General features: G+C 59.7%; 55 protein-coding genes, 6 tRNA genes, 2 pseudogenes and 2 riboswitches (1 of these 65 cut by a window edge). Of the genes and pseudogenes, 24 read left to right on the forward strand and 39 right to left on the reverse strand.

The genetic code is table 11. The features are described 5' to 3' along the window. Positions 1–193: 193 nt before the first annotated feature. Entirely contained in the window at positions 194–1453 is a 1260-nt protein-coding gene (gene murA, locus L1C91_RS08805) for a UDP-N-acetylglucosamine 1-carboxyvinyltransferase (protein WP_234858949.1), read from the reverse strand. A gap of 95 nt (positions 1454–1548) precedes the next feature. On the opposite strand from murA, the gene L1C91_RS08810 reads away from it, so the two are divergent. Continuing rightward, complete coding sequence (locus L1C91_RS08810; RefSeq protein WP_234858950.1) at positions 1549–2157, forward strand: cob(I)yrinic acid a,c-diamide adenosyltransferase; 609 nt, start codon at positions 1549–1551, stop codon at positions 2155–2157. Between the two features lie 55 nt (positions 2158–2212). Here L1C91_RS08810 and ramA read toward each other — a convergent pair whose 3' ends face one another. The 3 genes and pseudogenes from ramA to cysK all read right to left on the reverse strand — a co-directional run bounded on the left by ramA (position 2213) and on the right by cysK (position 5400). Continuing rightward, a complete protein-coding gene (gene ramA / locus L1C91_RS08815) occupies positions 2213–3055 on the reverse strand; it encodes an acetate metabolism transcriptional regulator RamA (RefSeq protein ID WP_234859029.1) in 843 nt (280 codons plus the stop codon). A 329-nt stretch (positions 3056–3384) separates the two neighbouring features. Further along, positions 3385–3526, forward strand: a riboswitch (cobalamin riboswitch). 294 nt (positions 3527–3820) lie between these two features. Beyond that, on the reverse strand, positions 3821–4447 hold the full coding sequence (gene epsC, locus L1C91_RS08820; protein ID WP_234858951.1) for a serine O-acetyltransferase EpsC: 627 nt from the start codon (positions 4445–4447) through the stop codon (positions 3821–3823). Positions 4448–4456: 9 nt separating this feature from the next. Then, a pseudogene (gene cysK, locus L1C91_RS08825) lies at positions 4457–5400 on the reverse strand (cysteine synthase A). A 128-nt stretch (positions 5401–5528) separates the two neighbouring features. After that, a riboswitch (cobalamin riboswitch) is annotated at positions 5529–5757 on the forward strand. A gap of 54 nt (positions 5758–5811) precedes the next feature. On the opposite strand from cysK, the gene L1C91_RS08830 reads away from it, so the two are divergent. From L1C91_RS08830 to L1C91_RS08845, 4 genes are read left to right on the forward strand one after another with little or no spacing between them, the layout of a single operon-like run. Continuing rightward, positions 5812–6510: an energy-coupling factor ABC transporter permease gene (locus tag L1C91_RS08830; protein WP_234858952.1), complete on the forward strand. Its 699-nt coding sequence runs from the start codon at positions 5812–5814 to the stop codon at positions 6508–6510. A 27-nt stretch (positions 6511–6537) separates the two neighbouring features. Beyond that, positions 6538–6879, forward strand: a complete 342-nt coding sequence (locus tag L1C91_RS08835) for an energy-coupling factor ABC transporter substrate-binding protein (protein WP_234858953.1) — start codon at positions 6538–6540, stop codon at positions 6877–6879. 32 nt (positions 6880–6911) lie between these two features. After that, positions 6912–7652 (forward strand): cobalt ECF transporter T component CbiQ, encoded by a 741-nt coding sequence (gene cbiQ / locus L1C91_RS08840; RefSeq protein ID WP_234858954.1) that lies wholly within the window; start codon positions 6912–6914, stop codon positions 7650–7652. Continuing rightward, entirely contained in the window at positions 7643–8449 is an 807-nt protein-coding gene (locus tag L1C91_RS08845; protein WP_234858955.1) for an energy-coupling factor ABC transporter ATP-binding protein, read from the forward strand. Before cbiQ ends, L1C91_RS08845 begins: the two co-directional genes overlap by 10 nt. 51 nt (positions 8450–8500) lie before the next feature. Here L1C91_RS08845 and L1C91_RS08850 read toward each other — a convergent pair. The 6 genes from L1C91_RS08850 to L1C91_RS08875 form a co-directional block, all read right to left on the reverse strand. Then, positions 8501–8573: transfer RNA gene (locus L1C91_RS08850), tRNA-Phe, on the reverse strand. Positions 8574–8591: 18 nt separating this feature from the next. Further along, positions 8592–8665, reverse strand: a tRNA-Asp gene (locus tag L1C91_RS08855). Between the two features lie 214 nt (positions 8666–8879). After that, a tRNA-Asp gene (locus tag L1C91_RS08860) sits at positions 8880–8953 on the reverse strand. A 58-nt stretch (positions 8954–9011) separates the two neighbouring features. Then, positions 9012–9084 (reverse strand) — tRNA-Glu (locus tag L1C91_RS08865). A gap of 329 nt (positions 9085–9413) precedes the next feature. Further along, positions 9414–9486, reverse strand: a tRNA-Lys gene (locus tag L1C91_RS08870). A 136-nt stretch (positions 9487–9622) separates the two neighbouring features. Then, a complete protein-coding gene (locus tag L1C91_RS08875) occupies positions 9623–11140 on the reverse strand; it encodes an acetyl-CoA hydrolase/transferase family protein (RefSeq protein ID WP_234858956.1) in 1518 nt (505 codons plus the stop codon). 261 nt (positions 11141–11401) lie between these two features. Here L1C91_RS08875 and dusB point away from each other — a divergent pair, with 261 nt between their 5' ends. Both dusB and L1C91_RS08885 read left to right on the forward strand, forming a co-directional pair. Beyond that, a complete protein-coding gene (dusB, locus tag L1C91_RS08880; protein WP_419178739.1) occupies positions 11402–12565 on the forward strand; it encodes a tRNA dihydrouridine synthase DusB in 1164 nt (387 codons plus the stop codon). Positions 12566–12684: 119 nt separating this feature from the next. Then, the gene (locus tag L1C91_RS08885) at positions 12685–13557 is read left to right on the forward strand and encodes a beta-ketoacyl synthase N-terminal-like domain-containing protein (protein ID WP_328219756.1); all 873 of its coding nucleotides are present in this window, start codon (positions 12685–12687) and stop codon (positions 13555–13557) included. 62 nt (positions 13558–13619) lie between these two features. On the opposite strand, the gene L1C91_RS08890 is transcribed toward L1C91_RS08885, so the two are convergent. Next, positions 13620–13784, reverse strand: coding sequence for a hypothetical protein (locus L1C91_RS08890; protein WP_234858957.1), 165 nt, complete (start codon positions 13782–13784; stop codon positions 13620–13622). A gap of 149 nt (positions 13785–13933) precedes the next feature. After that, a complete protein-coding gene (gene mshD, locus L1C91_RS08895; RefSeq protein ID WP_234858958.1) occupies positions 13934–14845 on the reverse strand; it encodes a mycothiol synthase in 912 nt (303 codons plus the stop codon). Positions 14846–14903: 58 nt separating this feature from the next. Between mshD and L1C91_RS08900 the strand changes: the two genes are divergently transcribed. Then, positions 14904–15665, forward strand: a complete 762-nt coding sequence (locus L1C91_RS08900) for an LmeA family phospholipid-binding protein (protein WP_234858959.1) — start codon at positions 14904–14906, stop codon at positions 15663–15665. Positions 15666–15689: 24 nt separating this feature from the next. Further along, positions 15690–16349, forward strand: a complete 660-nt coding sequence (locus tag L1C91_RS08905; RefSeq protein WP_234858960.1) for an FABP family protein — start codon at positions 15690–15692, stop codon at positions 16347–16349. Positions 16350–16366: 17 nt separating this feature from the next. Here the strand turns inward: L1C91_RS08905 and L1C91_RS08910 are convergent, their stop codons facing one another. Beyond that, entirely contained in the window at positions 16367–17200 is an 834-nt protein-coding gene (locus tag L1C91_RS08910) for an aminodeoxychorismate lyase (RefSeq protein ID WP_234858961.1), read from the reverse strand. A gap of 40 nt (positions 17201–17240) precedes the next feature. On the opposite strand from L1C91_RS08910, the gene ygfZ reads away from it, so the two are divergent. After that, entirely contained in the window at positions 17241–18350 is a 1110-nt protein-coding gene (gene ygfZ, locus L1C91_RS08915; protein ID WP_234858962.1) for a CAF17-like 4Fe-4S cluster assembly/insertion protein YgfZ, read from the forward strand. A gap of 150 nt (positions 18351–18500) precedes the next feature. Then, positions 18501–18707 (forward strand): DUF3073 domain-containing protein, encoded by a 207-nt coding sequence (locus tag L1C91_RS08920; protein ID WP_021012182.1) that lies wholly within the window; start codon positions 18501–18503, stop codon positions 18705–18707. Between the two features lie 60 nt (positions 18708–18767). On the opposite strand, the gene purM is transcribed toward L1C91_RS08920, so the two are convergent. From purM to L1C91_RS08935, 3 genes are read right to left on the reverse strand one after another with little or no spacing between them, the layout of a single operon-like run. After that, positions 18768–19826, reverse strand: coding sequence for a phosphoribosylformylglycinamidine cyclo-ligase (purM, locus tag L1C91_RS08925; protein WP_021012183.1), 1059 nt, complete (start codon positions 19824–19826; stop codon positions 18768–18770). Continuing rightward, positions 19819–21345 (reverse strand): amidophosphoribosyltransferase, encoded by a 1527-nt coding sequence (gene purF / locus L1C91_RS08930; RefSeq protein ID WP_234858963.1) that lies wholly within the window; start codon positions 21343–21345, stop codon positions 19819–19821. The genes purM and purF overlap by 8 nt, the downstream gene beginning before the upstream one ends. A gap of 51 nt (positions 21346–21396) precedes the next feature. Then, positions 21397–21753, reverse strand: a complete 357-nt coding sequence (locus L1C91_RS08935; protein ID WP_234858964.1) for a sterol carrier family protein — start codon at positions 21751–21753, stop codon at positions 21397–21399. 30 nt (positions 21754–21783) lie between these two features. On the opposite strand from L1C91_RS08935, the gene L1C91_RS08940 reads away from it, so the two are divergent. Beyond that, entirely contained in the window at positions 21784–22785 is a 1002-nt protein-coding gene (locus L1C91_RS08940) for an acyl-CoA thioesterase (protein ID WP_234858965.1), read from the forward strand. Between the two features lie 3 nt (positions 22786–22788). Beyond that, positions 22789–22980 (forward strand): hypothetical protein, encoded by a 192-nt coding sequence (locus L1C91_RS08945; RefSeq protein WP_234858966.1) that lies wholly within the window; start codon positions 22789–22791, stop codon positions 22978–22980. 79 nt (positions 22981–23059) lie between these two features. Here the strand turns inward: L1C91_RS08945 and L1C91_RS08950 are convergent. From L1C91_RS08950 to purD, 15 genes and pseudogenes are all read right to left on the reverse strand, one after another. Beyond that, positions 23060–23806, reverse strand: a pseudogene (locus L1C91_RS08950) (MmgE/PrpD family protein); the annotation flags it as partial. A gap of 174 nt (positions 23807–23980) precedes the next feature. After that, the gene (locus L1C91_RS08955) at positions 23981–25261 is read right to left on the reverse strand and encodes a DUF2254 domain-containing protein (protein ID WP_234858967.1); all 1281 of its coding nucleotides are present in this window, start codon (positions 25259–25261) and stop codon (positions 23981–23983) included. Positions 25262–25531: 270 nt separating this feature from the next. Next, complete coding sequence (purL, locus tag L1C91_RS08960; RefSeq protein ID WP_419178736.1) at positions 25532–27823, reverse strand: phosphoribosylformylglycinamidine synthase subunit PurL; 2292 nt, start codon at positions 27821–27823, stop codon at positions 25532–25534. Further along, positions 27820–28491: a phosphoribosylformylglycinamidine synthase subunit PurQ gene (purQ, locus tag L1C91_RS08965; RefSeq protein WP_021012189.1), complete on the reverse strand. Its 672-nt coding sequence runs from the start codon at positions 28489–28491 to the stop codon at positions 27820–27822. Before purQ ends, purL begins: the two co-directional genes overlap by 4 nt. Further along, a complete protein-coding gene (gene purS, locus L1C91_RS08970; protein ID WP_021012190.1) occupies positions 28488–28730 on the reverse strand; it encodes a phosphoribosylformylglycinamidine synthase subunit PurS in 243 nt (80 codons plus the stop codon). The genes purQ and purS overlap by 4 nt, the downstream gene beginning before the upstream one ends. A 73-nt stretch (positions 28731–28803) precedes the next feature. After that, the gene (locus L1C91_RS08975) at positions 28804–29061 is read right to left on the reverse strand and encodes a hypothetical protein (protein ID WP_234858968.1); all 258 of its coding nucleotides are present in this window, start codon (positions 29059–29061) and stop codon (positions 28804–28806) included. Position 29062: 1 nt separating this feature from the next. Continuing rightward, the gene (locus L1C91_RS08980; protein WP_234858969.1) at positions 29063–31222 is read right to left on the reverse strand and encodes a S9 family peptidase; all 2160 of its coding nucleotides are present in this window, start codon (positions 31220–31222) and stop codon (positions 29063–29065) included. 16 nt (positions 31223–31238) lie between these two features. Then, positions 31239–32138, reverse strand: a complete 900-nt coding sequence (locus L1C91_RS08985) for a phosphoribosylaminoimidazolesuccinocarboxamide synthase (RefSeq protein ID WP_234858970.1) — start codon at positions 32136–32138, stop codon at positions 31239–31241. A 10-nt stretch (positions 32139–32148) separates the two neighbouring features. Then, entirely contained in the window at positions 32149–34485 is a 2337-nt protein-coding gene (locus tag L1C91_RS08990) for a bifunctional lysylphosphatidylglycerol flippase/synthetase MprF (RefSeq protein WP_234858971.1), read from the reverse strand. A 14-nt stretch (positions 34486–34499) separates the two neighbouring features. Then, entirely contained in the window at positions 34500–35792 is a 1293-nt protein-coding gene (locus L1C91_RS08995; RefSeq protein WP_234858972.1) for an alpha/beta hydrolase-fold protein, read from the reverse strand. 12 nt (positions 35793–35804) lie between these two features. Beyond that, complete coding sequence (gene purB / locus L1C91_RS09000) at positions 35805–37214, reverse strand: adenylosuccinate lyase (protein WP_234858973.1); 1410 nt, start codon at positions 37212–37214, stop codon at positions 35805–35807. Next, positions 37211–38353, reverse strand: coding sequence for a pyridoxal phosphate-dependent aminotransferase (locus tag L1C91_RS09005; RefSeq protein WP_419178737.1), 1143 nt, complete (start codon positions 38351–38353; stop codon positions 37211–37213). Before L1C91_RS09005 ends, purB begins: the two co-directional genes overlap by 4 nt. Before the next feature lie 66 nt (positions 38354–38419). After that, positions 38420–39073, reverse strand: coding sequence for a potassium channel family protein (locus L1C91_RS09010; RefSeq protein WP_234858975.1), 654 nt, complete (start codon positions 39071–39073; stop codon positions 38420–38422). Between the two features lies 1 nt (position 39074). Continuing rightward, positions 39075–40427, reverse strand: a complete 1353-nt coding sequence (locus L1C91_RS09015; RefSeq protein WP_234858976.1) for a TrkH family potassium uptake protein — start codon at positions 40425–40427, stop codon at positions 39075–39077. Between the two features lie 15 nt (positions 40428–40442). After that, positions 40443–41732: a phosphoribosylamine--glycine ligase gene (gene purD, locus L1C91_RS09020; protein ID WP_234858977.1), complete on the reverse strand. Its 1290-nt coding sequence runs from the start codon at positions 41730–41732 to the stop codon at positions 40443–40445. A gap of 27 nt (positions 41733–41759) precedes the next feature. On the opposite strand from purD, the gene L1C91_RS09025 reads away from it, so the two are divergent. The 3 genes from L1C91_RS09025 to L1C91_RS09035 are packed head-to-tail and all read left to right on the forward strand — an operon-like array spanning position 41760 to position 43144. Next, positions 41760–42152 (forward strand): HIT family protein, encoded by a 393-nt coding sequence (locus L1C91_RS09025; protein WP_234858978.1) that lies wholly within the window; start codon positions 41760–41762, stop codon positions 42150–42152. A gap of 14 nt (positions 42153–42166) precedes the next feature. Then, a complete protein-coding gene (locus L1C91_RS09030) occupies positions 42167–42841 on the forward strand; it encodes an alpha/beta fold hydrolase (RefSeq protein ID WP_234858979.1) in 675 nt (224 codons plus the stop codon). Positions 42842–42865: 24 nt separating this feature from the next. After that, positions 42866–43144 (forward strand): 2Fe-2S iron-sulfur cluster-binding protein, encoded by a 279-nt coding sequence (locus tag L1C91_RS09035; protein ID WP_234858980.1) that lies wholly within the window; start codon positions 42866–42868, stop codon positions 43142–43144. Here the strand turns inward: L1C91_RS09035 and L1C91_RS09040 are convergent. From L1C91_RS09040 to L1C91_RS09065, 6 genes are all read right to left on the reverse strand, one after another. Next, complete coding sequence (locus L1C91_RS09040; protein ID WP_234858981.1) at positions 43141–44484, reverse strand: sensor histidine kinase; 1344 nt, start codon at positions 44482–44484, stop codon at positions 43141–43143. The two genes, L1C91_RS09035 and L1C91_RS09040, sit on opposite strands and share 4 nt — an antisense overlap. Beyond that, on the reverse strand, positions 44484–45179 hold the full coding sequence (locus L1C91_RS09045; RefSeq protein ID WP_234858982.1) for a response regulator transcription factor: 696 nt from the start codon (positions 45177–45179) through the stop codon (positions 44484–44486). The genes L1C91_RS09040 and L1C91_RS09045 overlap by 1 nt, the downstream gene beginning before the upstream one ends. Positions 45180–45184: 5 nt before the next feature. Beyond that, positions 45185–45412, reverse strand: coding sequence for a hypothetical protein (locus tag L1C91_RS09050; protein WP_234858983.1), 228 nt, complete (start codon positions 45410–45412; stop codon positions 45185–45187). 51 nt (positions 45413–45463) lie between these two features. Continuing rightward, positions 45464–47200 carry a pyruvate dehydrogenase gene (locus L1C91_RS09055; protein ID WP_234858984.1) on the reverse strand — a complete coding sequence of 579 codons (1737 nt, stop codon included), beginning with the start codon at positions 47198–47200 and terminating at the stop codon, positions 45464–45466. A 77-nt stretch (positions 47201–47277) separates the two neighbouring features. Further along, on the reverse strand, positions 47278–47853 hold the full coding sequence (locus tag L1C91_RS09060) for a nicotinamidase (protein WP_234858985.1): 576 nt from the start codon (positions 47851–47853) through the stop codon (positions 47278–47280). A 171-nt stretch (positions 47854–48024) separates the two neighbouring features. Next, positions 48025–48097 (reverse strand) — tRNA-Thr (locus tag L1C91_RS09065). Between the two features lie 171 nt (positions 48098–48268). Here L1C91_RS09065 and thrE point away from each other — a divergent pair. From thrE to L1C91_RS09105, 8 genes are read left to right on the forward strand one after another with little or no spacing between them, the layout of a single operon-like run. Next, positions 48269–49699 carry a threonine/serine exporter ThrE gene (gene thrE / locus L1C91_RS09070; RefSeq protein WP_234859032.1) on the forward strand — a complete coding sequence of 477 codons (1431 nt, stop codon included), beginning with the start codon at positions 48269–48271 and terminating at the stop codon, positions 49697–49699. A gap of 42 nt (positions 49700–49741) precedes the next feature. Continuing rightward, positions 49742–50083 carry a hypothetical protein gene (locus L1C91_RS09075; RefSeq protein ID WP_234858986.1) on the forward strand — a complete coding sequence of 114 codons (342 nt, stop codon included), beginning with the start codon at positions 49742–49744 and terminating at the stop codon, positions 50081–50083. Positions 50084–50101: 18 nt separating this feature from the next. After that, positions 50102–51499, forward strand: coding sequence for an alpha,alpha-trehalose-phosphate synthase (UDP-forming) (locus L1C91_RS09080; RefSeq protein ID WP_234858987.1), 1398 nt, complete (start codon positions 50102–50104; stop codon positions 51497–51499). Next, positions 51496–51945 (forward strand): META domain-containing protein, encoded by a 450-nt coding sequence (locus L1C91_RS09085; protein WP_234858988.1) that lies wholly within the window; start codon positions 51496–51498, stop codon positions 51943–51945. The genes L1C91_RS09080 and L1C91_RS09085 overlap by 4 nt, the downstream gene beginning before the upstream one ends. After that, complete coding sequence (otsB, locus tag L1C91_RS09090) at positions 51945–52751, forward strand: trehalose-phosphatase (protein WP_234858989.1); 807 nt, start codon at positions 51945–51947, stop codon at positions 52749–52751. The genes L1C91_RS09085 and otsB overlap by 1 nt, the downstream gene beginning before the upstream one ends. 43 nt (positions 52752–52794) lie before the next feature. Beyond that, on the forward strand, positions 52795–53727 hold the full coding sequence (locus L1C91_RS09095; RefSeq protein ID WP_328219768.1) for a metal ABC transporter solute-binding protein, Zn/Mn family: 933 nt from the start codon (positions 52795–52797) through the stop codon (positions 53725–53727). Next, positions 53711–54433, forward strand: a complete 723-nt coding sequence (locus tag L1C91_RS09100; protein WP_234858991.1) for a metal ABC transporter ATP-binding protein — start codon at positions 53711–53713, stop codon at positions 54431–54433. Before L1C91_RS09095 ends, L1C91_RS09100 begins: the two co-directional genes overlap by 17 nt. Further along, positions 54434–55285, forward strand: a complete 852-nt coding sequence (locus tag L1C91_RS09105) for a metal ABC transporter permease (protein ID WP_234858992.1) — start codon at positions 54434–54436, stop codon at positions 55283–55285. Here the strand turns inward: L1C91_RS09105 and rlmB are convergent. Next, the gene (rlmB, locus tag L1C91_RS09110; RefSeq protein ID WP_234858993.1) at positions 55215–56162 is read right to left on the reverse strand and encodes a 23S rRNA (guanosine(2251)-2'-O)-methyltransferase RlmB; all 948 of its coding nucleotides are present in this window, start codon (positions 56160–56162) and stop codon (positions 55215–55217) included. The two genes, L1C91_RS09105 and rlmB, sit on opposite strands and share 71 nt — an antisense overlap. Then, positions 56163–57091, reverse strand: partial view of a cysteine--tRNA ligase gene (gene cysS, locus L1C91_RS09115; protein ID WP_234858994.1) — the 3' portion only. The gene runs 451 nt beyond the window's last position; 929 of the gene's 1380 nt are visible here — the last part of the coding sequence; the start codon falls outside the window, past its right edge; its stop codon occupies positions 56163–56165.

Below are 57091 nucleotides of genomic sequence, written 5' to 3' on the forward strand. Positions count from 1 at the left end.
CACTATTGAGTTCTCAAACAACACCACCACAACCACCAGACCGCACACAACCTGTGCAACCAGCTGCCGTAGCGACCCCGATTAATTTACACACCCCACACCAAACACACAAACCCCCAGGCCAGAGCAATAAAAGAGGGTGTTGCGAAGACACCGCAACACCCGCACAAGGGACTCACCGCCTATTTAACGGCTACTCACCAGCTACACGCTCTACCTGTGCTCCCAACGCATTGAGGTTCTCAACGAAGTGCGGGTAGCCACGATCAATGTGATACACGTCGTGCACTTCGGTGACACCATCGGCGCACAAAGCCGCCAACACTAAACCTGCCCCAGCCCGAATATCGGAACTCCACACGGGGGTCGAGCTCAGCTGCTTCTGCCCACGCAGCACCACATGGTGCCCATCCACAGACGCATCCGCACCAAGGCGCAGCATCTCATCCACAAAGCGGAAACGAGACTCAAAAACGTTTTCTGTAATGACGCTCATTCCGTCAGCGACCGCAGCCAAGCCAATCGCCATGGGCTGCAAATCCGTGGGGAATCCAGGGAAAGGCAAGGTCTGATAGTCCACCGCACTCGCCCGGCGATTCATCACCACCCTAAAACCACTCTCGTATGTCTCGACCTCAGCGCCAGCAAGCTTCAACTTCTGCAAAGGCAGATGCAGATGCTTCGGCGAAATGCCGCCGACCGTCACATCACCCTGCGTCATCGCTGCCGCATAGGCCCAAGTGCCTGCAACAATGCGGTCCCCCACGACGTCATGCTCAGCGGGATGCAAACGATCTACACCTTCAATGGTGAGGGTGTTCGACCCAGCGCCGGTGATCCGAGCACCCATCTCATTGAGCAATTGGCACAGATCTACGATCTCCGGTTCGCGCGCCGCGTTATCCAAGGTGGTGGTGCCCTTGCTCAGCACCGCGGCAGTCAGAATATTTTCCGTCGCACCTACCGACGGGAAATCCAATTTGATGTGCGCACCATGGAGCTCACCGGCTTCGGCAACAACACAACCATGCTGGATGTAGGTAGTCGCCCCGAGCTTTTCCAAACCCGTTTGGTGCATGTCCAAGGGGCGGGAACCGATGGCGTCACCACCCGGCAGAGCAACTTTCGCGCGACCGCATCGAGCAGTCAGCGGCCCCAGCACACAGACGCTGGCACGGAACTGTCGCACAGCGTCGAAGTCCGCATCTGCCTCAAGGTTCGCAGGGGTCGTTATGTGCACATCCGAACCATCGACGACGACATCGCAACCCAAACCGCGCAGCACCTCCGCCATCAGCGGAACATCCAAAATCTCCGGGCAATTGTGCAGAGTCGTAGTGCCCTCGGCAAGAAGAGCAGCCGCCATAAGTTTAAGGACGCTATTTTTAGCGCCACTCACCTTCACGGCTCCGCTCAGCCGGGCTCCACCAGTGACCAAAAAGCGATCTTTCACGCGTCCCAGCCTAGCCGAGCGCCGCGCTACGTGAACGCCCACGCTCCAGCCTGCGCCCACCGACGCGGCGTCAACAATGTTATTAGAGTGGAATTATGGCTGTGCATCTAACGAAAATCTACACTCGCACCGGAGACAACGGAACCACCGGATTATCCAACTTCGACCGCGTACCCAAAGACGACCCACGCCTCGTTGCCTACGCCGATTGCGAAGAAACCAACTGCATGATCGGGCAGGTCCTGGCGCTCGGCTCCCCTAATAATGACGTCGCGGAGGTCCTGCGCCGCGTACAAAATGAACTGTTCGACGCTGGCGCAGACCTGGCAACGCCCATCGAAGACAACCCCCAATACCCCCCGCTGAGAATCCTGCAAAGCTACATCGACCAGCTAGAGCACGACTGTGACCGCTTTAACGAAAGCCTCGGGAAACTGGACTCGTTCATCCTGCCTGGAGGAACACCCACCGCAGCGTTGATTCACACTGCACGGGTGATATGCCGCAGAGCAGAACGGGCCGCCTGGGCTGCAGTAAGGGAATTTCCCGACACCACATCTGCCCTGCCTGCTCAGTATCTCAACAGGCTAAGTGACCTGTTGTTTATCGTGGGCCGTGTGGAAAACCTCGATGCCAACGGCGACTCAATGGACGTCCGCTGGGTGCCAGGTTCCCACCGGCAAAATAAAACCCAACAAAGCTAAACAGCACTGTTGGGTCAGCTGGGCCGGTTGGTCCACGAACGGATTGGGTGCGGGATCAGGGAATCGCACCCATGCGGCGTGCCGCATTGACAGCTTCGTAACGGGTGTGTGCGCCGAGCTTACGCATCACCGAACGCAAGTAGCTCTTCACCGTTTCCGTCCCGATACCCATCTCTTCCGCCGCCTCAACATTGGTGTGGCCCAAAGCGACGCAGGCCAGCACATCCAATTCACGGGCAGACAGCTTGGTTGTGGCCTGGATGCGCACCGGCACAACCATTTGATCGCAGATCTCTTCAAGCTCGCCGCGGATGTTGATGTCATCAACCCTGTTGCAAATCATCCGCAGACGCGAGTGGGCGGCACGAATCTGCTCCCACTCGGCACTATTCATTACCCGGCCACTGCGCTGTGCAACGGGGCGTTCAGGATCCTGCTGCTCCAGTGCGTCGGCCACAGCAAAATCTTGCTCGAGCTTGCGTGCGGTCATGGTGACTTCTTCGATCACCTTGTCGCCAAGACGGACCGGCGAATGTACGCCTACGTACAGAACGCCGCGAACACGACGGTTAACAATGACTGGCACAGCGACGATGGAATACAGCCCCTCGTCCTGAATAGCCTTGTCGTATTCGTGGCTAATTACGTTGGCACGCGTGTAATCGCTGACGCCCACCGGACGGCGGGTGGCCATCACGCGCCCACCCACACCGCATCCGGCCGCGATGGTGAGGTTCTGCAGCGCGGGTGTACGTAAACCCACCCATGCACCAATTTGTAGACGATCCTCGCCAAGGCATTCCGCGTACATAGTTACCGGAATTCCTGTAGCTGTCTTCAACGAAGTGAGCGCGTTTCGAATTGCCTCTTCGTCGCTTTTGACGCGTAGCGCCTCCACACCGGCCTCCTGGGTGCAATTAATCGTGATCAGCACGTTGAGTATAAACCAAGTGCGGGGGTAAGGAAGCCGTTTTCAGATGCCCGATTTTTCGTCAGCAATGCCCATTTTACCCCTCCACACCCCACCCCTACAGCAGTCCTACTACCCCTAGAATGACCGAACGGACATATATGCCCATGTAAGCGGCATGTTCACTCCCCTATCGCCACACCCCCTTCTCTCGGGTAGCTTTCAGGCAGATCATCGGGCGCTACGTCATCCTAACCTCACAACAACACCCCTTTATGTGAAAAAAGTCACCTTTAATTGGCCGCTTAAAGTGACTACAATCTGCTGTAGCAACATGATCGAGCGCCAGTGAGCGCTGGATATTTGAGGGAACCCGGTGCAATTCCGGGACTGTCCCGCAACGGTAATCGCGTCCCAACAACACGAAAGTCCGATACCTCCATGTTGTGCCGCCCGTTAACCACAAACACGGCCACAGGCGGCCCGGCTGATGCCCGCGGATAGGCACACACGGGAAGAAATGTGCGAGTCAAAAAATTTAATAGTGACGCCCTGCGTATGCCACGCAATGCCCCCTCACGATGGCACTGCCCCGGCGGGTCTGCCTCCTTACCGGTGTCTGCGGCTCATACTGATACCCGGCAACAACGCACCCACCGCAACGCGGCGTCATTAAATCGCAAAAATTTTTTGGAATTGATTCCCCCATTGCCCCCGCGGGCACTCAACCACCCCACCAGACGCGCGCTAAAGCTAATCCTCCAAAGTAGAGCAGGGAACGTAGCGGTCCGGATCCACCAACTTCAGCACTTCCTCACCCTTACGGGGACGAGAAGAAGCAGGAATACCAACAGCGATATGCCCCGGGGGTACATCCTTAGTCACCACAGCATTCGCCCCCACCGCGCTACCAGCGCCAATAGTGATCGGGCCCAACACCTTTGCCCCAGCGCCAATAGTGACATTGTCACACAGCGTTGGGTGCCGCTTCGTCTGCGTCAGCACCTGACCACCGAGAGTCACCCCGTGGTACAGCATCACACCATCGCCGATCTCGGCGGTCTCCCCCACCACAACCCCCATGCCGTGGTCAATAAAAAAGCGCCTGCCGATCGTCGCCCCAGGATGAATCTCCACCCCGGTCAAAAACCTCGCTAGCTGGGAAATAACACGGGCCGGCCCCTTGATACCCCGCACCCACAGCGCGTGTGCAATCCGATACATCCAAATAGCATGCAGACCCGAATACACAATGGCGTTTTCTACAACGCCACGTGCAGCCGGGTCATTATCACGTGCATTGTCTAGGTCTTCGCGCACCGCACCCACAATCGAGGCAAGTAGGCGCAGCGGACGGGGAAGCCTGACGGATCGAAACATACAGAAACTTTAGAATTCTGCGCGGATATCCTCAAACAGAGGGGTAGACACGTAGCGCTCGCCGTAGTCGCACGCGATGGTGACGATGCGCTTGCCCTTGTTCTCCGGGCGCTTCGCCAACTCCAGTGCTGCGGCAATGTTAGCCCCAGTGGAGATACCACCAAGGATGCCTTCGTCTGCGGCAAGTTTGCGGGACGCTGCGATGGCATCCTCGTTGGTGATAGTCAGGACCTCGTCCAGGATCCCCCGGTCAAGCACCTCGGGAATGAAGTTCGCACCAATGCCCTGAATCTTGTGGGGGCCAGCTTTCCCCGTGGTCAGCAGCGCTGATGCTTCGGGCTCCACACCGTAGACCTGCACCCCTTCACGACGCTCCTTCAGCACGCTGCCGACGCCAGTGACTGTTCCGCCGGTACCGAAGCCAGCGACAAAAATGTCGACGTTTCCATCGGTGTCTTCCCAGATTTCCTCCGCAGTGGTCGCGCGGTGGATCGCGGGGTTGGCGGGATTAGCGAACTGGCGGGCCAAGATAGCGCCTTCGCGTTCCGCCACAATTTCATCAGCCTTATCTACAGCACCCTGCATACCAGCGGGCCCCGGGGTGAGGACAATCTCCGCACCGTAGGCACGCAGCATGATTCGGCGTTCCATCGACATGGTCTCGGGCATAGTGAGCACCACGTTGTAGCCCTTTGCCGCACCGACCATTGCCAGCGCGATACCTGTATTTCCTGACGTCGCTTCAACGATGGTGCCGCCAGGTTTCAGGGATCCATCGGCCTCCGCGGCGTCAATAATCGCATTGCCAATGCGGTCTTTGACGCTGTTCGCGGGGTTGAAGAACTCCAATTTCACGAGGATCTCGGCGTCGATGCCTTCGGTGATGGTGTTGAGTCGGACCAGGGGGTGGATCCGATAGTTTCAGTGATGTTGTTGAGGATCTTTTCAGCCATAGCAGACAGCCTACACCATATATAGACAGATCGGTCACTGGTCGGGTGTACTAGTCGGTCTACTTTTAGGCCCGCACGGGGGTGCTCCAAGCACATTGCCCCAGCATGCAGGCCCTTGGATTCTCCACCACCCGCCCCCATCTGGTAGTTTTTAACCGTTGGCACAACAGGGAATGCCGAACGCCCCGGTCCTACAACCGGGCGCCAGTTGGCAGCGGCCCTCGCCACTGTAAGCCCCGCACGTTTCAACGACGTCGCGTCGATACACCCACTGCCCCACCACCTGGAGGCGGGAAGGGTCCGAGGCCACACCACAGCCGGGCAAGCCAGGACACCTGCAACCAACACGCCTTATAACCACGGCTCGCGAGGTGACGAGCCACATAAGTTCCAGAAAAGAGCCAACCTCTCATGCATATTGCAGAAGGCTTCCTGCCTGCCATGCACTGCGTCGGATGGGCCGCAGCGTCCGCCCCCTTCGTCATCCACGGCGCCTACGCCGTCAACAAGCAACTCAAAGAAAAGCCCGAGACCGGCCTGCTCCTCGGCGCAGCCGGAGCATTCAGCTTCGTGCTCTCCGCCATCAAGATGCCCTCCGTTACAGGCTCTTCTTCTCACCCGACCGGCACCGGCCTCGGCGCCGTCCTCTTCAAGCCCCCAGTGATGGCACTGCTCGGCGGCATCGTGCTGCTGTTCCAAGCACTCCTGCTGGCACACGGCGGCCTGACCACCCTGGGCGCCAACATCTTCTCCATGGCGATCGTCGGCCCGTGGGTAGCCTACGGAGTGTGGCGCGGAATGCGCGGCGCACACCTGCCGGCATCGTGGGCAATCTTCTTCGCCGCAGTTCTCGGTGACTTCTCCACCTACTGTGTCACCGCAACCCAGCTGGCACTCGCCCACCACGCAAACGGCTTCTGGAGCGCATGGTCAAACTTCCTCCTGCTCTACGCCCCCACCCAGGTGCCCCTCGCCCTTGCCGAAGGCATCGTCACCGTGCTCGTTTTCTTCGCACTGCGCACCACCGCTGCCCGCGAACTGCTCACCCTCGGAGTCCTCAAAAAATCCGAACTCACAGCAGCCACCCCCGCAGCAGCACCCGCAGCTTAAAAACAGATACAGCAAAGCGAGCACCCAATGAACAACAACAAAACCAATCCCCTGTTGGTGTGGGGCTTGATCGCCCTCACCGCACTCATCGCCGCCTTCCCCATGTTCTTTGTCAAGACCGACGGAGAGGAAGAAGCCTTCGGCGGAACCGATGACGGTGCAGAAGCCGTCGTCGAAGAACAAGACCCCGACTACGAACCCTGGTTCGATTCCATCGTCGGCGATCTTCCGGGCGAGGTCGAATCCGGCCTCTTCGCACTCCAGGCAGCACTCGGTGCGGGCCTCGTCGGCTACGCCCTCGGTAACTATAAGGGTCGCAGCCGCGCAGAACGCGAACTTGCCGCACCCGCAGACACCACCAGCGCCTAAAAACGCAGTAGTCCGCTGAGGCCGCAACAACCATGAACCCTTTGGAAATCGCGGCGTCAACAAGCCCATGGGCCCAGGTCAACGTCGGTGAAAAAGCTTTGTTGATCCTGGGCCTGCTTGTTCTCGCCATAGCACTCCCGCCGTTACCCGCCCTACCGATCATCGGGGTGATCATCCTCGTGGCGGCAGCACGCGCGCAGGTCCCCTGGAAACTCTATGGTGCGCTCGTTGCAGCACCTGCAACCTTCATCATCCTGGGAATCTTCCCCCTGGTAGCCACGATCACCACGCATGGGATCGAACGCGTCGACGGTGGCCTTACTGACGCAGCAACCGTCCTCGGACGCTCTATCGTCGGCATGAGCGCCACCATGTTATTCGCCCTCACCACGCCGATGAGTGAACAACTACTGTGGTTCCGACGCATCCACGTACCTGAATCCATCGTGCACGTCACCATGCTCACCTACCGGATGTCGAGTCAGTTGGTAGAAACCTCCCGCACTATGTGGCAGGCCCAAGCCCAACGCCTCGGCCACACCAACAAGCGCCGGTGGCTGCGCAGTTCTGCACATCAAATCGCCGCTCTGTTCGTGATCGCGTTCGCCCGAGCCCGAGCGATGCAGGAAGGCCTTGAATTGCGTGCTGACGCCGCGTGCTACCGCACGTTGACAGTCGCGCGCCCCGTGCGCACCCGCAACATTGTCGGCAGCATCATCATTCTCGCCCTCGTCATGGTCATGGGGCTGAAAGGAGCACAACTATGGGGCTAAACGCCACAGAAATCCTCCGCGTCGAGGGTGTGTCTTTCGCGCATTTCGACGGTCCACCTGTGCTCCGTGACGTCAACCTCGCTATCAACCGTGGCGATCGAATCGCTCTGCTCGGGGCCAACGGTGCTGGGAAGTCCACATTGTTCCGGCTACTGGCTGGCGCGTGGAAACCCACCGAAGGCCGTGTGCTCCTCGACGACACTGCTTTTAGCTATTCCCGTAAGGGGCGCGACACTGTCCGCCGGCGGGTACAGCTGGTGTTGCAGGAACCAGACGACCAACTCTTTGCCATGACGGTGGCTGCTGACGTGTCCTACGGGCCAGTCAACCAGGGCCTCGATGAGGACGAGGTGCGCGCACGCGTGGACGCAGCGATGGACGCCGCAGAAATCAGCGATCTGGCTGAACGCGTGCCGCATCAACTGTCCTACGGTCAGCGTAAGCGTGTGGCTCTCGCAGGTGCGCTGGCGATGCGGCCTGAAGTGCTGCTGCTCGACGAGCCTACGGCCGGGTTGGATCCAGCTGGCGGCCGCCAGCTGCTGCGAACCCTTGAGCGCCTACACGAACAAGGCACAGCGGTTGTGTTGTCCACCCACGACGTCAACTTGGCGTATGCGTTCTCCGAGACCGCTGCGGTGATCCATGACGGTCAGGTGGTTGTGGGGCCTAAGGAGGACATTCTTGGTGACGCCGCGTTGATGCGCACAGCGCGGTTGGAGCTGCCGTGGGCACCCGCTGTCTCTGCTGCCCTCGGCCGGGTGGTCTCGAGGCCCGAGGAGCTCATCGGGGAAGGCTAGATGGGGTCAACGAAAAAATCCCCGGAGCATGTTTACTCCGGGGATTTTTTGTGGCCAGAGCCGGGATCGAACCGGCGACCTTCCACTTTTCAGGCGGACGCTCTACCGACTGAGCTATCTGGCCGTAACAAAAAATGTTACGCGACCCTGACGGGACTTGAACCCGCGACCTCCGCCGTGACAGGGCGGCGCGCTAACCAACTGCGCCACAGGGCCTTGCTAAAAGCAGTGCGCTTGTGTGGTGAGATACCGCACTATCGCACGAGTTGTTAGCTTACACAGCAACACTGAAACGATCAAATTGACTGCTCAGTCATCATTTTTGCGCCAGCAGATTGCGAGCAGGAAGGCTCGAGGAAATGCGGAAACTGCAGTGTTTCCACACATACAAAACCCGGTGCTTAACTATTGTTAAGCACCGGGCAAATTGCGACCCTGACGGGACTTGAACCCGCGACCTCCGCCGTGACAGGGCGGCGCGCTAACCAACTGCGCCACAGGGCCATATTCTTTATTTCAATCTTTGGGCCACGCACGGTAAATGCGTGGCCCAAAGATTGAGTACTCCCAACGGGATTCGAACCCGTGTCGCTGCCGTGAAAGGGCAGTGTCCTAGGCCCCTAGACGATGGGAGCGTTGCTGCGTTAAGCAGCTTGTAACACTATAGCCCAGCATCAATAAAGCAACAAACGCCCAGGTTGTTAATGTTTTTGGCCCGTATCTTAAGCTGTTTACAGCGGCCGATTCCCGCCCCGACGCGGACACGGAAACGTGCACAAATATCGGGTGCACGGGCACCACACCGTCTATTTCCCCAGGTCGCCAAGAAAAGGCGGCCGCTCCACCCGATATTTGCGCACACCCACCCCACTGGGCCACCCCACCGGCAGCCCATCGCCCCAGTGAAAACCAAAAAAGATGTCTCGGAACATGCTGTCAAGCATGTTCCGAGACATCACATTTGTGGGCCCTGTGGGGCTCGAACCCACGACCTGCGGATTAAAAGTCCGTAGCTCTACCAACTGAGCTAAAGGCCCAACGGCTGAATATCTTAGCACGGATGCCGACGTAGATCACAATCGGGCAAAACTCAAGCCCGGGCCCGGCGAATAACACGCCAGCACCCGGGCTATCACCACGCAACTACACGCTGCGTGCGGGTTCTAGGAGGCCCTAGGACAGCTTCATGCTGCCGGTCTCCTTGAAGCGCTGGTGGAAGGAAAGAGCCTCGTCCAACAGATGCGGGGTCTGCATGATCTTGCCTTCCTTGGCTGCAGCCAAGGCGCGATCGTAGTAGTCCTGCAGCATCGGGCGGTAGTCCGGGTGCGCCAGGGCAATCATCTTCTCGGCCTTCTGGCGAGGTGCTAGGCCACGGAGGTCGGCGTAGCCGTACTCGGTGATAACAACCTTGACGTCCTGCTCGGTGTGGTCGACGTGAGAGACCATAGGAACGATCGCGGAGATCGCACCGCCCTTGGCATCCGAGGGGGTGATGAAGGAGGAGATGTAGGCGCTGCGGGTGAAGTCTGCGGAACCGCCGACACCGTTCATTATGCGGGAGCCAACGACGTTGGTGGAGTTGACGTTGCCGTAGATGTCAGCCTCGATGAGGCCGTTGCTAGCGATCAATCCTAGGCGGCGCACAACCTCGGGGTGGTTGGAGATCTGCTGCGGGCGCAGGATGATCGACTTGGCGTACTTAGCGGCCTCGCGGTTCATCCTCTCTGCGTACTCCGGGGACAGGGAGAATGCGGTGGCGGAGGCGACAGTCATCTTGCCTGCGTCGATCAGGTCGACCATGCCGTCCTGGATGACCTCGGTGTAGGCCTTGATGTTCTCGAACTTGGAATCGAGCAGGCCGCTCATCACAGCGTTCGGAACGTTACCGACACCGGACTGCATGACGTAGCCGTCGTAGGTCAGTCGACCAGCGCGAACCTCACCCTCGAGGAAGTCAAGGAAGTGTCCAGCGATCTGCTTGGACTGGTCATCGATCGGCTTGAAGGGTGCGTTGCGGTCGGGGGCATCGGTCTCGACAACGGCAACAACCTTGTTGACGTCAATGTCGATGTAGGTGGTACCGATGCGCTGGCCAGCTTCGGTGATCGGAATCGGCTGGCGGTTCGGCAACGGGTTGATGCGGTAGATGTCGGCCATACCTTCGAGTTCTTCAGACTGCCAGGTGTTGACCTCGATGATGATCTTGTCCGCGGCGTCGAGGTACTCAACGTTGTTGCCGATGGAGGAGGAAGGAACGATGTGGCCTTCTTCGGTGATGCGGACGGCCTCGACGATGGCGACGTCCATCTTGCCGAAGAAGCCCTGCTGGACGTACATGCCGGACTCGGAGAGGTGGTAGTCCATGTACAGGATGGTGCCGTCGTTGATCTTGTTCCGCATGATCGGATCCGACTGGTAGGGGGTGCGGAACTTGATGGCGTCGGCCTCGGCGAGGACACCGTCGCAGTCGGGAGCGGTGGATGCGCCGGTGAAGAGGCTGATCATGTATTCGTCACCGCGAGCGTGTGCTTCCTTAGCGCGCTCTGCGATGGCGGTCGGCAGTACCTTGGGGTAGCCGGAACCGGTAAAGCCAGAGATGCCGACGTTGTCGTTGTTGTTGACGAACTGTGCGGCTTCCTGGGCAGACATGACTTTGCCGCGCAGGGTGGCATTAGCGATGCGATCAGACATCTAATTCTCCTTCAGAGTTTTTTTACAAAAGGTGCCAGGCGTGACCTAACACCCGCGTCGGTGTGATGTTACCTACCCATCAACACCTGCGTTACGACCACCACAATAGAGCAATTCCCCCCGATCTGCCGCATAAGAGCAATAATCCCTCAAAACCCGCTGCACATATCCACTAATTGCTCCCAATGCACCCTCATTAGGGTGGTCTCGGCACTCCCCTCCACCTTGTCGATAAAGTTGCCGTTGACCCTGCAGGTGGGATTGAATGACCAGGTGTTAAAGATCGGACCTTTGAGCCTCAACTCCCCCGTCGTCCTCGCCCCCATGGCTGGCGTGACCAATGTTGCTTTCCGCACACTGTGCCGCGAACTCGAACGGGAGAAGATGGGCAGTGTCGCCGGTCTTTATGTGTGCGAGATGATCACGGCGCGCGCTTTGTGCGAGCGCAATGAAAAAACGATGCACATGACGACCTTCGCCCCGGACGAAGATCCGCGCTCTCTTCAGCTCTACACCACGGATCCTCACTGGACATATGAGGCTGCGAAGATGATCGTGGAAGAAAACCTGGCTGATCACATCGACATGAACTTCGGTTGCCCCGTCCCGAAGGTCACCCGTCGCGGAGGCGGCAGCGCGTTGCCCTACAAACGTCGCCTGTTCGCCAATATTGTCGCGGCCGCAGTCAAGGCAACGGAGGGCACCGATATTCCCGTGACAGTTAAGTTTCGGGTGGGGATCGACGCCGATCACCACACTCACCTCGATGCGGGTCGTATCGCTGCAGAGCAAGGTGCCGCAGCTGTCGCTCTGCATGCACGCACGGCTGCCGAACGCTATTCGGGCACGGCACACTGGGGCGAAATCACCCGTCTCAAAGAGCACATGGTGCAGCATGCCGGCGAGGACTTTCCCGTGCTGGGCAATGGGGATATTTTTGCCGCTGATGACGCCGCGAAAATGATGTCCCAGACCGGCTGCGACGGTGTGGTCATTGGACGCGGCTGCCTGGGGCGCCCGTGGCTGTTTGCCGCGTTGTCGGCTCAGCTTCAGGGGCTGCCCATCCCGCCAGAGCCCACGTTGGGTGAGGTCACCAGGATCATTCAGCGCCATGCGGAACTCCTCGTGGCCCATGATGGGGAGGAAAAAGGCTGCCGGGATTTGCGCAAGCATTCTGGCTGGTACCTGCGTGGATTCCCGGTCGGTGGAGATGTTCGCCGCGCCCTGTCTGGGGTGAAAACGTTGGACGAGCTCGCCGACATCCTCGCGCCGTTGTCCGATTCGACAGCGGTTGCTGACGATGCGGAAGGCCCCCGCGGCCGCCAGGGTTCCCCGGGCAAGGTTGTTTTGCCGGAAGGTTGGTTGGACGATCCGGAGGATGAGTCCGTTCCCGAAGGCGCCGACATCATGCACTCCGGCGGGTAGGGCCCGACCAATCCTGCACCGTTAGCGGAGGTACACTTTCTCCCACACGTGGCGGCGGTCACAGAGTCTCTGTAGTATGTGCGGTACTGGCACACCCCGTTTCGCACCAGGAGGCCTTCGTGACCCCAACCCAAGAGCACAACAGCACCCCCCGCGACGTCATCATTGTTGGGGCAGCACGCACCCCCATCGGTCGACTTCTGGGGGCACTATCAACGGTTCCTGCCACAGAGCTGGGCAGCACCGCCATCGCCCGCGCGCTCGAGCAAGCCCACGTGGACCCAGCCGAGGTCAACGCCGTCATCATGGGCCAGGTGCTCCAGGCAGGTGCCGGACAAAACCCCACCAAACAAGCAGCCCTGGGCGCCGGCATCCCCCGCGAGGCCCACACCGTCACGGTCAACAAAGTCTGCCTCTCCGGACTGACCGCAATTATTGACGCCGCGAGAATGCTGCGTCTTGGAGACGCCGAGGTTGTCGTCGCCGGAGGCATGGAATCAATGTCCCAAGCACCACACCTGCTCAAAGGCTCACGCAGCGGCACAAAATACGGCGCCACCCAACTATCCGACCACATGGAAGCCGACGGCCTAAGCGACGCAGGCACCGGCCTTTCCATGGGGGTGCTCACCGAAGAATATCTGGACACCTACCCAGTCGACACGTCAGAGCGCGACGCCTGCGTTGTGGATTCCCACAACAACGCGGCATCCGCTTGGGAACGCGGCGTCTTCGATCAAGAAATCGCGCCAGTGACCGTCCACGGACGAAAAGGCGACACCGTCGTCGAGCGCGACGAAGGCATCCGCGAAGGCATGACAGTCGACGCCTTGCAGAAGCTACGCCCCGCATTCAACCCGGACGGCGTACTCACCGCAGCGCTTGGCTGCCTCTTAGACCTGCTCATCCTTCAGCAGCGAATCCGAGCCGCCGAATGCGACGGTGCCTGCAATGAACTGTTTTGCCCTGCGCCCGAGCCGCTGGGGGTGTAGCTCAGTTCCGCGCCGGGGACGCTGGCGGAGTACTTCACGCCAAACAGGCTCATGGCGTTTTGTTACGAGGATGCGCCCTCAGCGACCAGGTTGCCGGTGGCGTTACTGAGCCCCTCGACCTGCGCGACGTCCCCAGCTGTTCCTTCCGATTCGGTGCATGCTGCCAAGGCAACTGATGCTGCGATGATGGACAGGGCCGCAAAGGGGCGACGAGTGAAAGCAGACACGGTGTGTGGTCCTTCCAAAAGTGTTCAGTGAGCTGCGCGTCGGCGGTTGCTGATCGCTGTCATTTACACAATGTAGAAGGCGGATGTGTCCGACAGGCGGCGGGAAAGTAAACAATAGGTTAACTTCCCACGAACTTTAAAAAGCCCTGCTAAACGCCCTGATATGGGTAGACTACGTGCCGTTCGATGACCTCAAACCCAAGGTTTTCGTAGGCCTTGACGGCAGCTTTATTGTCTTGTTCCACATAGAGAATTGTCTCCACCATGGGGTCCCCGCCCACCATGTGCGCGATGCCTGCGGTCAGCAGCGGCGTGCCCAGCCCCTTACCGCGGGCGGCATCAGCCAGCCCCACAACATAGACTTCTGCGCGCTGATCACTGTGGCGCTTGAGCCAGTGAAAGCCCACCAAGGTCGAGTCTTGCCACAGCATCAGCACATCGTCGGGGTTGAACCAGTCTGTGTCCATGGCTTGTTTCAAACGCTGCTCATCCCAGCCGCCTTGCTCGGGGTGCCAAGAAAAAGCCTGGTTGTTGACATCCAACCACTGTTTCATAATGACGTCGCGACCGTAGCGTTGCACGGATTGTTCCAGGTTCAGCAGCTCATAGCCACCCTCGGGAAACTCCGGTGAGGGAAGCTCCACAGCGGCTGCCCCCGGTAGCGACATCACCACCAGCGTTCGTGAAGGCTCGAGCCCTTTTCCCTGGGCCAGGGCACGCACTGGGCCAATGTCCCCGTGGGCCCACAGTTTCAGCTCACCTGAATGCGGTGCGATGAGTGCTTCGGTGAGCGTCGCGGCGTCATCACTAAATTGGGGATCGAGGACAACCTCTGCGTTCCCGTCCTCCATGACGACGGCCACAGCAATCACATGCCCCTGGGTGGAGAGCACATACACGGTGGCGTTGCCCCGACGCTCATCGAGCTCGCGCACAAACTGTTCGCTAAACGATGCCACACCGTCAGTTAACTCTGCTCTGCGCAGCACCTCGCGGATCTGCTCGACTGGAAGAGCCGCATCGCCGCTGGAAAAAACATCGGGTGAAAGTGCTTCAGGCATCATGGTTTACCAGGGTAGCGCGGGTAGGCACGGTCGCGCATGGGGTACAAATAATAACGTGAAGAAATACCAGATCGCCCTGCTGTCCATCGCAGCCCTAGGCACGCTCGGCTGGGTGGTCGACACGGGCATCTCAACCACCTTCGAACACCGCCTGTCCACCCAATTGGAGGATTCCTTCAACCTGGAGGTCGAGCCCGCGGTCTACATCGGCGGTTTCCCCTACCTGCTTGCGGTGGCCACCGGAGATATCCCCATGATGTCCTCGGAAGTCCTTGACGTGGATGTTCCGGGGTTCGGGATGATGAACTCCCGCACGGAGCTGCGTACCATCGAAGTCACCCCCGAACAGGTTTTTAGCGGCGACTACACCGGGGCGGACGTGGAGATCGCCAAACGTACGCTGCGCCTGGACGGTGTGGCCCTGGGTGCGCAGTTGGGCATCACCGACCTGGACATCACCAACCCGAAGGACATCTCGCCGCAGGCTTCGCCGCAGGCACAGGCGCAATTGAAAGGCACACCCGTCGGGTTCGACCAGCCCGTCGTCGTCCTGGTCGACCTGCGTATTCACGATGGTGAAATAACTATGCGGCCGGTGTCGATCATCGACTCCCCCGACATGGAGCAGGCGCAAGACCCAGAATCTGTGCGTACAAAAATCATGAACTCTTTCACCTGGTCAGTCGACAGTCGCGACCTGCCCCTACTCAAGCAGGCCAGCCAGGTGGTGTGCGGCGGCGGATCGATTTTTATTTCCAGCGAACTCAGGCAAGTCCAATTCCGCCCAGAGCTGTTGTCTCCCATGGGAGTGCGTTAATCCCCGGGCGCTATGCTAGAGCCCATGACTGATTCTTCCGAGAACACCACCCCCGGTTCCCCCTTGAGCGGCGCCGCCAACGCCGCCATCGACTTGGCTGCGGAGATCGCCAAAGAAACCGCCGGCCGAAACATCCCTGGCCTGGGTGAACTGCCTGTGCCGGATGACACCGCCAACCTTCGCCTTGGCCCCAACCTCCACGATGGTTTGCTCGCCCTGCTGCCCTTAGTCGGCGTATGGCGCGGTGAAGGCCAAGCCGATAGCCCCATCCACGGCGCCTTCAACTTTGGCCAAGAGATCATTTTTGCCCACAATGGCCACAACTATTTGAGCTACGAATCCCGCCAATGGAAGCTCGACGAGGAAGGCAACCACGATCCTTCCATGGAGGAAATCCGCGAGAAGGGCTTTTGGAGGATTTCCGAGAAGGACGAAATCGAATTCACCTGCGTTAACTCTGTGGGCGCTGTGGAGATTTTTTACGGCGAGCCCTTCAATGAGCGCGCGTGGCAGCTGGAGAGCGCATCGACCATGGTGACCGCAACCGGTCCGGAGAAGCTGGGCCCGGGCAAGCGCCTGTATGGTTTGATGCCGACCGCTGACCTGGGGTGGGTCGATGAGCGGCTGATCGACGGCGAGATGAAGCCATACATGTCAGCCGAGCTACGCCGCGTCATCGGCTAGTCGTCGTTTCTCGCTGGCTAGAAGCCCAGCGCTGCATTTAGTAGCGCTCGGGCTTGTTTATTTGCAGCCTTGTGTGTACTGGTGGGGTGCTCGTCGACAGCCGTGACCAGCACCGGTCCGCGCGAGGAGCTCACCAACCACACGCTGTCTGCGCCGAGGATGTGCTCCAGTTCCATGGGGCGCTGTTTGACCTTCCACCCATGTTTTTCGGCGTAATCGAATACGCGGCGTTGGGTGGTGGATTCCAGGATCCCTTTGGCTTCGGGGGTGCGCAGCTTTTTGCCTTTGACCGTGATCAGCGAGGATGTGGAACCTTCCAGCAAAAGGCCTTTGTGGGTGAAAATGACGTCGTCATAGCCCTGCGATTGCGCGTATCGCACGGCTGCCATGGTGTCGGCGTATGCCAGTGTTTTAGCACCGAGTGCGCTTGCTTGCCCCTTGGGTAGCAGCATGCAGCGCACCCCATGTTCGCGCTGGTGGAGTGTGCTTTGTTCTAGGGGGTAGATGACGCACCATGCGGTGGCGACCCCGGTGCTTGCCCGCCCGCGGGACAGTGTCCAGACCATGCGGCCTTCGTCTTGCCCCCATTGGCTTAAAGCTAGGTCGGTTGCTTTCTTCCACAGTTGAGCATCGGGGTGTGGCAGGTCGAGGGCTTGGGCCGAGCGGGCGAAGCGTTTGGCGTGCGCGTCGAATTCGCAGGCCTCATTGTTTGTGACGCGCAGTGTTTCGAAGATGCCGTCGCCACGGGTGACGCTGGCGTCGTCGAAGAAGATATGGGGCATGGTGGGGTTGTGTAGTCGCATCGATCCGCCGAAGGGTTCGACGAGCACAATCACCGGGGGTTTTTGCATACTTTCAGTATGTCAAAAGCCAGCGGTTTACACTGGCCGGGTGACTATTATCTCGCCTGAGTACCGTTCCGCACTGTTGGACCCAGAGGTTGCGTGCCGTATACCGGGGGTCAAACTGCCCGTGGATAACCAAGATGCCCCGCGGGGCGTCGCCTGGCATTACGGGGATCCGCTGGTGGAGCAGCGTGCGCCTTTCGTGGTGGATCGTAGCGATCGGGTTGTCGCGAAGGTTACTGGCTCTGATCGGCTTAGTTTTTTGAACAATTTACTAAGCCAGAAGCTCGACGATCTTGTAGCGTCCAACAACAGTGATGACGCCGGGTGGGCCCAGCGTCGGGAGGCGTTGAATCTGGATGCACAGGGCCGGGTGCTGCAGCACATGGCGGTATGGTCCGTGGGGGATGAGGTGTATGTGGAGTGTGCCCGTGCAGGCTCCCAAGAATTGTTCGACTACCTGCAAAAAATGATCTTCTGGTCGGACGTTCAGATTGAAATCACTGACCTAGCAATCCTGACTGTTGTGTCCGACTCCCCTGCTGATCCACTGGATTGCTGCGTTGCCAGCGCCAGCTACCCCCTTGGGGTGGCCCCTGGGCCGTTGGTCACCGACCTGCTTGTTGAGCGCAGTGCGTTGCCCGACGCGGCGTCATTGTTGGTGGAGCAGGGCTATCGGCTGGCCGGCTTGATGGCCTGGGAAGCAGAACGCGTGATGACTGTGATGCCGGAGGTCGGTGTGGATACCGACGCGACAACCATCCCGCACGAGGTCTATGCTTTTGTTAAAGACCAGCGTGCCGTACATTTCGACAAGGGCTGCTACCGGGGGCAGGAAACTGTTGCCCGCGTGCACTTCCTTGGGCGTTCACCCCGAACACTTGTGCAGGTGTATCTGGATGGATCTGTGCCGGAACTTCCTGCTCCGGGCACGCCGATCACTGCTGGCGGCACGCGCTCCGTGGGAGTACTGGGCACCGTGGTCGACCACGCCGATTTTGGCCCCATTGGGCTGGCTCTGCTGAAGCGGTCTGCCGTGGGCAAGCAGCTGGCCGCTGGGGAGTGCGCCCTGAGCGTCGAAACGGACACGGCAGACTTGGCGGAGACGAAGGGCGCGGGCCGCGAAGCTATCGAAAGGCTCCGTGGCGGCAACTAATTTGCACAGGTCACACGTCTAGACGGGGGCATGTTAGCGTTGTGGGCACTTGTAGGCTATTGTGTTCCCTAGGAATAAAACGTATTGAATCTCTCATCCGGAACGCGCATAAAGCCCACGCGTTCCGCTCATGCCAAGGGGGTTTAGCCCATGGGTCGCGGTCGCGCGAAGGCAAAGCAGGCCAAGGTAGCACGCCAGCTTAAGTACAACATCCCTAATATGGACCTGGATTCCCTCCAGCGTGAACTCGCTGGTAAGTCTGAAGGCAACAACAGCTCTTACGCTGATGATTACGAAGCCCCAGATTTCGATCAGGCCCTGTACGAAGAATGGGCCGACGTGATCGAAAAAGACTAGGTCTGTTTTAAAAAAAGGGGAGCAGCTTTTTAAAAGCTGCTCCCCTTTTTTTGCTGCCTTTTAGATCAGTTCTGCGCGGGCTTCGCCTTCGGCAGCTTCGCGCACGGTTCCTAGCTCCCAGGCATCCATGTGGCGTGCGGTGAGCATAGCCAGTGCGCGGTCGCGGTCTTCGGGTGCGACAATGGCGACCATGCCGACGCCCATGTTGAAGGTTTTTTCCATCTCTTCCTGCGGCACCTTGCCGTAGCGGGCGATGGTGCGGAAGATCTGCTGCGGTTCCCAGGTGTTGCGGTGCATGGTCGCCACGAGACCTTCGGGGATGATGCGGACCATGTTGCCGACCAATCCCCCACCGGTGACATGGCAGAAGGTACGCACATCGCATTCGGCGGCGAGCGCCAGGCAATCCTTGGCGTAGATGCGGGTGGGCTCAAGGAGTTCTTCGCCCAGGGTGCGGCCGAGCTCGTCCATGTATCCATCGAGCGGCAGTCCGGCCTTTTCCAGCAGGACGTGGCGGGCCAGGGAGTAGCCGTTGGAGTGCAGGCCGGAGCTTGCCATCGCGATGATTGCATCCCCTGCGCGGACACGCTGCGGTCCGAGGACTTCATCTTCCTCAACGACGCCGACTGCAGTGGCGGACACGTCGTAGTGTCCGGCCTCCATTACGCCGGGGTGCTCTGCGGTTTCGCCACCGAGCAATGCGCAGCCGGCGCGGACGCAGCCTTCTGCAATGCCTTCGACGATTTCCGCAACGTGCTCAGGCACGACCTTGCCGATAGCAATGTAGTCCTGAAGGAACAAGGGCTCAGCGCCGCATACGACTAGGTCGTCTACGCACATGGCGACCAGGTCGATGCCGATGGTGTTGTGCACATCCATGGCCTGCGCAACGGCAAGCTTGGTGCCCACGCCGTCGCTACCTGCCGCGAGGAGGGGCTTGTTGTACTTGCCGAGGGCGAACAGTCCTGCGAAACCGCCGAGTCCACCCCGAACCTCAGGTCGGGTCGCACGCTTGGCGTGGGGTGCAAACAGCTCTACCGCGCGGTCGCCGGCTTCGATATCGACACCGGCTGCAGCGTAAGACACGGACTGGTCAGCGTTGAGTTGGTTTTCAGACACGGTTGTTTTCTTTCTGCATTCGGTGAACAAGTTCAGCGTTCGCATCCCCTTGGGGCATGCCTAGCGGGTAGATCCCGTCGAAACAGGCGCAGCACAGTTGCGCGCGGTCTTGGCGGGAGGCCTCCACCATGGAATCCACGGAGACGAAGCCTAAGGAGTCCGCGCCGATGGCGGTGCATACAGCGTCCACCATGGCGTCATAGTCATTGCCGGCAACGCAGTTGGCCAGCAGCTCGCCAGGTGAGGCGAAATCGATGCCGTAGAAGCACGGCCACTTCACCGGCGGTGAGGCAATGCGGACATGTACTTCCGCTGCGCCGGCTTCGCGAAGCATGCGGATCAGCGCACGCTGGGTGTTGCCGCGCACGATCGAGTCGTCGACAACAACAAGACGCTTGTCCCGAATGACCTCTCGCAAAGGGTTGAGCTTCAGGCGGATGCCCAGCTGGCGGATGGTCTGGGAGGGTTGGATGAAGGTGCGGCCAACGTAGGCGTTTTTCACCAAGCCTTGACCATAAGGAATGCCGCTGCCTTGGGCGTAGCCCACGGCCGCAGGAGTACCGGAATCAGGCACGGGGATGACCATGTCGCCTTCGGCAGGCGCTTCCTTAGCCAGCAGTCGACCAATTTCCACGCGGGTGGCGTTGACGGCGCGCCCACGGATAACGGAGTCGGGGCGGGCGAGGTAGACATATTCGAACACGCACCCCTTGTGGGTGGTTTCTGCGAAGCGCTGCGTGTGCACACCCGCCCCGTCGATGCGGATAAGCTCGCCGGGCTCCACCTCGCGGACGAAGGAAGCACCAACGATGTCCAATGCCGCGGTCTCCGAGGCGACAACCCAGCCGCGCTCCAGTCGGCCGATAGCCAGGGGCCGCACGCCGAAAGGATCACGAGCAGCATAAAGAGCCGTGCCGTCGGTAAAGCACAGGCAGAAAGCACCCTGGAGGCGCGGCAAAAGATCCATTGCAGAATCAATGACGCTTCGGCCGTCGCGCACACCATCAGACAAAAGTGCACACATCACGTCCGAGTCACTGGGCGCGGTGACCTCATTGGCGCCATCAGCCCCGCGTGCGCTCAACGCCTCCGGGTCGGCCCAGCGCTTATCAACCAGCCCCTTGGTTGCGGCTTCTACCAACAGCTCGCGGAAATTCACGAGGTTACCGTTGTGGCCCAAGGCAATATCAGTGCCGTCTGGCGCCATGCGAAACATCGGCTGGGCATTTTCCCAGCACGCACCTCCGGCGGTGGCGTAACGGGTGTGCCCCACCGCCACATGCCCCTTCAAAGCATCCAAGGTTTGCTCATCAAAGACTTGGGAGACCAGACCGAGGTCTTTAAACACCACGATCTGGTCTCCGTCGCCTACAGCTAAGCCGGCTGCCTCTTGCCCACGGTGCTGGAGGGCATACAAGCCGTAGTAAGTCAGTTTGGATACGTCTTCACCCGGCGCCCACACCCCAAAGACACCGCATTCCTCGCGTGGAGGAGCCTCAAGTTCATCAACTGTCGACACAAAAACACATCGTATAGCCCCCGCTGCACTATTGCGACTTGATACCCCCGGCTAACCCGCCATGCGATCCAGCACCGACTGTACTTCGCCCGCGCGCGTGCCGGACAGTGAGGCCGAAGCGGCATCATTAATTGTCTGTTCGCCCAGCACACACAGGATCCAATCCTTGGGCGAGACTTCAACAACATTGGGTGGGGTTCCGCGCTTGTGCGCCGGGCCGTCGATCAATTGAGCGGCAGCAAAAGGAGGAACGCGCAGCTCAACGGACTTTCCCGGGCGTAATGACGCCGCGTAGGCCACTGTCTCACGCACCGCGGAGGCCAGCAGGCTACGCGAGGGGGTCTCGGCGGCGCCACGGGCCCAAGATGCGACCTGTTGGTTGATGGAAGGAGGGTTGTGCGCGGACATAGCAATCAAAGATAGATAGACTATTGAGCTATGTCTACGCGCTCCCCCGAAGTAACTCTTCGTTTCCTCGCTGCCCCCACTGACATCATCATGGCTGGAGCCCATGGAGTCGGTGGCGGGCGCGTGCTCGAATGGATCGACAAGGCGGCCTACGCGTGCGCCGTCGGCTGGTCCGGGGCCTACTGTGTGACCGCTTACGTCGGCCATATTCACTTCACCCGGCCGATCCCGTCTGGGCACATCGTCGAGGTGCGCTCGCGCATCGCGATGACCGGTCGCTCATCCATGCACATTATTAACGAGGTGCTTTCCGCGGACCCGAGGGAAGGAGTGTTTACCAGAGCATGCGACTGCCTGGTGATCTTCGTCGCCAAGGACCCAGTCAGCGGCAAGCCTATGCAGGTGCCCACATTCACCCCCCGCAATGATGAAGAACAGCGCGTGTTTGAGGCGGCCAAGTCCCGTATTGAGCTGCGCAAAGCCATCGAGGCCGAAATGGAGAAGCAGACCTACAACGGCCCCTCTGATGCTCCTAGAATGATCACCCGCTTTTTGGCCAAGCCCACCGACGTCAACTGGGGCGGCAAAGTCCACGGCGGCACGGCGATGGAATGGATCGATGAGGCCGCAACAGCCTGCACCATGGAATGGTCGGGAGAATCCACGGTGGCGGTGTATGCCGGTGGTATCCGCTTCTACCGCCCCATCCAGATCGGTGATTTGATCGAGGTGGACGCCCGCATGCTGCGCACCGACGCCCGCTCTATGCAGGTCAGCGTGCATGTACGCAGTGGCCTGCCTGCTGATGGCCGCACCGGGCTGCAGACCGCCATCCACGCTTCGATCACCTACGTCGGTATTGATATCGACGGCAACGCACTTCCCGCGCGCCAATTCGTACCGCGAACGGAGGAAGACCAACGTCTTTCCGGGCACGCTGCGGTGCTGCGTGAACTGCGGATGGAATACCGCCCGCTGCCACTGATCAGCAGGAAAGAAAAACTGATCTACGAAGCAGAGATCGGGGAATAGTCCATGGAAACCGCATTCATGATCATGGGGATCATCTTCGCCACCATCGTGCTGGTGCGCGAACTTCAGGATAAGTCGAGCACTCTGCGTTGCGTCGTTCTATCCTTCTTGGTGCTTTTGACGGGTGTGCTGGGGTTCATCGGGTGGCTTGCGTTCCGCTACTGGGAGCTGCGCACCGGCCGCCATATCGACTAAATCGAAAGCCCCGGCACTCTGACCGCTGCGTATGCCGTGTTGAGTGCCGGGGCTTCGTGCGTTACGTCGATACCTTAAAGCCATCTTCACCCTCCCAAATGGGTACGGGTGCCCCTTCGCCACGCATTGCCCGATCGACGGCCTCAATTCCCATTTTTCCGGCGAAAGCGGGCGCAAAGGCTTTCCACGAAGAGATGTGGCCTTTGCGGGACTGACGGGTTGCTGTGGTGGTGTGAAGCGCCTGGCCAATCGCTTGATAGATGGTGTCGCTATCGAGGCCCAACAGTGTCCCTAGTCCTGCCGCTACGGACGGACCTAGGTGCGCAACATGGTCGATCTTGTGATCGTGAAGGCAGATGCCTCGCACCAGGTCAACCTGGATTTCATAGGCGGTTGCGAGCTCACGTATGACGTCGCGACCATGCAGCTTTTTAGTTTGTATTGCGGCGACAGTCGCAGGGATCTTGTCACCAGGGTGCGAGCAGTCCGCGGCGAGGAAAGTGTCATGGAAGTCTAGTTCACGCACCGCGACTCCGTTTGCCCAGGCTGCCCATTCAGTCGAGTAAGCGCCGGGGATGCCGAACACTGCCGCGCCACCGGGGGTGGGGTGTGCTGTGGCTTGTTCTCGGGCGACGGTCACGGGCCGCCTAGCTACTGATGCTGCCGATACCGCGGCGTTGTCGATGATGCGGTTGATGATCATCTCTTCGACCGCTGCGTCGACCTCTACAGGGTCGGTTGCCACGCGGGCTATGGCGTGGGCTAGATGGTCTTCGTATGGGAAGTCCTCTGCGGATCGCCGCGTCGGAACTGTGTGGTTGAGTATATAACCTCCTGCAAAATGTTGGCTGGGTTATATGCGAGACTAGGTAGGCGCGACGGGCGTTTTCGAGGGGTTACAGTTGCAAATTTTTGCGGAATGTTTAGCCCCAACCTGCAAGTTCTTTTTAAAAAAGCAGTTCACACGCGTCGCAGTGGGGCGGCTGCCGCGTGTGCGCGCTCAAGCCTGGGGGTAGAAAGCGGACGCCGCGTAGGCATCGTCCAGGGCCTTGCGATCCGCCACCGACTCCACCAACCGCTGAGCATCCGAGTGCACCAAAGCCGCGTGATACTGAAGGTGCGCCACGCGCGCCGGATCCGAGATCACCCCACACAACCTGGCGTAGGCCTCAAGCAAATGCGCATACACCGCGACGGTGCCCGCAGCATTCTGACGAATCTGCTCGAACATCGCATCGACGATCCCCTCGAAGGTACTCACCGAGTACCGCATCACCAGATGAGAGCCCTCATATACCAAGCCATCTGGAAGTTTGCGGTCACGCAATCGTGCCAGTACTTCAGCGAATCGATCGATCACATCCATAGCCGTGAACGGATCATTAGTACCGGGACTCAAAGCCCTCACCGCCACCTCCAACAACTGGCGGATAGAAAACTCCAGGTCTTGAACATCATCACGCTCAGCGCCGATGATGATGTTCGAGCTCACAGGATCCCCCGCGGCGTCAACACGGGCGATGGGCATCCCCGTGATCACCTGATCCCCGGCGCGCACTAGGATATCCACGGGCCCCTCGGCGGCCTTCACGATGGCCTTATGATCAATGAGCTGCACATATCCCCCACGCTCTGCCCGGATAGTGTGGGATTCGGGATGCCTTTCGAAATACCCTTCCGGCGGCTGTGCCGCCACAACCCCGTCTTTTTCCGCCAGTTTGGTTCCGCGCTCGATGGCTTCGTGAAGGTCCTCTGACAATAGGTTGACCACGCGCGTCATCGAAATTGACCGCGCCATATGGCCAATGTAAAACACCAGGAAACCGATGCAGAGCGCCGCGTACAACATGACAACAGACACGTTGTAGTGAGGGACAAACACGTCCTCGCCTTCAGCACCACCGCTGACGGCACGCAAACTATAAAGCGACAGCGCGAACGTGGCGACGAACATTCCCAGTGTAGCTTGGATTCCACGGTCATGGAGGAAGCTGTGCAAGAGTCGCGGCCCCATGGTCGACACGACCGAAGACAGTGCGGCAATAGTGATGGAAAAGACGGTGCCAGCAACACCGATCGATGCTCCCGTGACCGCCGACAAAAGACTGCGGGCACCCGACTCGCCTCCCTCGTACACGAACAGCAGGCCTTCCGGCACGCCGAAGCGTTTCTCGATCCAGATGAGCGCTTCAGCCAGCACGATGGACACGGTCACCATGGCTGCCGGAACAAACCAGAAGGTTGCCGCCGCCAGACGTATTTTTTGACGCAGAGGGTTCACAGTGTGACAACCTAGCACCAAAAAGTAACGAAAAGCAGGTTCAGAACCGATAGTGTGAGTAACCAAAGGAAGCTCGGCAACTAACTCCTAGGTATCGGGTTCGCGGGGTTAGCGCTCTTTATCGCCACCGCTGCGATCGCCCCTCAATTCGATTGGAATAGGAACAGCGTCCAGGGTGCGGCACTTAAGTGCACAAAAAGAGCAGCCCACCAGCACAGTGGGCTGCTCCTCTCTTTTCGTCCTAGCGACTAAACGCCTCCAGCAGTGCGGTTACACCACCGAGTTCGCACCAGCAGCGTGACCAAAGAGCTCAGGCAAGGTGTTCTTCCACGCAGACTCCAGCTCATCCATCGGAATGGACACACTAGCAACGTCGTAGCTGTCGCCACGCAACTCGCCAATCAGTGTCGCAGGCACACCATGCTGCTCAGCAGCGGCGAAGAAACCACCAACATTGTCCGCATCCATTGCAACAACCACGCGGGACGCCGACTCAGAGAACAATGCAGTGAAAGCATCATCGGCAACCTCAGCCAGGTCCACAACCACGCCGCAACCAGCGTTGATAGCCAGCTCCACCAGCGTCTGGTTCAAACCACCCTCCGACACATCGTGAGCAGCCGCAACCACACCGCGGGAATCCGACAACAAAGCAGCAAGCCGCTGTTCATTACCCAAATCCACCACCGGGGGCATACCGTTCAAACCGGCACCCGAAACCTGCTGCCAGATCGAACCACCGAACTCATCGAGCGTCTCCCCCAAGAGCACCAACTGCTGACCCGCAGCAGCCTTCGTGCCGATCGACGACGCGACGTCATCAATCACGCCGAGGACACCCACAACTGGGGTCGGCAGAATAGGCTCCGCACCAGTCTGGTTATAGAAGGACACGTTGCCGCCGGACACCGGAATACCTAACTCGTGGCAGCCATCCGCCAAACCATGCACGGCCTCCTTAAATTGCCACATGACATCCGGGTTTTCCGGCGAACCGAAATTCAAGCAGTTCGTCACCGCAATCGGCGTGGCACCAGTGCAGGCAACATTGCGGTAGGCCTCCGCCAAGGCAAGGCGCGCGCCCATGTTCGGATCAAGCTTGGTGTAGCGACCGGAGCAGTCCGCAGACACAGCAACACCTGCACCCGTTTCTTCATCAATGCGTAGCACGCCAGCATCCGCATCCTTGGCCTGGACGGTGTTGCCACGAACGTAACGGTCATACTGCTCCGTGATGAACGCGCGCGAGCACAGCGCCGGCGAGGACACCATGTCGATAACAGCCTGGCGAATACCTGCGGCGTCCTCGGGCTTGTTGACGCCGCGGAACTGCTGCAGCTCATCCTGCCATTCCGGTCGCGCGTAGGGGCGCTGGTACTCCGGCCCCTCATTGGCGATGGTGTGCGCAGGAGCGTCCACCACGACCTCGCCCTTGTGGGTGATCACCAAGTGATCGTTGTCGGTCACCTCGCCGATCTCGGCGACAGTGACGTCCCAGTGGGCACAGATTTCCTTGAAACGGTCCACGTTTTCCGGGGTCACAACAGCACACATGCGCTCCTGGGACTCGGAAGACAGGATCTCCGCTGCCGTCATGTTCTCCGCGCGCAGAGGCACAGCATCGAGGTTGACCATCATGCCGCCGTCGCCCGACGCTGCGAGCTCAGAGGTCGCACACGACAAGCCCGCACCACCCAAGTCCTGAATACCAACAACCACACCAGCGCGGTAGAGGTCCAGGCAGCACTCGATCAAGACCTTCTCCGCGAAGGGGTCACCGACCTGAACCGCAGGAAGCTTGCGCTCGGCACCATCTTCGAAGGTGTCGGATGCCAGCACGGACACGCCACCGATGCCATCAAGGCCGGTGCGGGAACCAAACAACATCACCTTGTTGCCCAGACCCGAAGCGAACGCCAGCTTCAAGTCCTCAACCTTCAAGGTGCCCACGCACAGCGCGTTGACCAGTGGGTTACCAGCGTAGGACTCATCAAACACGGTTTCGCCGCCGATGTTCGGCAAGCCCAGGCAGTTACCGTAACCACCGATTCCGTCAACCACACCCGGCAGCACACGCTGCGTATCGGGGGCATCGGCGGGCCCGAAGCGCAACTGGTCCATCACAGCGATAGGACGCGCGCCCATAGCCATAATGTCGCGGACAATACCGCCCACGCCCGTCGCAGCACCCTGATGAGGCTCCACATAAGAGGGATGATTGTGGGACTCCACACGGAAAGTCACCGCATGGCCGCCGCCGACATCCACCACACCAGCATTTTCACCAATGCCGGCGAGGATCTTCGAACCCATCTCCTCCGTCGTGGTCTTACCGAAGTAACGCAAGTGAGTCTTCGAGGACTTGTACGAGCAGTGCTCGGACCACATCACCGAATACATCGCCAACTCAGCATCCGTGGGGCGTCGACCCAGGATTTCCTTGATGCGGGCGTACTCGTCGTCTTTCAAACCCAAGGCAGCATAGGGCTGCTCCAGGTCCGGCGAAGCAACCGCATCCGCCACGGTGTCATTCAAGCCACCACTCACGCTATTGTGGGTCACTTTTCAAGCTCCTTCACGACAGAGACAAACAGCTCCAAGCCATCCAGCGAGGGGCCAGTGAGCAGCTCACATGCATGCTCGGGGTGCGGCATCAAACCAACAACGCGACCGTTGGCAGAACACACACCAGCGATCGCGTTAACAGAACCATTGAAATTATCCGTGTAGCGGAACACCACCCGGCCTTCGTCCTCAAGCTGACGCACAGTCTCCTCAGACGCCTGGAAACGCCCCTCACCATGCTTCGCCGGGATCAAAATCTTTTGGCCCTTATCCAAAGTGGACGTCCATGCCGTGGAGTTGTTCTCAACCTCCAGGTAGGTATCCACACAGTGGAAATGCAGCCCCTCATTGCGGGTCAGCGCACCGGGCAGCAAACCAGCCTCCGTCAAAATCTGGAAACCATTGCAAATGCCCAACACCGGCATGCCCTTGTTCGCGGCATCCACCACCGAACGCATCACCGGAGCCAACGCAGAAATAGCACCCGAACGCAGGTAATCACCATAAGAAAACCCGCCAGGCACTACCACAGCGTCCACACCCTTGAGATCAGGGTCCGCATGCCACAAGTCCACAACCTTCGCCCCCGCGATGCGCGACGCACGCGCGGCGTCAACATCATCCAGCGTGCCGGGGAAGGTGATCACACCAATCGTTGCGCTCACTGCTGCCCCTCAACAATGATCTCGTAATCCTCAATCACAGTGTTCGCCAGCAACTTCGACGCAAGCTCCTCGAGCTCAGCGGCGGACAGCTCCCGCTGCGCATCAATCACAAAGCGCTTACCCTGACGAACATCACTGACCCCATCAACACCAATGCGGCCCAGCGCACGCTGGACCGCCTGGCCCTGAGGATCGAGGATTTCTGCCTTCGGCATAACATTGACAACTACACGGGCCACGGATGACTCCCTTGAATTTGGGCAGCTAGATACGCCCGCAAGCATACCCTTGTCCGTGCCGCGATTCCCCCCGCTAAAGGGGTAAGTTGTCCTCAATCAAATCCAACAACTCATCCGCGTCGAGATCCACCCCGGTCCCAAACTGGGCAAGCAGCTCACCGTCCTTGTCGAACACCTCCGCAGACCCGTCGGCCAACGCGGCGTCATCAAGAGCAAAAAATCCACGCATCGAATAGTCATCCACCAGGGCGGACACGTCCCTACCCGGCGCGGTCACCAACACAACATGGCCAGCGTAAGAGGCCAAATCCACAGTGCTACGACGCTGCATGCTAAACCTCCAATCCAGTGGCCTGGTTGATAATCCACGCCCGCTCGAAACAATCCTGACGCCACGATTCGTAACGCCCCGACACCCCACCGTGGCCCGCTGCCATCTCCGTCTTCAACAAAAATTCGCCCGCCGTGGCGAGGTCACGAAGCTTCGCGATCCATTTGGCCGGCTCCACGTACAACACGCGCGTGTCGTTCAGGGATGTGGTCGCCAAAATATTGGGGTACGGCTTGGCCTCAATGTTTTCATAGGGCGCGTAGGTGGCCATGTAGTCGTAGACCTCCTTGCTGTGCAGCGGGTCGCCCCATTCCTCCCACTCCGCAACCGTCAGCGGCAGCTCGGGCATGAGCATCGAGGTCAAAGGATCGACGAAGGGCACATTCGCAGAGATCGCCTTGAAGCGGTCGCCGCCCATGTTCGCCACGGCACCCATCAGCAGCCCACCTGCAGAACCACCATCTGCCACCAATTGTTCACGGGTGGTGACGCCGCGTTCCAACAACGCATCAGCGACGTCAATGAAGTCCGTAAAGGTGTTGCGCTTTTTCATGATCTTGCCGTCGTCGTACCACAGGCGCCCCATCTCGCCGCCGCCACGCACGTGGGCGTAAGCGATGATCATCCCGCGGTCCAACATCGACAAACGTGCACAGGAAAAACTGGGATCCACGCAAGCCTCGTAGGAACCGTATCCGTAGAGCATCGTTGGTTGGGCAACCGAGACATCCAGGTCTGCACGCCGCACCAAGGACACCGGAATCTGGGCACCGTCGCGAGCACTCACCCACACGCGTTCGGCCAGGTAGTCAGCCGGATTGTATCCGCCCAGCACTTCCTGTTGCTTGAGCACGGTGCGCTGTCCGGTCGCGACGTCATAATTCATCACGCATGCGGGCGTAGTGAAGGAGCCGTACACCATGCGCAGCACGGGACTGTCCCACTCGGGGTTTTGGGCGAAGCCAACCGAATAGAGTTCCTCATCGAACTCGATCGGGGTAAAGCTGCCGATGTCTTCCACCCGCTCCGGCAGCTTCAAGAGGGCGACTTTGCCAACGCCGGATTCGCGGTAGCCCAAGATAGCTTGCTTTTTGAATGTGTCTACCCCCTGCAGGCGCACATCGGGGCGGTGTTCAACCAGCACTGTGAGCTGCTCGAGGTCGACCTGTGCAAAGGAGCCATCGACATCAAAGATGGGTGCCAGCCCAAGTTCACTGTTGGGGCCGTGCGCATTGTGGGTGACCATCCACCACCAAGTGTCGCGGATGTACACTTCGCTGACGTCGTATTCGACGCCCTCTTCGCGCGGCTTGACCACGCTAAACGTTCCGGTCGGGTCTGCGAAATCCAGCACGCGGGTTTCACTGGTCAGCTTGGACCCGGCGACGATGAACATGAACTTTTCACTTCGCGATGCCCCGACACCTATCCAGAAACGCTCATCGGGCTCCTCGTACACCAGCTGGTCTTCGCTCGCCGGCGTTCCAAGCACGTGGCGCCACACTTGGTAGGGGCGCCACGATTCATCACAGCGGGTGTAGAACAGATAGTTGTCACCCAACCAGTCGAAGTTACCGGTCATGCCGTCAATCGCATCAGGCAACAGCTCCCCGGTGTTCAGGTCTTTAATCCGCAAGTCGTAGCGTTCGTCGCCGCTGGTGTCGGTGGTATAAGCCATGTAGCGTCCGCCCTTGGCCACGGATGCCCCGCCGAGGGAGAAGAACTCGTGCTCTTTGGCTAATTCTTCGCGGTCCAGCAGCACCTCTTCGCCATCGATGGGCATATCTGCGCTCACCTCCGGCGGATTCCACTGGTCCTGCCACCGGGGGTCAAGGTCTGCGCGCACGCGGCAGGAACGGCCATAGGACTGGCCTTCGTCAATCCGGTCGTAGTACCAGAATTCTTCGACCCGAACCGGCACAGACATGTCTGTTTCCTGCACGCGGGATTTCAATTCTGTAAACAGGTTGTCTTGCAGGGTTGCAAGCTGCGCTGTTTTGAATTCCGTGTAGGCGTTTTCTGCCTCTAAGTATGCCTGCGTGTCAACGCTGTCTTTGTCACGCATCCACTCGTAATTGTCGACAAACTCGTAGTCGTGGGCGCGCCGAACGTGGGCTACTTTTTTAGCAACTGGGGCAGCTTTAGGGGCATTGTGATTCACGCTGCCCCATCCTAATCTAGGGTTTGATCCACTCGCCGAAGCTCTTGCCGGAAATCAGCTCGTAGGCTTCGATGTAGCGGGCACGGGTGGCCGCCACGACGTCCTCAGGCAGTGCTGGCGGCTCGGATTGCTTGTCCCACCCGGATTCTTCGCTGGTGAGCCAGTCGCGCACATATTGCTTATCAAAGCTGGGCTGCACCTTGCCGGGCGCGTAGCCTTCGGCTGGCCAGTAGCGGGAAGAATCAGGGGTGAGCACTTCGTCGCCCAACACCAGCATGTCGCCGTCGAGGCCGAACTCGAATTTTGTATCAGCAAGGATGACGCCGCGTTCAGCTGCGACGTCGGCGGCGGTGCTGTAGATCTCGAGCGTTGCGTCGCGGAGCTGTTCTGCCCGCTCTCGCCCGAGGTCGTGGACGACGCGATCGAAGGTGACATTTTCGTCATGGTCGCCGATCTCTGCCTTGGTGGCGGGGGTGAAGATCGGCTGGGGTAGCTTGGAGGCCTCCACGAGACCGTCGGGTAATTCCACGCCGCATACTGCGCCGGTGGCTGAATATTCTTTCATCCCGGAGCCGGTGAGGTAGCCGCGGGCAACGCACTCAAACGGAAGCATCTCAAGGGACTTGCACACCATGGCCCGGCCCAGGACTTCTTGCGGGATGCGGGGGTCGTCGGGGCCGCCGGCAACGTGGGTGGCGTAGCCGGTGCGTGCGGCAATCTCGTCGAAGAAGAAGAAGCTCATCGCCGTCAGGATCCGCCCCTTGTCTGGGATCGGGGTGGACAGGATGTAGTCGTAGGCGGAGATCCGGTCGCTGACGACCAGCAACACGTGATCGTCGTCGATCCGGTAAATATCGCGGACCTTGCCCGCGCTGACATGGGTGTAATCGGACAACTGCGGGCGAAGATTGCTCATGAAAAGCAGTTTAACCCTGCGCCCACACTCGTGCCACGTGAACCACCTGACCCGCCCCAATTCGGGGCACGTAGGCCTTGCTGACAGCCACACCAATTGACGCCAGGGATAGTTCGTCCTGGTAGCACAGTGACCATGCAACGTGCTCCGGGTGGAACTTCTTTTTGAAAAAGGCCAAAGACCTAAACCCGTAGAGGGGTTCGAGGTACTGGCCGACCCGGTCGAGTACGTTCAGCAGCACGTTCTCTTTGTTGTCCTGACTGTCCGGGCCACCATGGGCCAGGGGCGCACCCGATAGCGACACCCATGGCACTCCTGCCTCGTTGGCTGCCACGATAGCCTCGGCGATGAGGAACTCCACCACTGGTCGGAAACCTGAGGGGTCGCGGCGCATGAAGTCCAGCACCCAGCCGTCGATCTCGCCGTCACGGTAGGCGGGCAGCCAGCTGGTGACGCCGTGGACGCGCTCGTGTTCATCCAGCGCGACGAGCAGACGCACCTGCGGGTCTTGGAGCTCGTCGATACCGCCCAAGGTGAAGCCCATTTCTGGCAGCGCCTTGTCCGATACCCACTCTTCGCTCAACGCTACGATGCGTTCGCGCAAGGCGGGCCCGGCACTGTCCCACGTGAGCCATTCCGCCCGGATGCCTTCTTTTTCGGCCCGGTTTCTGGCGGTGCGAACATCTTGGAATTTCTTGCCTGTGAACTTCACTTCGCGGCAATCAACCACTGATTCCTGGGCCACCTGCACGCTGTGCCAACCCTGTTGTTCCAGGGCATCGCGGAACTCTGGTCGCACGGAATACCACGCCACAGTCCACCCGTTGTTTTGGGCGAATGCCTCAAACTGGCGGGCTAGCTCGTCCCTATCGCCTTGCGCACCGCACACGGGTTCACCCAAGGTCACGGCCACGTTGGCCGATAGCCGGTAGGCAACAAAACCGTCTGCATCGTCAGCAACCCAATAGTCGTTGCCGTCCCACAGCGTCATCCACGACAAGTGGTCACCGCCGCCGGACTGCAAAATGGTGCGCATGCGTTCGCGTTGAGCCTGGTCGGTTGGGTTCGGGTGGGCCACAAGCGCCATGTACAAAACAATTGATGACGCCGCCCAAAACAGCACGCAAGGCAAGACCAATGCATCCGCGTTATCGGTGACCGCTGGTGGCAGCACAACATCAACCACGTCGATGAAGCCCGCCCCAGCGGGGCTGAAAAATAGCTGCATGAGTAGCCACAGACCTACCGACAGGACTAGAACAACGCACTCCCGCCACAGCATGGTGATAAGCACCTGTCGGTGCATCGGGATCCTAAAGAGGTTCCTGCGCACGATCAGCACGATGCTGCCCACGAGCCACGGCAACAGCACACCGATGCCGCTGACTACCAGCGCAGGCGACCAACCATATTCACCGCCGACTGCCACGAAACCGACCAGTAGCAGCACGGTAGTTACCAACTGCACGCCCAAGGCCAGCCACCACGCAACGCGACGCCCACGGCTCAGCGCAGACAGCACCACAAACACCACAGCGAAAGGCGCCAGGTTCGCAAAAACAGCAACGTTATCCCACGTGATTGCGATGATCGCTGCCTTGGCCAGGGGCCCCGCGGCGTCATGGTTAAGGCCCACCAACAGCGGGCCCACAGCAATCGCCAGAAGAAGCATCGCCACCAAAATGCGGGACTCACGCAATGTAATCCGGGGGAAGGAAAAGGCTTTTACCCTGCCGTGCGCAAGCCACTGACCTGCAGCAACACCGACAATAACTGCAACCAAGCGGGAGAAATCAGCCAGCACACCGGTGTACATAAACAGCGTCAGGGTGATACCCACCAGCACCGCGCGCATACGCCGACGCCACAGCGCCGGCAACCACGCGCTCGCAACCGCGGCCGTGCCGAACAACCACACAGACGGCGTCAACAATACTTCGCGGTCGAGCTCCTCGCCCCACACGGGCGAAGCCTGGGCGACCAGGTATGCGAGCTCCATGCCAACCACGCCGGCCCACAGCTGCGTCAGCACAGCCACGCCAATGAACTTCCACGTGCCAAGGGTGCGCTCGGCCATGACTCCGAACAGCAGGATAGACACCGTGTTGAGCACTGTGGTCACACCATTGGATGCGGCAGCACCACTCAGGACAATCCTCAAGGGATTCCACTGCCCCAGCGGGACACCTATCGAAGTATTCAACCCGAGCACATAAAGCACCCAGATGGCTACCAGAGCCACCAAACACACCGGCTCCGTCGCCCAACTCCTGCGCAACGCTGTGACTGCACTTCGCGCAGTACGAGCCAAACCGGCTGCGCGCCCCGCCTTTTGTATAGCGTTCATCGACACGCGCCCTTCTACTGGAGGTTTTCTCTTTGGGCAAGGAAGTTCATGACTTCTCGGAAGGCCTCACGCCACGTCTGATAACTGTGCCCACCACCAACTGTCGCAAACGTAGTGTGCATGCCCGCCGCCTGGGCTAACTCGTTGAGATGCTTAAGCGCCTCAACCGAATCCTTATCCTCGCTACCGGCAATAAAGCGACCATCAATGTGGGCGTACGGGCTTGGCTGCCCCTGCGCCACCAACTGGGCAGCATGTTGAAGAAGGTGCTCGGGATTCACAGCCTGGAACGCGGCTTCATCCCCACCGAAAAACTGCTCCACGGTCTTGGCGTGGTCGCCGATGGTCGGCTCCGCCTGGCCAGAGAAATCCAAGAAGGTGCCGTAGGCCTCGGGTGCATTAGTGATCACCTGCAGCGCGCACGTTCCGCCGTAGCTCAAACCGCCGATCGTCCACCGGCTTTGGTCCGGGTTGACCCGGAACTTCGATTTGATCTGCGCAGGAACATCCACCGCCAGGTAAGTCTGAACCTTCGCTTTCGGGCCATCCACGCAGATGGGGTTCGCCGACAAGCTGCCTGTGGCATCGACACTGATCACGATGGGGGCAACACCCTTGTGCTCCGCCTGGTAGTCATCGAGCGTCTGCTCTGCACTACCGGCCCTAAACCACTGCATCGGGGTACCTGGATTACCGGCCATGAGCACCACAACAGGCAGGTCCTTATCGGGCTCTGCGAAGTACGCCGGCGGGAAATACGCCACCGCATCCCGGTGATTGAAGCCCGACACCGGCGCTTCAATATCCACCGTCACCAAGGCGCCGACCTCGCGACCGTGCAGCGTGGGCACGTCTTTCTGCTGCTTAAACTGCGTATAGTCCATCGCAACAGTTTTAGGTTCCGGCACTAGCGAACGCACTGTCGGAAACTGCTTGTACACAGTGTTGGACAAACCCCACGCAAACGCCACCGCAATCACAGCGATAATCACGCCGGTTTTGCGCCGCCCCGTCTGAACAATAGCGCTGAACAGCACAAATGCCGCCAGACCGCCGGAAACATAGATGAACCACGGGACCTCCTCGGGGAAGGGATCCCACCAGACTTCCATCACCAGACACACCAAAAAGGTGAACGCCACCGACACTGCCAAAGCGGCGAGTGTACGGTGACGAATCTTGGCGTGCTTGCGGTGATAGAGGGCGCGCGCTGTAAACATGACGCACAAGGTCAAGACAGCGATGATGACGACGCGCGCCGTGGTATCCGTAATCGAGGTTTCCCCGATCTGCAGCAGCTCGTTCATCCCGATCGGCCCTTAGAGAATATCGCCAGGTGTGTAGGCCGCAGCTTCTGGATGCTCATCAACCTTGGCCTGAATCCTAGCCAACACGCGATCCACCTGGGACTCTGCGGCCCCAACAAAGGCATGGCGATCAGCCAACGCGGCGTCCAGATCCTCCTTGCTCATCGGCAGACGCGGATCCGCAGCCAAACGCTCAATGAGATCCTGGCCGCCACCGTTTTCACGCATGTTCAACGCAACCGCAACGGCGTGCTCCTTGATAACCTCGTGGGCTTCCTCGCGTCCCACGCCCGCACGCACGGCAGCCATCAAAATACGGGTCGTAGCAAGGAAGGGCAGGTAGCGTTCAAGCTCGCGGGCAATCATCGCGGGGAATACACCGAACTCATCCAACACCGTCAGGAAGGTTTCAAACATTCCGTCGAGAGCGAAGAAGGCATCCGGCAAAGCCACGCGGCGAACCACCGAACAGAAAACATCGCCCTCGTTCCACTGCTGGCCCGACAAATCAGCAACCATCGTCAGGTAGCCGCGAAGAATAATCTGCAAACCACCGACGCGTTCGCAGGAACGAGCATTCATCTTGTGGGGCATAGCGGAAGAACCAACCTGGCCCTCCTTGAAGCCCTCCGTCACGGTCTCGTTACCAGCCATCAGGCGGATAGTGTGAGCCAAAGACGAAGGGCCGGCACCCAATTGGACTAGGGCTGACACGGCATCAAAATCCAAAGACCGCGGGTAGACCTGGCCGACGGAATCGAAAATTCGGTCAAAGCCCAGGTGCTCGGCAATGCGACGCTCCAAAGCATCGAGGTTGTTCTGGGATCCCGTCAGATCCAGCATGTCCTGGGCGGTACCCATCGGGCCCTTAATGCCACGCAAAGGGTAGCGGCCCAAAAGATCATCGGCTCGATCAATAGCAACCAGCAGCTCGTCGGCGGCAGAGGCGAAACGCTTACCCAAGGTGGTGGCCTGTGCGGCAACGTTGTGGGAACGGCCAGCCATCACCAGGCTACGGTTTTCCTCGGCGCGCACACCGATGCGGGCGGCGACCGCAATGGCCTTGTCTCGCATGAGCTCCAGGGAGCGGTAAATCTGCAGCTGCTCGACGTTTTCCGTCAAGTCACGGCTAGTCATGCCCTTGTGGATGTGCTCGTAGCCAGCCAAAGCATTGAACTCTTCAATCCGGGCCTTGACGTCGTGTCGGGTCACGCGTTCACGCGCCGCGATCGACTCCAAGTCGACTTCATCAATGTGGGCCTCGTAGGCGGCGATTGCTTCATCCGGAATGTCGATGCCCTGGTCCTTCTGGGCCTTCATCACGGCGATCCACAATTGGCGCTCCAGAACAATCTTGTGTTCGGGGCTCCACAGACGGACAAGTTCGTCGCTGGCGTATCGGCTGGCTAGTACGTTTTTCATGAATATTCCTCGGTGTTAAACAGATCGGGTTTAATGCTAGTTGATTTCAGATAGTTGGCCGCGAGGATATCCATCGCCGCGCCAAGTTCCTTGGTGTCGCCGCAAAAACTGATGCGAACGTAGCGGTGGCCATCAACCTCGTCGAAGTCGATGCCCGGCGCGATCGCGATGCGGAAGCGGTCCAAAAGCTCGTTGCACCACGCCTCGGAGTCATCGGTAAGCGATGAGACATCTACCCAGGCGTAGAAAGCGCCCTCGATGGGGGCGTGGGGCAGGGCACCTTCTAGTGCTGTGCTGAGTAGTTCGCGGTTGCGCGCGTAATGAGCGACGTGCGCTTGTGGTTCCTCGGAGTCGAAGGCCCCCAGCGCGGCGTATTGTGAAACTGCTGGCGCGCATAAAGCGAGGTTGCCTTGGATGTCGACGACCATGTCCCGCACGCTCGGCGGTAGGAGGAGCCACCCGACCCTCCAGCCGGTCATTGAATAGAACTTGGAAAAGGATCCAACGACCACCACGTTGTGCTCCACCGCATCTCCACGCATGCCCCACGCACTGGTGCAGGTGTGGTCGGTGTATTCCAAACCGTGGTAGATCTCGTCGGAAATAAGGATGACGCCGCGTTGCTGGCAGACGCGCGCAATCGCTTCCAGTTCATCCGACTCGATGATGGTTCCGGTGGGGTTGGCTGGGCTGGTGACAATGACCGCGGCTACCTCAGGGTGCTCTGCGAGCATGCCTTCCACCATTGGGGCGGTGGGCTGGAAGCGGGTGTCCATGCCGCAAGGCATCTCGACTACGCCGCATCCGATGCTGCGCAGCAGGTTGCGGTAGGCCGGGTATCCGGGCCGCGCCATCGCCACGGCGACCTGCCCGCCAGCAGAGGTCTCCCCCACGACGTCATTGTTGCGTACTTCCCGCGCTTTTAGGGCTTTGAGCGCCATAAATAGGGCAGTTAGCCCGCCGGAAGCCCCGGTGGTTACCACCACGTCATCAGCGGTGGATCCCGGGTAGTCTTCGGCGATGCGCTGGCGGAGTTGCGGGATACCTTCGATGGCTGTGTATCCCAGCGGCAGGCTGCCCATTGCCTCGCGTGCCGCATCTAGAGCCGTGCGAGGAGCTCCTGTTGGGGGCTGTCCCACGCACAAGACAATGTCTCTCGGCTGGTTAGCCCGGGAGACAAGATCCATCACGCGAAACTTCATCGGCTAGTCGCTCTCGCCGAATTTCTCGAGCTCGCGCACCGGCCCCGCGGCGATCACCAAATCACCCGGCTGCAACACTGTGCCGGGCTCTGGCAAAGAAAATACGCCCTCAGCCGGTTTGATCGCCACGATGCTCACCGGGCACTGCTCAATAGGCTTGCCGATCGTCGACACCGGCGGCGCCAACTTGACCATTGCGAAGTTACGCTCGAACTCAATGTATTCCTCAAGGCGGCCGGACATCAGGTGCGCAACGCGACGTCCGGTATCCCTTTCAGGCCGCACCACATGGTGCACGCCGATCTTGTTCAGGATCTTCGCGTGACTGTTGTTATCCGCTTTCGCCCACACGCTGGGAACCCCCAGGTCGATCACAGCGGAAGCAGTCAGAACAGACGCGCCCATGTCGGAGCCAATGGCGATCACGACGCGCTGAGCCTCGTGCACACTGAGTTGCTTGAGTGCCTCGATATTGGTGGTGTCAGCGGTCACCACGTGTGTGAGGACCTGCGCCGCAGCGGAAACAATGTTTTCGTCGGCGTCAACACCCAACACCTCCACACCGGAGTGCACGAGCTCCTCCCCCAAGGCCAAGCCGAAACGGCCCAAACCGAGAATGATCACCGGTGGGGTCTTGGAACCGCGAGAACTAAACATGTTAACCAATGAGGGGCCTTTCAACAGGGTAGGAGTACTGGCGACGTTGGGAACGCGCCGCCATAGCTGCCACCAGGGTGATGGGGCCGATACGTCCCGAGTACATAAGGACAGTGATCAGTAGTTTCGCGCTCACCGGCAAACTTCCGGTAATACCGGTGGACAATCCGACGGTTGCGAACGCCGAAATCACCTCGAACACAATTTGATGGGTGGAAAACTCCGGGGCAAGCAACTGCACCAGGCCGATAGCCACCACGACGATCGAACCCGCCAGCATGAACACAGCCAAAGCCTGACGCATGGTGCGGTTGGGGATGCGCCGCTCGGACAGCAGGGTGTATTCGTCACCACGGATTTCGCTCACCATCACCGCAAGCAGTACAGCAACAGTGGTGATCTTCACGCCACCTGCGGTACCACCAGAACCGCCACCGATGAACATCATGATGTCACTCAAAATCAATGTCGAGGGGTGGAAAGCACCCACATCAATGGCGTTAAAACCAGCGGTTCTTGTAGACACCGACTGGAAAATGGCGTTGGAGATTTTGCCGAGGATACTCAACCCGCTCAGGGCACCGTTCCACTCCAACACGGCAACGCCCAAGGCGCCGACGCTCCACAGAATCAGGGAGCCGGCAAGAACAAACTGCGTGGTCAGCGACAGCCGAGGCAGGTACTTAAACCCTTGGGTGCGGCGGCGCAAACGCAAGGTTAGCTCTAGCAGCACGGGGTAGCCCACGCCGCCGATCATGATGGAGCAGGCGATGGGGAACAGCAGCCCAATGTCGTTGACAAAGAGCACCAGGTTGTCGCTTTCCAGCGAGAAGCCCGCGTTGTTGAACGCAGAAATGGAGTGGAAGGTACCCTGCCAGATCGCGGAGCCCCAGTCGTAGCCGTAGCTGAGGTGGAACTTGGCGATGAGGAACGTCGCGATAACCCCCTCGACCGCAGCGGTGAAACTCAACGTTGCGACCAGCAGGGTTTTAACATCACCCAGTTGGTTGCCCCCGCGCCCCTCAGCCGATGCGTTGAGGCGGGACTTCACTCCGATCTGGCCGGCGATCACCCAGCTTGCGATGGTCGCGAGGGTCATGATGCCTAGACCACCCAGTTGGATGAGCATCATGATCACCGCTTGGCCAAAGTGGCTCCAGTAGGTTGCAGTGTCTACCACAATCAAACCCGTCAAACATACTGCTGACGTCGCGGTGAACAACGCGGTCACGAAATCCGCACTGCCGTCGGCGCGCGACATGGGCAATAGCAGCAGGGTGGTGCCGACAAGAACCAACAGTGCGAAGCTACCGGCAACCAGTTGCGCTGGCGAAAAACTATGTGAATCCTTCATGGGACTAGCTGGGGGCTAATTTGGAATAGTGATGCGGCCTTCGACAGCAGGCAGTGCAATGTCGGTGCGGTAGTGCCCGCCATCCAAGTTGATCTGTTCCAGGCGCTTGTAGGCGGCATCGCGGGCCTGCTCCAAAGTTGCCCCATGCGCCACGACGTTGAGTACTCGTCCGCCTGCGGACACCAACTCACCGTCCTCGCCCCGTGAGGTTCCTGCGTGCAGAACCACCGCGACGTCATCACTGTCTGCATTGTCTGTGTTTTCGGCACCGGTGATGATGCCGCCGGTGACAGGCTTTTCGGGATAGCCCGGGGCTCCAAGCACGACGGTAAGTGCGTAGCCTTCGCGCCAAGCCAAGGGCGGCAGGTCGGCGAGCTCACCGCGGGCGACTGCTGCGAGCACGTCATCGAGTGGGGTTTCGAGCATCATCAGCACGGCTTGGGTTTCTGGGTCGCCGAAACGGCAGTTGAATTCGATAACTGCGGGGCCTTCGCTACCCCACGCGAGGCCGGCGTAGAGCAAGCCTTGGTAGGGGTTTCCGCGGCGCACCATTTCGCGGGCGACCGGCACACATACTTCGTCGACGATGCGTTGCACACCGTCCGTGGGCAGCCACGGAAGCGGCGTGTATGCACCCATGCCACCGGTGTTGGGGCCTTCGTCGTTATCGCGCACGCGCTTGTGGTCCTGGGCGGGCAGCAGGGGCACCACGGTTTCGCCATCTACCAGGCAGAACAGTGACACTTCAGGACCGTCGAGGAAGCTTTCCAGCAACACGGGGTTGCCGGCCTTGTGCACGGCGTTGACGTGTGCGCGCGCCTCGTTAATGTTCGGGGTGACAACAACACCTTTACCGCCGGCCAGGCCATCGTCTTTGACGACCCACGTGGGGCCGAAGCGGTCGAGTGCTGCGTCGATTTCCTCTGGGGTGGAGCCTGCGGGGACTACTTCGGCGTGCGCGGTGCGAACCCCAGCTTCGGTCATGACGTCTTTGGCGAAGGCTTTAGAACCCTCGATTTGGGCGGCCGCCTGGGAGGGGCCGAACACCAGGAAACCCGCGTGGCGCAGCGCATCGGAGACACCGGCAACGAGCGGGATTTCCGGGCCGACGACGATCAGGTCGGGCTTGATGTCCTGCGCCAGCGCCACCATGTTTGCTTGGTCGTCCACTACCCCCTTGTGGAGGGTGGCGAGGTCAGCCATTCCGGCGTTTCCGGGCACCACGTGTAGCTCGTTGTGTGGGGCTTTCATACCAGTTAGGAGGGCGTGTTCGCGGGCTCCGGACCCGATGACGAGAATGCGCATGAGTTCCATCCTAGTATTGTCGAAGCCATGTCTAGCGTGTTTAGCAAAATCATTGCGGGTGAGCTTCCGGGCCGTTTCGTCTATCGGGATGATTCGGTTGTGGCGTTTTTGACCATTGAGCCTTTCACCCCCGGCCACACTTTGGTTGTTCCAGTGGAGGAGGTCGACAAGTGGACCGATCTCTCGCCGGAGCTGTGGGCTCACCTCAACGAGGTGGCGCAGAAAGTTGGTCGAGCTGTGATGGATGTGACTGGCGCGGAGCGTGCCGCGTACATGATCGCCGGTTTCGAGGTGCCTCACACCCACATCCACGTGTTTGGGGCCAACGGTATGGAGGAGATCACCGCGCCTCCGATGCCTTCGCTTGATGACGCCGCGATGGATGATCTTGCCTCGCGTATCGCTGAGGCACTGGGTTAAGCCGCGTACAAGCGATGACTATCGTCCAGCAGTTGATGCGTCTGGTTCCCCGGCGGGGAACGTTTCCGGAGCCTCTAGCTTTGGAGGGCCACGATCGCGCTGTTGTGTTTTTGCATGGCAGTTTTGGTTCCTCCGGCAATTTCGAGGCGGCTGCGCGCGCTGTGCAGGCTGCTGGAATACCTGCGGTGGGCGTTGATTATGCCCGCCGCGGTTTAGCGGATTTGGGGCACGGCGAGCAGCAACTGGCCGAGGCTGTTCGTGATGTGTTGCGCCATGTCCCGGTGGTTGATTTGGTGGGGCATTCTTTGGGTGGCTACATGGCGTTTCGTCTTGCTGCTCGGCCGGAGTTTGCGGGGCGGATCCGAAGCATTGTGGGTTTGGGGGCTGCGTTTAAGGGAATGCCTGTGACGGGTACTCGTCTGCAGCGCCGCGTGATCCGTTGGCTGGTGGGCCCCAGTTTCGACCAGTTAATTTTCGAGGTTCCGCCGGCCCCGGATAAGCACATGCATCCGGATTTGATGGTTGTGTCTGTGATCAGTGATGCTGATACCGTGGTTCCCCGTTCAAGTTCCAATGTGGAAGACATTGGCCACGTCGTGCACGTCGATGGTGTTGAGCATGGGAAGATGACGGACCTGGTGGCGCATATTCTTGAGGCGCTCGATATCCCCTCGGCCGACACGGCTTAGTGCTTGTTAGGAGCGTAGATTGTTATGGACCAGTGCGTAGTCGAAGTCGACGGGGAAGAATACTCATTCGAGTGGTCTGAGGGCACTTTGCTGCAGGCGATGCTTGATGCTGGTGTTCCAGCACCCTATTCCTGCCAGGCTGGGCAGTGCGGTGCCTGTCAGTGTTTCGTCGAGGGGGCTGCGACAACCATGCTGAACAACAATGTGCTCTTCGATGATGAGATTGCCGAGGGGCAGCGTTTGGCCTGCCAGACCGTGCGCGACGGCGATGATAACGCCGTCGAAGTGAGTTACTACTTTTAACAGCTCGTGGGCAAGCGTATTTCAAACACTGCCCCGCCTAGGTAGCGGCCGTCGGTGTCGTTGTGCACCGTGACCTCCCCACCGTGGGCGACCGCCAGGGATTGAACGATAGCGAGGCCCAGGCCGGAGCCACCGCTGGCTCGGGTGCGTGATTCATCGCTGCGGTAGAAGCGTTCGAAGACGTGATCGAGGTCTTTGTCGGGCACTCCCCCACCATTGTCGGCAACAATTACTCGCACCGTGGTGTCGTCGCAGCTAACTTGGATCAGCACGTGATCCCCGCCGTGGATGAACGCATTGGACACCAGGTTGGTGAGGATGCGGTGAATTTGCGCAGGGTCGGCGTTGACCACGGGGCAGGTTTCGCAGGTGTTTTCCACATCGAGTTGTCCACCATATGCGACCCGTAGAGAACTTGCGACGCCCATGGCCTCGTCTAGCACGTCGACGGGTTTACGCACCAGCGTAGATTCGGAGCGGGTCAGTGCCAGAAGGTCTTCCACCAGCAAGCTCATCCGCCCGGCTTCAGCTTCGATTTTGTCGATGACCATATCCGCGTCCTGCGTGGCCCCGGAGCGGTACAGTTCGGCGTAGCCCCGAACGCTGGTCAGCGGGGTGCGAAGTTCGTGGGATGCGTCACCGACAAAGCGCCGCATTTGTTGTTCTTTTTCCTGGGCGCTGACGATTGATTCCTGCAACTGCCCCAGCATCACGTTGAATGACGTCGCGAGGCTTGCGACCTCAACGGCCATCGCGGCGTCATTAGGGACGCGACGATCCAGGTCGCCAGATGCGATGGCGGAGGCAGTGGCCTCGACTTCACGCAAGGGGCGTAGTGCCCTGCGGACCGCATAGAGGCCGACGACTGCGACGACCAACAGCACCAGCAAACCGATGACCAGTTGGACGCGGGCAAGGCGCCCCAGGATCCAGTTTTCTTTTTCCAGACTGCAGCCAACGATGGTTGTGGTTGAGCCTTGTTTGCCCACCATGACGCGCCATGGGCTCTTGTTGGGCGAGTCTGACGCAGCCGGCACCGTCTGCGGGGAAGAATGCAGTTGGGTGAGGTCTGGGGAAGAATCCGAGTCGTTGAGGATGTAGGTGCCATCATCACGAATCTTCATCACGTACATGGCAGAGGGCGGCCTCAGGGTGCTGACCGCTGAACCGGTGAGTAACTCTGGGCGGCCCGCCCACCCGTTGAGTGCCTGGTCGAGGTCTTCATCGACTTTGGAGTAGATGTAGTCCTTCATGATGGACTCGACGACCGTCGAGCTGGCCGCCAACCCCGCGCCACTGATGCTGAGCACCAGCAGCACAAGCAGTGTGCGAAGTTTCATTAGCTTCGGGGCAGTCGAAGAACATAGCCGACGCCGCGGACGGTGTGGATCAGCTCTTGGTCGGGATCAATTTTGCGGCGGAGGTAAGAGATGTAGGATTCGACGACGTTTCCGTCACCGCCGAAATCGTAGTGCCACACGGCGTCAAGAATTTTTGCTTTGCTGAGCACAACCTCCGCGTTGAGCATGAGGTACTGCAGGAGATTGAACTCGGTGGGCGACAGTTCGACGATCTTGCCGCCCTTGGTTACCTCGTGGGTGGCGTCGTTGAGGGTGAGGTCCGCGTAGCTGAGCTCCGTGCTCGGGGTGTCGTCTTCCTGGGCGGCGCTGGCCCTGCGCAGGATGACACGCAGGCGGGTGATGACTTCCTCCAAGGAAAAAGGCTTGGTGACATAGTCGTCCGCGCCGATGGTCAGCCCATGGATCCGGTGCTCAACGGCATCTTTTGCGGTGAGGAACAGCACGGGGCCGTCGAAGCCTTTGGCACGCAACTGCGGCAGCAGATCGAAACCGGACATTCCGGGCATCATCACGTCGAGGATGAAAGCCTCGGGCTGGAATACATCGGCCTTCTTCAGCGCTTCAGCCGCGCTGCCTGCTGTTTCCACCTCGAAGCCCTGGAACTTCAAACTGACGGACAGCAGTTCCACAATGTTCGGTTCGTCATCGACGACGAGTACGCGTGCCATATCCATGCCCTCTATTTAAGACCGTAGCTCTGCAATAGCGCTTCGATACGGCTGTGAATTTCCTGTACATCGACTGCGCCGCTGCCGGGAGCAGCCGTCCAGTCTTTGATCAGGACTTCCTTGCCGTCTGCATAGTAGGCAATGGAGTCCTTCGTGGTCTCCATCTTGTATGCGACGGTTTTGCCAAGGTAGGCGCTCGCCGATGGAGCTGTGCGCAGCGGCCGGGGTGCCGTAGCCATACAACACAGTGTAAAGGGCAGGCCGCATAATAGCCTGCCCAGCGGGGGTGCTTAGGGCTTGGGGATGTTGCGGAGGTTGGATTCCGCGAGGCTGAGCATTGCCCCGACACCGCCGTTGAAGACGGTCTTGGTTGCTGCTTTGGAGAATCCCAGCAGCATGTCGAAGGTGATGTGGGGCGGAATGGACAGTGCATCCGGGTCGGTCACGACGTCAATAAGCACAGGCCCTGGGTGCGCGAGCGCTTCTTCCATCTGTTGGCGCAGTTGGGCGGGGTCGGTGATGCGCACAGAATGAATGCCGCAGGCGGTGGCGATGTCGGCGTAGTTGACGTCGTTGACGTCGGTGCCGAAGAAGGGCAGCCCATCGACGAGCATCTCCAGGCGAACCATGCCGAGCGTGGAATTGTTGAAGACAACGGTTTTGACCGGCAGTTTTTCCGAGGCGATCGTCAACAGGTCACCCATGAGCATGGACAGTCCGCCGTCGCCGGACATGGAAATGACCTGGCGGTCGGGCTGTGCGGCTTGCGCGCCGATAGCCATGGGCATGGCGTTGGCCATCGACCCGTGGCGGAAAGACCCCAACAGTTCGCGTTTGCCGTTGGGGCTGACATAGCGCGCGGCCCACACGTTGCACATGCCAGTATCGACAGTGAAAATAGCGTCCTCGGCCGCGAGTTCGTCCAGCACCCTGGCTGCGTACTCGGGGTGGATAGGCGTGTGGTTTTCCACGTCCTTTGCGTAAGCTTCGACGACGTCGCGGAGCTTCTTGTGGTGCAGTTTCAGCATCTTGTCCAGGAACGCACGGTCCGTTTTTTCCTCAATGGACGGCAGGATGTTGCTGATGGTTGCTTTGACGTCGCCGGCCACGGGGTAGGTGACGGTCGTTCGGCGGCCGAGCGCCGCGGCGTCAATATCAACCTGCGCCACGTTCTTCTTCGGCAGGAAGGCGTTGTAGGGGAAGTCGGTGCCAAGGAGGATCAACAGGTCTGCCTCGTGCATCGCGTCGTAGCAGGCACCGTAGCCGAGCAACCCGGACATGCCCACTTCGAAGGGGTTGTCGTACTGGATGTACATTTTTCCGCCCAGGGAGTGCCCGACCGGCGCCTTGATCTTGTCAGCGAGGGCCATCACCTCTGCATGGGCGTCCTTGCAGCCAGCACCGCAGAACAATGTAACAGTTTTTGCCTTGTTGATAGCTTCAACCAGTGCCGCGGACTCTTCCGGGTGGGGGAACACAACGGGGCGTTTGGTGGAAATAACGGAGTTGAGGGTGGTGTCCTCGTCGGCTTCCTGGGTGGTGATGTCGCCGGGAATGACCACCACGGATACACCTTTACCCGCCATGGTGGACTGGATAGCGTGGTGCAGGATCGTGGCGCCCTGCTCGGCGGAGTTCACCATTTCGCAGTAACCAGAGCACTCTTTGAACAGAATCTCCGGGTGAGTTTCTTGGAAGAAGGTCGAACCAATCTGGTTGGAGGGAATGTGGCTGGCGATCGCTAACACCTTGGCGTGATCGCGGTGGGCGTTAAACAACCCCTGGATTAAGTGAGTATTGCCCGGGCCGCAAGAACCGGCGCACACGGCTAGTTCGTCAGCAGCGAGGGAATCTGCGCCTGCTGCGAAGGCTGCCGCTTCCTCATTGCGGACGTGGATCCACTCGATGCTGGAGGTGCGAATGGCGTCCACAATCGGGTTGAGGCTGTCGCCAACCAGACCGTAAATACGTTTGACGCCCTGGCGCTCGAGCGCCTCCACAATTTGCTTCGCAAAGTTTTTTGCCATGACCCAAGTATAAACACCTTTAGAGGGGACACGCAGCAAATTATGGAAAAGTATTCACACTTACCCTTGGCGTGCCCTTACTCACCGCTAGAGGCAATGGCGGCACCGCTGCCTTCCAGTGCGCTGAGGGCCTGCTGACCGGTGTCCTCCGCGACGGCTGAACAAAGGTCCTGCAACACTCGGACACCGAAACCTTCCGCCAGCGCATCCGTAGCGGTCGCCCGAACGCAGTAATCGGTGGCGATCCCGCAGACGTCAACGTCGGTGATACCGCGGCCTTGTAGCCACTGCGCCAAGGTAGTCTCACTGCCGGCAAGGTGGCCTTCGAAACCGGAGTACGCCGCCGAGTATTCGCCTTTAAGGAAGCGCGCCTCAATACTGTCCGCCACGGAATCTAAGCTGGGGTGCAGTGCGGCCCCGGGTGTCTCGGCGACGCAGTGAACAGGCCACGAATCCTTAAAATCGGGTGTATCGGAAAAGTGGCTGCCCGGGTCAATGTGCCAATCCTGTGTGCTAACGATGGCATCGTAGCGTCCAGCATTGTTGCGGATATGCTGGGCGATGCCTGCGGCAACAGCGTCACCTTGTGATGTGGCCAAGGGGCCACCGGGGCAAAAATCGGGCTGGACGTCAACAACGATGAGTGCGCGCATGCAGCCAAGTGTAATACTTTTCAAACACTACCCAGTCGAGTGACGCACGGAAAACGTGCACAAATTTCGGGTGGGCGAGCACCTCACCGTCTGTTTCCCCAGGTCGCCAGTCGGAGGCAACCGCCCCACCCGATATTTGTGCACCCCCACGCCCCCATGGGAAGAAAAAAGAGCTGAAGATGGGACTCGAACCCACAACCTACGGTTTACAAGACCGTTGCGCTACCAATTGCGCCACTCCAGCACAGCCAGCGTTTCACACCGGGCACAGCACTCGCAGCGTCCCAATGGTGAATCCAAAAGCCAGTGTGGAATACTACCCTAACAACGGCCATCGCCACCAAACCCCGTCCGTCTCCGAGGGAAACACTCTGTGCAGCTAGCCAAATTTCTAGATCCGCGGCGCGTCCGAGACATGCTGCTGCGACGCGACGCCTCCGAGGCCGTGCTTCATCCTGACGCCGCGACGATCGACGTTGTCAAGGCTGCTCCACCGCTTTCACCTCTAGCCCCGGTGGACCTCACCGACCCGGGCCAAGTCTCCGGCGTGATGGACATTGCTGCCCGGATCGGCGGCATTCTGCTGAGTTCCGGCACCTCCAACAGCGACGCCAAGGCTCAAATCCATGCGGTGGCCAGCGCATATGGACTGCACTACTGCCACGTGGACATCACCTTGAACACCATCACGGTGTTCACCATCGTCGGCACCTCAAACCGTGCACCCATCAGCGTGTTCCGTGTGGTTCGAAAACTCACCATTGATTTTTCAAAGTTGAGCGAAGTCGACCGGCTGATTCGCTCCATCCAGGCGGGCGCCACACCACCCGCGGTCGCAGAAAAGGCACTAGATGAGCTCATCGTCGCCCCACCACCCTTCGGCCTGAAGATGAGTCTTTTCGGGTGGTCCCTCATGGCTGCGGCCGTCGCCGTGTTGCTGGGCGGTAACGCGCTTGTCGCGGCGATATCCGCGGCGTCAGCATTGGTGATTATGGGTGGAAGCGCCTGGCTGGACAGCAAACACCTGCCGTTGTTCTTCCAAAATATTTATGGCGGTTTCGTGGCGACAATGCCCGCCGCCGTGATGTACCACTTTGTGATTTCCCAGGGGTTCCAGCTGGCCCCGGGACAGATTATTGCTTCGGGGATCGTGGTGATGCTGGCGGGTTTGACACTCGTGCAAGCGCTACAGGACGGCATCACCGGAGCGCCTGTCACCGCGGGCGCCCGATTCTTCGAAACGATGCTGCTCACGGGCGGAATCGTCGCCGGGGTTGGTATCGGCCTGGAGGTCTCGGCGTACCTGGGCATCTCGCTGCCCCTGTACGAAACCAGCCCGACTACTGGCTTTTCCAGCGCTACCGTCAAGGTCATTTCCGGCGCTATTGCTTCGGCGGGATTTGCCATCGCCTGCTATTCGGAATGGTCCTCGGTGTTTATTTCCGGCCTCGCATCGGTGACCGGTTCCGGGATCTACTACCTGGTGTTGCTGCCGCAGGGCGTCGGCCCCGTCGTAGGTATTGGCATCGCGGCCACCATGATTGGCCTGTTCGGTGGTCTGCTCGCCCGCCGCTTCCAAGTACCGCCGTTGATCACAGCGGTCGCGGGCATTACTCCGCTGCTGCCAGGTTTGGCCATCTACAGAGGCATGTATGCCATCATGCATGACCAAATGGTGGTCGGATACTCCGCAATGACCTTGGCTCTGGCCATCGCAACATCCCTGGCTGCCGGCGTTGTTCTTGGCGAATGGGTAGCCCGAAAACTTCGCCGCCCGCCCATGTTCCGCCCCTACCAGGCGATGCGACGCCTACGCAGCTCTCCTTTCAAGCGCCCAGTAGCGTAGAGTAGATGAGCACTAAAAAGATTCTTTTACGGAGGACATCCCTTGCCACCTAAGGTCACTGACACCCGCTCCAACGCTGCGGAATCTCTCCACGCTGTGGAGGCAGCCACCGCAGATGCAGCCCGCCGTATCGTCGCAACATACTCGGAGGACTTCCTCGATTTCGCGACCCTAGCGTGCATGCTTGGTGTCGAACCCCAAGGGTTGTCCTACCGCAAGATCGCAGCGGAATTCGCCGAGCCGGAACCCGCCCCGGCCAAGAAGAAGGCCTCCAAGAAAGCCACCAAGAAGGCCACGAAGAAGGCCAGCAAGAAGACGACCAAGAAAACCACGAAGAAGACCACTAAGAAAACAAGCAAGAAGACCACCAAAAAAGCCGGATAACACCCAGGGGTCGTTGTTGTGAACCGCACCAGCAGTTTTGTCGTAGCGTCTTTACGGTTGCCCGTCGACATCTCTGTGGACGAGTGCGGCAATCAGGTGGTTTCATCTAGCCCGGGCGGCTTGGTCAGTGCACTTCGCCCGGTTCTAGCCCAGCGCGATGGGGTGTGGGTGGGGTGGCCGGGAGCCATCGACCACGAACTTGATCCCATGACGCTCGAAGGGCTGAGCCTGCACCCGGTGGCACTGTCGCAAGCAGACTTCGAGCAGTTCTACGAGGGGTTTTCCAACGCCACCCTGTGGCCGCTCTACCACGACCTGATCGTCACCCCCGTGTTCAACGAGCAATGGTGGGAAACCTACCGCCAGGTCAATCAGCGTTTTGCGCAGGCTGTCGTCGAATGCGCCGAGCCCGGCGCGACCGTGTGGGTGCAGGACTACCAACTACAGTTGCTACCGCAGTTGCTGAAACAAGCTCGGCCGGATCTGACCGTTGGGTTCTTCCTCCACATCCCCTTCCCTTCGGTCGACTTGTTCCAGCAGTTGCCGTGGCGCCGCGAGTTGCTTGTGGGCATGGATGCGGCCGACGTCATCGGTTTTCAATTGGCGTCGGGGGCTGACAACTACCTGCAGCTTCGGCAGAGCCTGCTGGAACCGGAGGAGCTGCAGCGCACCCCGGTGGTTCGGGACTTCCCCATTTCAATCGATTACGGCTCGATGGCTGCCTGCGCGAAGCAGGCCCGCAAGTCCGGAGCGGTGGAGGCGTTGCGTCGGCGCTTGGGTAACCCGCAGGCTGTGTTGTTGGGGGTTGATCGTCTGGATTACACCAAGGGCATCTCGCAGCGGCTGCAGGCGTTCCGGCAGTTGCTTGATCAACTCCCCGAGCACCAGCCGGGTTCGGTGGTGTTTGTGCAGGTTGCTACGCCTTCGCGGGAGCGCATTGACCATTATCGGGCGACTCGTGATTCGGTGGAGCAGTTGGTGGGTCGCATCAATGGTGAGTGCGCCGCGGTGGGCACCCCGGTGGTGCATTACCTCCACCGCTCTTTGCCTGCCGAAGAGTTGGCCGCCTTGTATGCTGCCGCGGACGTGATGGTGGTGACGCCGCTGAAGGATGGCATGAACTTGGTGTCCAAGGAGTACGTGGCGTGCCACGAGGATGGTTCGGGGGCGTTGGTGTTGTCGGAGTTTGCGGGGGCTGCGGCTCAGCTGACCCAGGCGCATCTGTGCAACCCGCATGATGTTCCTTCGATCACCGAGGCGATGCTGCAGGCGCTGCGTGGCTGCGGGGTTGTTAAAGATGGTGATGACGCCGCGTCGGATACGCAGGCACGCATATCGCTGATGGTGGACAATGTGCGCACCTTTGATGTGCACCGCTGGGCGCAGGATTTTTTGGAACTGTTGGAGGTCAAATGATGCGCTCGAGGGCTGTTGCTGCGGTTGTGTGCGCGGGTTCGCTGCTGGTGGGCTGCGCTGAGCGCGCCCATGTGGACACCGTGACCTGGCAGATCACCGATGTGTATGTGTCGGCGGATACCCCCAGTGGTGTGCCTGATGATATTGCTGGCAAGGCGGTGTTGGTGTTTGGTCGTTCGACGTTGGCGGGTAATACCGGTTGTGCGCCTTTGCATGGGAAGGTCATCTATGGCGGTGCGTCGCCGCAGGACGCGACGTCATTGACTATTAGTTCGCTGCGTGTGGATGATCCTTCCCCGGAGTGCTCTGGTCAGGCGATGTATGTGCATCAGGAGCTTGCGTCGATGCTCGAGGGGGGCTTTGATTTGCGGCATGAGAACCATGAGCTTGTGTTGCAGAAGCAGCCGAGTGGTTTGGATAGCCCGGCGATCCGCCTGGTGTACTGATGTCTGTGCTGATTCCCGCGCTCAAGCGGCTGCCGGCTTGCGAGTTTCTGCTGGTTGTTAGCGATTTCGACGGCACCCTGGCGGGTTTCAACCCTAACCCTGATGACGTCGCGGTGCATGCGCCCAGCATGGATGCCTTGCGCGCGTTGTCTGCTCTGCCAAACACGTCGGTGGCTTTGTTGTCGGGACGTTCGGTGGAGAGTTTGCGTGCGGCGTCTGGGGTGTGCCGGGATTCGGCGATCGCGTTGGTGGGGTCCCATGGTGCGCAGCGCGAGGAGGGTGCCCGTGTTTCACCCGAGCTGCAGCGTTGTTTGGATGAGGTAGCGCAGGCCTGGGAGCGCTTGATTGCCAGCTCTGGTTGCTCTGGGGCGTTTGTGGAGCATAAGCCGTATCACCGTGTGTTTCACGTTCGTGGGGTTGCTGACGCCGCGGTGGCTGAGGCGTTGCTGCGTCGTGCTGCTGGGGTGGGGTGCAGCCGGGGTGGTTTTAGTGAGGGCAAGTGCGTGGTGGAGTACTCCCCCATTGCGGTGACGAAGGGCGATTGGCTGCGGGAGCAGGTTGAGGGTTTGCCGGCCGGGGCTGGGGTGGTGTTTATCGGTGATGATGTGACGGATGAGCATGGTTTTTCTGCGCTGCGGGCGTTGGAGTCTGCGGGGCATAATGGGGTGCTGCGGGGTGTGAAGGTTGGGGATGGTGTGACTGAGGCCCATGCCACGGTGGCGGGCATCCGCGAGGTTGGGGAAATGCTATCTGAGCTGGCTAAAGCCCGACAGATTTTCATTAAAGAGCACCCCCGTTCTCAATGATTTTCAGTTGACAATTGTTTTCAAACGTAGTTGGTTGGAAAGCATGAAAAAGCTTCTTCTCGCTATCCCTCTTGCCGCAACCCTAGCTGCCTGCAGCTCCACCGCCACTGACCCGGCGACTGAATCGTCCATGGTCAAAGACGACGGCTCCATCAGCATCGTCGCCTCCACCAACGTCTGGGGCGACGTGGCCTCGACCGTTGTTCCCGACGCCGAGGTGACCTCCATCATCGACGGCGACGACACCGACCCCCACTTCTTCGAGCCCACCGCAGCCGACATGGCCAAGGCCAAGGCCGCTGACATCGTTGTGGTCGGTGGTGGCGGCTACGACGCGTGGCTGTACAGCGCAATCGACCCCGACAAGATCGTCCACGCCCTCCCCCTCACCGAGCACGATCACGATCACGGCGAGACCGGGCACGACGAGCATGACCACGACCACGAGGGCCACCACCATGACCACGGTGACCATGATGCTGATGGGCTAGTCAACGAGCACATTTGGTACGACACCCACGCCGTCCAGCACGTCGGCGAGGACCTCGCAGAGGCAGCCAAGAAGCTCGGCGCCAAGGCAAGCACCGACACCTTGGACGAGCAGATGCATACCCTGCACGAAAAGATCGATCACCTTCCTGCCGTGCGCGTCGCACAAACCGAACCCATCGCGGACTACATCATCAACCACTCCCCGATGATCGAAAGCACCCCCGAGGGTTACCGCCACACCACCTTGAGCGAGGCCGAGCCGACCGCGGCGGACGTTTCCGCCTTCCTCGACCTGATCAACTCCGGCGAGCTCGACGTGCTGGTCTACAACCCCCAGACTGAAACCCCCACCACCAAGCAACTCCTTGATGCCGCCAAGGCGAACAATGTCTCCGTGGTGGAAATCTCGGAAACCCCGGAAAAGGGGCAGAGCTTCTACGACTTCTTCACCCAAGCGGTCGATCGCCTTGCCGCAGTCAAGTAGCCCAGCGCTGATTTCTTTTCGTTCCGCGGCGGTGGATCCGCTGTGGAGCGACCTCGACTTCGACCTTGCCCCGGGCGAGTTCGTCGCGGTCCTGGGCCCCAACGGGGTGGGAAAATCCACCCTGCTGAACGTCATTTTGGGCATCCGCTCACTGAGCTCAGGCACGGTCGAGGTGTGTGACCGTGTGGGCTATATCCCCCAGCAGCGCATGTTCCCCGCCGAGCTCCCCATGCGGGTGCGGGACCTCGTCTCCCTGTCCTGCAACCACGGCCCCATTTGGAAGGCCCGGGGCGCCCAGCAACGCGCCTCCGAGCTATTGGAGCAAGTGGGAGCCTCCCACATCGCGGATCTTCGGGTAGGACACTTATCCGGGGGCCAGCAACAGCTCGTGCGCCAAGCCCAAGCCTTGTCCTGCAACCCGAAAGTTCTGCTGTGCGACGAGCCCCTGCTGTCGCTCGATGTGGGCGCCCAGCAACGCACCGTCGCGATGCTTGAGCAGCGACGCCAGCAGCACGCGACGTCAATACTGTTTGTCACCCATGGCATCAATCCGATTCTTGACGTCGCGGACCGCGTTCTCTACCTCGCACCTCACGGTCACACGCTGGGCACGGTTGATGAGGTCATGCGCGACGAGGTGCTAAGCGAGCTATACCAAGCACCCGTGCGTGTGGTGCGAGTCGACGGACGATTGGTGGTTGTCTAAATGCAAGCAACGTGGGATTTGCTGCAGGTTGGTTTTGTCCAACAGGCGCTGATTGCGGCAGCACTACTGGGGGTGCTCTCTGGTGTGATGGCGCCCATGATTGTCCTTCGCCAAATGAGTTTCGCGGTACACGGCACCTCTGAGCTGGCGCTGATGGGCGCATCCGCCGCACTATTGTTTGGCCTCAACGTTGGATTCGGCGCTGTCGTGGGATCGATCGTTGCAGCGATTGCTTTGACGCTGCTGGGCTTCAAGCAACAAGACGCCGCGGTAGGCGTGGTGATGAGCTTCGGGCTCGGCTTATCTGTGTTGTTCATCCACCTCTACCCCGGGCGCGCATCGACCGCTTTTTCACTGCTCACCGGACAAATCGTTGGCGTATCCGGAGCCAGCGTCGGGTTGCTCGCCGCGGTGACAGTCGTGGTTGTCGGCTCCGTCATCATCCTGTGGAGGCCCCTCCTGTTCGCCTCCGCCGACCCCCTCATCGCCGCATCACACGGCGTACCCGTTCGCGCCCTATCGGTGTACTTCGCGATACTAGTCGGCCTCAGCAGCGCACAAAGCGTACAAATCGTCGGCGCACTACTGGTCATGGCGCTGCTGATCACCCCCGGCGCATCAGCGGTCTACATCACCAACAATCCCGTGGCGGCGACCATCTGGTCAGTAATCTTCGCGGAAATAGCAGCGGCCGGGGGCTTCGTGCTTTCACTAGCCCCCGGCCTGCCGGTCAGCGTATTCGTAACCGGAATATCCTTTGGGATCTACCTGATCTGCCGAGCTATCGGGTTTGTGCGCGGCGCTGGCGTGCAAACTCCGACAGCACAACACCAGCAGCAACCGAGGCGTTAAGGGACTCCACCCAACCCACCATCGGGATACTCATCACAGAATCGCAGGTCTCCCGCACCAAGCGGGACATGCCCTTACCCTCAGAACCAACAACGATAACCACCGGGCCGGTGCCATCATAAGTGTCCAAGGTGTGGTCCCCGCCCGCATCCAAACCAACCACCTGGTAGCCGGCTTGCTGGAAACGCTTCAACGTACGCGTCATATTCGTCGCCTTCGCAACAGGCAGACGCACAGCCGTACCAGCGGACGTACGCCACGCAACAGCAGTCACCGACGCAGAACGACGCTCCGGAACAACTACACCATGGCCACCAAACGCCGCCACAGAACGAATCACCGCACCCAGGTTCCGCGGATCCGTAATGTTGTCGAGGCAGACAATCAAACCGTCTTCGCCACGCGACGCGACGTCATCAATCAAATCCTCAACATCGGCGTACTCAAACGGGGGGATCAACAAACCAATGCCCTGGTGCATGCCATTGCCGGTCATGCGATCCATCTCGTGCTTCGGCACCTCAACCGTCGGGATGGAACGCGCGCGGCACAACTGCACAGCCTCGCTCAAACGGTCATCGTTCTGGGTGCCCTCCACCACATACAACGTCTGGGCGGGAACCTTCGCCTTCAAACACTCCACCACAGGGTTACGGCCGACAACCAACTCGTTGCCATCATCTTTTTGATGACGCCCCTGCGCGCGACGCTCGCGCTCAATCTTGCGCTTATACGCTGCGTGATAGGTGCGATCCTCCGCCTTAGGCGTCGGGCCCTTACCCTTCAAACCACGGCGGCGCTGACCACCAGAACCAACAACTTGGCCCTTCTTGTTCGTCTTGCGCATCGCGCCCCGACGCTGAGAGTTGCCTGCCATCTACTTACCTGCCTTCAATTGCCACTGGGCGCCATCCGCCGTGTCAATAACCTCGACACCAGCAGCCGCGAGGGTGTCACGCACCTCATCAGCAACCGCCCAATCCTTGTTTGCTCGTGCCTGCGCCCGGCGAACAAGCTGCGCCTCCACGAGGGCATCCAGTGCGCCCATCGCAGCAGAATTATCCTGCCCACTGTGCCAGGTTTCCGCCAGCGGGTCAACGCCAAGCACAGCAGCCATCGCGCGAACCGACTGAGCCAAGGCACTAGCCTGCTCCCGATCGCCCTCAGCCAGCGCAGTATTACCCTTGCGGACAGCGCCGTGGATCACCGCCAAAGCCTTCGGCACGGCGAAGTCCTCGTCCATCGCCTCGGCGAACTCCGGGGCGACCTCGCCAGGCTCGACATCGGGGAACTTCGAGACAAAATCCTCAATGCGACGGTAGCCCGCAGCAGCCTCCAACAGGGCACCCTCTGAGTACTCAATCATCGAGCGATAATGAGCGCTACCCAGGTAGTAGCGCAGCTCCACAGGCCGCACAATCTTGGTGATGTTCTCGACACTCAACACGTTGCCCAGGGACTTACTCATTTTCTCCCCGGCCATCGTCACCCAACCGTTGTGCATCCAATAGCGGGCAAAACCGTCACCAGCAGCATGAGCCTGAGCGATCTCGTTTTCGTGGTGGGGGAACTTCAAATCCAAGCCACCACCATGGATGTCGAATTCCGCACCCAAATACTTGGTAGCCATCGCTGTGCACTCAATATGCCAACCAGGGCGGCCGTCACCCCACGGGGTAGGCCACGAAGGCTCACCCGGCTTAGCAGCCTTCCACATTGTGAAATCACGAGGATCACGCTTACCAGTGCCGGCAGACTCCCCCTGATCCATCTCGTCAAGCTTCTGGCCAGACAACTGGCCATAGC

The sequence above is a fragment of the Corynebacterium argentoratense genome, assembly GCF_021491455.1.
GTDB lineage: Bacteria > Actinomycetota > Actinomycetes > Mycobacteriales > Mycobacteriaceae > Corynebacterium > Corynebacterium argentoratense_A.

Excerpts from the sequence above, each read along its gene's own strand:
- L1C91_RS08835 (WP_234858953.1), top strand. The coding sequence starts at position 6,538 with ATGAACAACAACAAAACCAATCCCCTGTTGGTGTGGGGCTTGATCGCC.
- L1C91_RS08905 (WP_234858960.1), top strand. The coding sequence starts at position 15,690 with ATGACTGATTCTTCCGAGAACACCACCCCCGGTTCCCCCTTGAGCGGC.
- epsC (WP_234858951.1), bottom strand. The coding sequence starts at position 4,447 with ATGTTTCGATCCGTCAGGCTTCCCCGTCCGCTGCGCCTACTTGCCTCG.
- mshD (WP_234858958.1), bottom strand. The coding sequence starts at position 14,845 with ATGCCTGAAGCACTTTCACCCGATGTTTTTTCCAGCGGCGATGCGGCT.
- L1C91_RS08975 (WP_234858968.1), bottom strand. The coding sequence starts at position 29,061 with ATGCAGCGTCGTAGCACTGTGGATTTGGCCTCTTACGCTGGCCATGTT.
- purB (WP_234858973.1), bottom strand. The coding sequence starts at position 37,214 with ATGAAAAACGTACTAGCCAGCCGATACGCCAGCGACGAACTTGTCCGT.
- L1C91_RS08845 (WP_234858955.1), top strand. The coding sequence starts at position 7,643 with ATGGGGCTAAACGCCACAGAAATCCTCCGCGTCGAGGGTGTGTCTTTC.
- L1C91_RS09050 (WP_234858983.1), bottom strand. The coding sequence starts at position 45,412 with ATGGCTACGGCACCCCGGCCGCTGCGCACAGCTCCATCGGCGAGCGCC.
- L1C91_RS09015 (WP_234858976.1), bottom strand. The coding sequence starts at position 40,427 with ATGAAGGATTCACATAGTTTTTCGCCAGCGCAACTGGTTGCCGGTAGC.
- L1C91_RS08940 (WP_234858965.1), top strand. The coding sequence starts at position 21,784 with ATGTCTACGCGCTCCCCCGAAGTAACTCTTCGTTTCCTCGCTGCCCCC.
- purD (WP_234858977.1), bottom strand. The coding sequence starts at position 41,732 with ATGCGCATTCTCGTCATCGGGTCCGGAGCCCGCGAACACGCCCTCCTA.
- L1C91_RS09055 (WP_234858984.1), bottom strand. The coding sequence starts at position 47,200 with ATGGCAAAAAACTTTGCGAAGCAAATTGTGGAGGCGCTCGAGCGCCAG.
- L1C91_RS08810 (WP_234858950.1), top strand. The coding sequence starts at position 1,549 with ATGGCTGTGCATCTAACGAAAATCTACACTCGCACCGGAGACAACGGA.
- L1C91_RS09045 (WP_234858982.1), bottom strand. The coding sequence starts at position 45,179 with ATGGATATGGCACGCGTACTCGTCGTCGATGACGAACCGAACATTGTG.
- otsB (WP_234858989.1), top strand. The coding sequence starts at position 51,945 with ATGTCTGTGCTGATTCCCGCGCTCAAGCGGCTGCCGGCTTGCGAGTTT.
- L1C91_RS09035 (WP_234858980.1), top strand. The coding sequence starts at position 42,866 with ATGGACCAGTGCGTAGTCGAAGTCGACGGGGAAGAATACTCATTCGAG.
- L1C91_RS09060 (WP_234858985.1), bottom strand. The coding sequence starts at position 47,853 with ATGCGCGCACTCATCGTTGTTGACGTCCAGCCCGATTTTTGCCCCGGT.
- rlmB (WP_234858993.1), bottom strand. The coding sequence starts at position 56,162 with ATGGCAGGCAACTCTCAGCGTCGGGGCGCGATGCGCAAGACGAACAAG.
- L1C91_RS09025 (WP_234858978.1), top strand. The coding sequence starts at position 41,760 with ATGTCTAGCGTGTTTAGCAAAATCATTGCGGGTGAGCTTCCGGGCCGT.
- cbiQ (WP_234858954.1), top strand. The coding sequence starts at position 6,912 with ATGAACCCTTTGGAAATCGCGGCGTCAACAAGCCCATGGGCCCAGGTC.
- L1C91_RS08920 (WP_021012182.1), top strand. The coding sequence starts at position 18,501 with ATGGGTCGCGGTCGCGCGAAGGCAAAGCAGGCCAAGGTAGCACGCCAG.
- L1C91_RS08830 (WP_234858952.1), top strand. The coding sequence starts at position 5,812 with ATGCATATTGCAGAAGGCTTCCTGCCTGCCATGCACTGCGTCGGATGG.
- L1C91_RS09095 (WP_328219768.1), top strand. The coding sequence starts at position 52,795 with ATGAAAAAGCTTCTTCTCGCTATCCCTCTTGCCGCAACCCTAGCTGCC.
- L1C91_RS09085 (WP_234858988.1), top strand. The coding sequence starts at position 51,496 with ATGATGCGCTCGAGGGCTGTTGCTGCGGTTGTGTGCGCGGGTTCGCTG.
- L1C91_RS08935 (WP_234858964.1), bottom strand. The coding sequence starts at position 21,753 with ATGTCCGCGCACAACCCTCCTTCCATCAACCAACAGGTCGCATCTTGG.
- L1C91_RS08875 (WP_234858956.1), bottom strand. The coding sequence starts at position 11,140 with ATGTCTGATCGCATCGCTAATGCCACCCTGCGCGGCAAAGTCATGTCT.
- thrE (WP_234859032.1), top strand. The coding sequence starts at position 48,269 with ATGCTGCTGCGACGCGACGCCTCCGAGGCCGTGCTTCATCCTGACGCC.
- L1C91_RS08945 (WP_234858966.1), top strand. The coding sequence starts at position 22,789 with ATGGAAACCGCATTCATGATCATGGGGATCATCTTCGCCACCATCGTG.
- L1C91_RS09010 (WP_234858975.1), bottom strand. The coding sequence starts at position 39,073 with ATGTTTAGTTCTCGCGGTTCCAAGACCCCACCGGTGATCATTCTCGGT.
- L1C91_RS08910 (WP_234858961.1), bottom strand. The coding sequence starts at position 17,200 with ATGCAAAAACCCCCGGTGATTGTGCTCGTCGAACCCTTCGGCGGATCG.
- L1C91_RS08990 (WP_234858971.1), bottom strand. The coding sequence starts at position 34,485 with ATGAACGCTATACAAAAGGCGGGGCGCGCAGCCGGTTTGGCTCGTACT.
- L1C91_RS08985 (WP_234858970.1), bottom strand. The coding sequence starts at position 32,138 with ATGAGCAATCTTCGCCCGCAGTTGTCCGATTACACCCATGTCAGCGCG.
- L1C91_RS09040 (WP_234858981.1), bottom strand. The coding sequence starts at position 44,484 with ATGAAACTTCGCACACTGCTTGTGCTGCTGGTGCTCAGCATCAGTGGC.
- L1C91_RS09030 (WP_234858979.1), top strand. The coding sequence starts at position 42,167 with ATGACTATCGTCCAGCAGTTGATGCGTCTGGTTCCCCGGCGGGGAACG.
- L1C91_RS09105 (WP_234858992.1), top strand. The coding sequence starts at position 54,434 with ATGCAAGCAACGTGGGATTTGCTGCAGGTTGGTTTTGTCCAACAGGCG.
- L1C91_RS08995 (WP_234858972.1), bottom strand. The coding sequence starts at position 35,792 with ATGAACGAGCTGCTGCAGATCGGGGAAACCTCGATTACGGATACCACG.